The 56,326-nt window shown below is 33.3% G+C and carries 53 protein-coding genes and 1 tRNA gene; 12 read left to right on the top strand and 42 right to left on the bottom strand.

Annotation, left to right across the window (positions count from 1 at the left end):
- Nucleotides 1-8 precede the first annotated feature (8 nt).
- Nucleotides 9-82, top strand: a tRNA-Asn gene (locus tag H603_RS0111940).
- 392 nt (nucleotides 83-474) lie between these two features.
- Here H603_RS0111940 and H603_RS0111935 read toward each other — a convergent pair.
- The 6 genes from H603_RS0111935 to H603_RS0111910 form a co-directional block, all read right to left on the bottom strand.
- Nucleotides 475-885 (bottom strand): DUF2452 domain-containing protein, encoded by a 411-nt coding sequence (locus H603_RS0111935; RefSeq protein WP_026708830.1) that lies wholly within the window; start codon nucleotides 883-885, stop codon nucleotides 475-477.
- Between the two features lie 160 nt (nucleotides 886-1,045).
- Nucleotides 1,046-3,103, bottom strand: coding sequence for a tetratricopeptide repeat-containing sensor histidine kinase (locus tag H603_RS0111930; protein WP_026708829.1), 2,058 nt, complete (start codon nucleotides 3,101-3,103; stop codon nucleotides 1,046-1,048).
- A 308-nt stretch (nucleotides 3,104-3,411) separates the two neighbouring features.
- The gene (locus H603_RS0111925; RefSeq protein WP_026708828.1) at nucleotides 3,412-4,539 is read right to left on the bottom strand and encodes a glycerate kinase; all 1,128 of its coding nucleotides are present in this window, start codon (nucleotides 4,537-4,539) and stop codon (nucleotides 3,412-3,414) included.
- 105 nt (nucleotides 4,540-4,644) lie between these two features.
- The gene (locus H603_RS0111920; RefSeq protein ID WP_026708827.1) at nucleotides 4,645-6,264 is read right to left on the bottom strand and encodes a sodium:solute symporter family transporter; all 1,620 of its coding nucleotides are present in this window, start codon (nucleotides 6,262-6,264) and stop codon (nucleotides 4,645-4,647) included.
- An 18-nt stretch (nucleotides 6,265-6,282) separates the two neighbouring features.
- A complete protein-coding gene (locus tag H603_RS0111915; RefSeq protein WP_026708826.1) occupies nucleotides 6,283-7,593 on the bottom strand; it encodes an MGH1-like glycoside hydrolase domain-containing protein in 1,311 nt (436 codons plus the stop codon).
- A gap of 64 nt (nucleotides 7,594-7,657) precedes the next feature.
- Nucleotides 7,658-10,249, bottom strand: coding sequence for a TonB-dependent receptor (locus H603_RS0111910; protein WP_026708825.1), 2,592 nt, complete (start codon nucleotides 10,247-10,249; stop codon nucleotides 7,658-7,660).
- 193 nt (nucleotides 10,250-10,442) lie between these two features.
- On the opposite strand from H603_RS0111910, the gene H603_RS0111905 reads away from it, so the two are divergent.
- A complete protein-coding gene (locus tag H603_RS0111905) occupies nucleotides 10,443-11,441 on the top strand; it encodes a LacI family DNA-binding transcriptional regulator (protein WP_245576115.1) in 999 nt (332 codons plus the stop codon).
- A 69-nt stretch (nucleotides 11,442-11,510) separates the two neighbouring features.
- Here H603_RS0111905 and H603_RS0111900 read toward each other — a convergent pair whose 3' ends face one another.
- The 23 genes from H603_RS0111900 to H603_RS0111790 form a co-directional block, all read right to left on the bottom strand.
- Nucleotides 11,511-12,761, bottom strand: coding sequence for a murein hydrolase activator EnvC family protein (locus H603_RS0111900; RefSeq protein WP_245576114.1), 1,251 nt, complete (start codon nucleotides 12,759-12,761; stop codon nucleotides 11,511-11,513).
- A 60-nt stretch (nucleotides 12,762-12,821) separates the two neighbouring features.
- Entirely contained in the window at nucleotides 12,822-13,592 is a 771-nt protein-coding gene (locus H603_RS0111895; RefSeq protein ID WP_026708822.1) for a DUF4292 domain-containing protein, read from the bottom strand.
- A gap of 7 nt (nucleotides 13,593-13,599) precedes the next feature.
- Nucleotides 13,600-14,943 (bottom strand): tetratricopeptide repeat protein, encoded by a 1,344-nt coding sequence (locus H603_RS0111890; protein WP_026708821.1) that lies wholly within the window; start codon nucleotides 14,941-14,943, stop codon nucleotides 13,600-13,602.
- Between the two features lie 63 nt (nucleotides 14,944-15,006).
- Entirely contained in the window at nucleotides 15,007-16,023 is a 1,017-nt protein-coding gene (locus H603_RS0111885; RefSeq protein ID WP_026708820.1) for a sugar phosphate nucleotidyltransferase, read from the bottom strand.
- 88 nt (nucleotides 16,024-16,111) lie between these two features.
- Complete coding sequence (gene dut, locus H603_RS0111880) at nucleotides 16,112-16,546, bottom strand: dUTP diphosphatase (protein ID WP_026708819.1); 435 nt, start codon at nucleotides 16,544-16,546, stop codon at nucleotides 16,112-16,114.
- Nucleotides 16,547-16,674: 128 nt separating this feature from the next.
- Complete coding sequence (locus tag H603_RS0111875) at nucleotides 16,675-18,141, bottom strand: lipopolysaccharide biosynthesis protein (RefSeq protein WP_026708818.1); 1,467 nt, start codon at nucleotides 18,139-18,141, stop codon at nucleotides 16,675-16,677.
- A 161-nt stretch (nucleotides 18,142-18,302) separates the two neighbouring features.
- On the bottom strand, nucleotides 18,303-18,803 hold the full coding sequence (locus tag H603_RS0111870; RefSeq protein WP_245576113.1) for a GNAT family N-acetyltransferase: 501 nt from the start codon (nucleotides 18,801-18,803) through the stop codon (nucleotides 18,303-18,305).
- Nucleotides 18,804-18,885: 82 nt separating this feature from the next.
- On the bottom strand, nucleotides 18,886-19,746 hold the full coding sequence (gene atpG, locus H603_RS0111865) for an ATP synthase F1 subunit gamma (RefSeq protein ID WP_026708816.1): 861 nt from the start codon (nucleotides 19,744-19,746) through the stop codon (nucleotides 18,886-18,888).
- A gap of 85 nt (nucleotides 19,747-19,831) precedes the next feature.
- Nucleotides 19,832-21,409 carry a F0F1 ATP synthase subunit alpha gene (atpA, locus tag H603_RS0111860; protein WP_026708815.1) on the bottom strand — a complete coding sequence of 526 codons (1,578 nt, stop codon included), beginning with the start codon at nucleotides 21,407-21,409 and terminating at the stop codon, nucleotides 19,832-19,834.
- Nucleotides 21,410-21,448: 39 nt separating this feature from the next.
- The gene (gene atpH, locus H603_RS0111855) at nucleotides 21,449-21,982 is read right to left on the bottom strand and encodes an ATP synthase F1 subunit delta (RefSeq protein WP_026708814.1); all 534 of its coding nucleotides are present in this window, start codon (nucleotides 21,980-21,982) and stop codon (nucleotides 21,449-21,451) included.
- 4 nt (nucleotides 21,983-21,986) lie between these two features.
- Complete coding sequence (locus H603_RS0111850; protein ID WP_026708813.1) at nucleotides 21,987-22,478, bottom strand: F0F1 ATP synthase subunit B; 492 nt, start codon at nucleotides 22,476-22,478, stop codon at nucleotides 21,987-21,989.
- Between the two features lie 82 nt (nucleotides 22,479-22,560).
- Nucleotides 22,561-22,761 (bottom strand): ATP synthase F0 subunit C, encoded by a 201-nt coding sequence (gene atpE, locus H603_RS0111845; protein ID WP_026708812.1) that lies wholly within the window; start codon nucleotides 22,759-22,761, stop codon nucleotides 22,561-22,563.
- A 40-nt stretch (nucleotides 22,762-22,801) separates the two neighbouring features.
- A complete protein-coding gene (gene atpB, locus H603_RS0111840; RefSeq protein ID WP_026708811.1) occupies nucleotides 22,802-23,944 on the bottom strand; it encodes a F0F1 ATP synthase subunit A in 1,143 nt (380 codons plus the stop codon).
- Between the two features lie 134 nt (nucleotides 23,945-24,078).
- The gene (locus H603_RS0111835; protein ID WP_035675951.1) at nucleotides 24,079-24,462 is read right to left on the bottom strand and encodes a hypothetical protein; all 384 of its coding nucleotides are present in this window, start codon (nucleotides 24,460-24,462) and stop codon (nucleotides 24,079-24,081) included.
- On the bottom strand, nucleotides 24,462-24,686 hold the full coding sequence (locus H603_RS0111830; protein WP_026708809.1) for an AtpZ/AtpI family protein: 225 nt from the start codon (nucleotides 24,684-24,686) through the stop codon (nucleotides 24,462-24,464). Before H603_RS0111830 ends, H603_RS0111835 begins: the two co-directional genes overlap by 1 nt.
- Nucleotides 24,655-25,062, bottom strand: a complete 408-nt coding sequence (locus H603_RS0111825) for a bactofilin family protein (protein WP_026708808.1) — start codon at nucleotides 25,060-25,062, stop codon at nucleotides 24,655-24,657. The genes H603_RS0111830 and H603_RS0111825 overlap by 32 nt, the downstream gene beginning before the upstream one ends.
- A 2-nt stretch (nucleotides 25,063-25,064) precedes the next feature.
- Entirely contained in the window at nucleotides 25,065-27,692 is a 2,628-nt protein-coding gene (gene porW, locus H603_RS0111820; protein WP_026708807.1) for a type IX secretion system periplasmic lipoprotein PorW/SprE, read from the bottom strand.
- Between the two features lie 238 nt (nucleotides 27,693-27,930).
- On the bottom strand, nucleotides 27,931-28,626 hold the full coding sequence (locus tag H603_RS0111815; RefSeq protein ID WP_026708806.1) for an ABC transporter ATP-binding protein: 696 nt from the start codon (nucleotides 28,624-28,626) through the stop codon (nucleotides 27,931-27,933).
- A gap of 45 nt (nucleotides 28,627-28,671) precedes the next feature.
- On the bottom strand, nucleotides 28,672-30,135 hold the full coding sequence (locus H603_RS0111810; protein ID WP_026708805.1) for a DUF5687 family protein: 1,464 nt from the start codon (nucleotides 30,133-30,135) through the stop codon (nucleotides 28,672-28,674).
- A 50-nt stretch (nucleotides 30,136-30,185) separates the two neighbouring features.
- Complete coding sequence (locus H603_RS0111805) at nucleotides 30,186-30,893, bottom strand: hypothetical protein (protein ID WP_026708804.1); 708 nt, start codon at nucleotides 30,891-30,893, stop codon at nucleotides 30,186-30,188.
- 2 nt (nucleotides 30,894-30,895) lie between these two features.
- Nucleotides 30,896-31,567 (bottom strand): hypothetical protein, encoded by a 672-nt coding sequence (locus H603_RS0111800; protein WP_026708803.1) that lies wholly within the window; start codon nucleotides 31,565-31,567, stop codon nucleotides 30,896-30,898.
- A gap of 9 nt (nucleotides 31,568-31,576) precedes the next feature.
- On the bottom strand, nucleotides 31,577-32,248 hold the full coding sequence (locus H603_RS0111795) for a hypothetical protein (RefSeq protein ID WP_245576112.1): 672 nt from the start codon (nucleotides 32,246-32,248) through the stop codon (nucleotides 31,577-31,579).
- Between the two features lie 6 nt (nucleotides 32,249-32,254).
- Nucleotides 32,255-32,596, bottom strand: coding sequence for a PadR family transcriptional regulator (locus tag H603_RS0111790; RefSeq protein WP_026708801.1), 342 nt, complete (start codon nucleotides 32,594-32,596; stop codon nucleotides 32,255-32,257).
- A 128-nt stretch (nucleotides 32,597-32,724) separates the two neighbouring features.
- Here H603_RS0111790 and H603_RS0111785 point away from each other — a divergent pair, with 128 nt between their 5' ends.
- Nucleotides 32,725-33,777, top strand: a complete 1,053-nt coding sequence (locus tag H603_RS0111785) for a 2Fe-2S iron-sulfur cluster-binding protein (protein WP_026708800.1) — start codon at nucleotides 32,725-32,727, stop codon at nucleotides 33,775-33,777.
- A 78-nt stretch (nucleotides 33,778-33,855) separates the two neighbouring features.
- Here H603_RS0111785 and H603_RS0111780 read toward each other — a convergent pair whose 3' ends face one another.
- Nucleotides 33,856-34,863 carry a glycosyltransferase family 9 protein gene (locus H603_RS0111780; protein WP_026708799.1) on the bottom strand — a complete coding sequence of 336 codons (1,008 nt, stop codon included), beginning with the start codon at nucleotides 34,861-34,863 and terminating at the stop codon, nucleotides 33,856-33,858.
- A gap of 74 nt (nucleotides 34,864-34,937) precedes the next feature.
- The gene (locus tag H603_RS0111775) at nucleotides 34,938-35,543 is read right to left on the bottom strand and encodes a DUF4254 domain-containing protein (RefSeq protein WP_026708798.1); all 606 of its coding nucleotides are present in this window, start codon (nucleotides 35,541-35,543) and stop codon (nucleotides 34,938-34,940) included.
- 135 nt (nucleotides 35,544-35,678) lie between these two features.
- On the opposite strand from H603_RS0111775, the gene upp reads away from it, so the two are divergent.
- Nucleotides 35,679-36,332 carry a uracil phosphoribosyltransferase gene (gene upp / locus H603_RS0111770; RefSeq protein WP_026708797.1) on the top strand — a complete coding sequence of 218 codons (654 nt, stop codon included), beginning with the start codon at nucleotides 35,679-35,681 and terminating at the stop codon, nucleotides 36,330-36,332.
- Here upp and H603_RS0111765 read toward each other — a convergent pair.
- Entirely contained in the window at nucleotides 36,327-37,256 is a 930-nt protein-coding gene (locus tag H603_RS0111765; protein ID WP_026708796.1) for a DUF6427 family protein, read from the bottom strand. The two genes, upp and H603_RS0111765, sit on opposite strands and share 6 nt — an antisense overlap.
- A 133-nt stretch (nucleotides 37,257-37,389) precedes the next feature.
- Here H603_RS0111765 and H603_RS0111760 point away from each other — a divergent pair, with 133 nt between their 5' ends.
- The gene (locus H603_RS0111760; RefSeq protein WP_026708795.1) at nucleotides 37,390-37,623 is read left to right on the top strand and encodes a DUF6341 family protein; all 234 of its coding nucleotides are present in this window, start codon (nucleotides 37,390-37,392) and stop codon (nucleotides 37,621-37,623) included.
- Nucleotides 37,624-37,669: 46 nt separating this feature from the next.
- Here the strand turns inward: H603_RS0111760 and purD are convergent, their stop codons facing one another.
- The 5 genes from purD to H603_RS0111735 form a co-directional block, all read right to left on the bottom strand.
- Nucleotides 37,670-38,944 (bottom strand): phosphoribosylamine--glycine ligase, encoded by a 1,275-nt coding sequence (gene purD / locus H603_RS0111755; protein ID WP_026708794.1) that lies wholly within the window; start codon nucleotides 38,942-38,944, stop codon nucleotides 37,670-37,672.
- Nucleotides 38,945-39,105: 161 nt separating this feature from the next.
- Nucleotides 39,106-40,089, bottom strand: coding sequence for a UDP-glucuronic acid decarboxylase family protein (locus tag H603_RS0111750; RefSeq protein ID WP_026708793.1), 984 nt, complete (start codon nucleotides 40,087-40,089; stop codon nucleotides 39,106-39,108).
- A 339-nt stretch (nucleotides 40,090-40,428) separates the two neighbouring features.
- Nucleotides 40,429-42,108, bottom strand: coding sequence for a DUF6909 family protein (locus tag H603_RS0111745; RefSeq protein WP_026708792.1), 1,680 nt, complete (start codon nucleotides 42,106-42,108; stop codon nucleotides 40,429-40,431).
- A 35-nt stretch (nucleotides 42,109-42,143) separates the two neighbouring features.
- Nucleotides 42,144-43,631, bottom strand: coding sequence for a GH3 family domain-containing protein (locus tag H603_RS0111740; protein WP_026708791.1), 1,488 nt, complete (start codon nucleotides 43,629-43,631; stop codon nucleotides 42,144-42,146).
- Nucleotides 43,632-43,669: 38 nt separating this feature from the next.
- Nucleotides 43,670-44,161, bottom strand: a complete 492-nt coding sequence (locus H603_RS0111735) for a hypothetical protein (protein WP_026708790.1) — start codon at nucleotides 44,159-44,161, stop codon at nucleotides 43,670-43,672.
- Nucleotides 44,162-44,376: 215 nt separating this feature from the next.
- On the opposite strand from H603_RS0111735, the gene tatA reads away from it, so the two are divergent.
- The 3 genes from tatA (at nucleotide 44,377) to H603_RS0111720 (ending at nucleotide 46,840) form a co-directional block, all read left to right on the top strand.
- Nucleotides 44,377-44,550 carry a twin-arginine translocase TatA/TatE family subunit gene (gene tatA / locus H603_RS0111730; RefSeq protein ID WP_026708789.1) on the top strand — a complete coding sequence of 58 codons (174 nt, stop codon included), beginning with the start codon at nucleotides 44,377-44,379 and terminating at the stop codon, nucleotides 44,548-44,550.
- Nucleotides 44,551-44,674: 124 nt separating this feature from the next.
- Nucleotides 44,675-46,051, top strand: coding sequence for an alpha/beta hydrolase family protein (locus H603_RS0111725; protein WP_026708788.1), 1,377 nt, complete (start codon nucleotides 44,675-44,677; stop codon nucleotides 46,049-46,051).
- Nucleotides 46,052-46,324: 273 nt separating this feature from the next.
- Nucleotides 46,325-46,840 (top strand): PepSY domain-containing protein, encoded by a 516-nt coding sequence (locus H603_RS0111720; protein WP_026708787.1) that lies wholly within the window; start codon nucleotides 46,325-46,327, stop codon nucleotides 46,838-46,840.
- A 700-nt stretch (nucleotides 46,841-47,540) separates the two neighbouring features.
- Here H603_RS0111720 and H603_RS0111715 read toward each other — a convergent pair.
- Both H603_RS0111715 and H603_RS0111710 read right to left on the bottom strand, forming a co-directional pair.
- The gene (locus H603_RS0111715) at nucleotides 47,541-47,849 is read right to left on the bottom strand and encodes a GIY-YIG nuclease family protein (protein ID WP_026708786.1); all 309 of its coding nucleotides are present in this window, start codon (nucleotides 47,847-47,849) and stop codon (nucleotides 47,541-47,543) included.
- A 467-nt stretch (nucleotides 47,850-48,316) separates the two neighbouring features.
- Nucleotides 48,317-50,440 carry a Tex family protein gene (locus H603_RS0111710; RefSeq protein ID WP_026708785.1) on the bottom strand — a complete coding sequence of 708 codons (2,124 nt, stop codon included), beginning with the start codon at nucleotides 50,438-50,440 and terminating at the stop codon, nucleotides 48,317-48,319.
- Nucleotides 50,441-50,494: 54 nt separating this feature from the next.
- Between H603_RS0111710 and H603_RS0111705 the strand changes: the two genes are divergently transcribed.
- Nucleotides 50,495-50,773: a DUF1294 domain-containing protein gene (locus H603_RS0111705; RefSeq protein WP_026708784.1), complete on the top strand. Its 279-nt coding sequence runs from the start codon at nucleotides 50,495-50,497 to the stop codon at nucleotides 50,771-50,773.
- 71 nt (nucleotides 50,774-50,844) lie between these two features.
- On the opposite strand, the gene rpiB is transcribed toward H603_RS0111705, so the two are convergent.
- Both rpiB and H603_RS0111695 read right to left on the bottom strand, forming a co-directional pair.
- Nucleotides 50,845-51,276 carry a ribose 5-phosphate isomerase B gene (rpiB, locus tag H603_RS0111700; protein ID WP_026708783.1) on the bottom strand — a complete coding sequence of 144 codons (432 nt, stop codon included), beginning with the start codon at nucleotides 51,274-51,276 and terminating at the stop codon, nucleotides 50,845-50,847.
- 693 nt (nucleotides 51,277-51,969) lie between these two features.
- Nucleotides 51,970-52,209, bottom strand: a complete 240-nt coding sequence (locus H603_RS0111695; protein WP_026708782.1) for a hypothetical protein — start codon at nucleotides 52,207-52,209, stop codon at nucleotides 51,970-51,972.
- Between the two features lie 122 nt (nucleotides 52,210-52,331).
- Between H603_RS0111695 and rnr the strand changes: the two genes are divergently transcribed.
- The 3 genes from rnr to H603_RS0111680 are packed head-to-tail and all read left to right on the top strand — an operon-like array spanning nucleotide 52,332 to nucleotide 55,929.
- Nucleotides 52,332-54,524, top strand: a complete 2,193-nt coding sequence (gene rnr / locus H603_RS0111690; RefSeq protein ID WP_026708781.1) for a ribonuclease R — start codon at nucleotides 52,332-52,334, stop codon at nucleotides 54,522-54,524.
- A gap of 14 nt (nucleotides 54,525-54,538) precedes the next feature.
- Nucleotides 54,539-55,207, top strand: a complete 669-nt coding sequence (locus tag H603_RS0111685) for a head GIN domain-containing protein (protein WP_026708780.1) — start codon at nucleotides 54,539-54,541, stop codon at nucleotides 55,205-55,207.
- A gap of 38 nt (nucleotides 55,208-55,245) precedes the next feature.
- Complete coding sequence (locus tag H603_RS0111680; RefSeq protein WP_026708779.1) at nucleotides 55,246-55,929, top strand: LysE family translocator; 684 nt, start codon at nucleotides 55,246-55,248, stop codon at nucleotides 55,927-55,929.
- Nucleotides 55,930-56,110: 181 nt separating this feature from the next.
- Here H603_RS0111680 and H603_RS17610 read toward each other — a convergent pair.
- A partial coding sequence (locus tag H603_RS17610) for a hypothetical protein (protein ID WP_035675946.1) occupies nucleotides 56,111-56,326 on the bottom strand: 216 nt, incomplete at its 5' end.

Genomic DNA, 56,326 nt, shown 5'->3' with positions numbered 1-56,326 from the left:
ATACAGTTTCCTTCTTAGCTCAGTTGGTTAGAGCATCTGACTGTTAATCAGAGGGTCCTTGGTTCGAGCCCAAGAGAGGGAGCTTTTTAAAAGCCTGACAGCAATGTCAGGCTTTTTTTGTGAATTGGAATGAACTTATGTCAATCTATAGTAAAAGTTAAAAAACTTTAAATCCTATGTTTTATAAAAATGAATTGAACAAGGAAGACAACATAGCTTTATAAAATCTCAAAACAAAGTATAATTTACATAGATAAAATTTTCATAGTTTTAAAACCAAACTCATTCGACTCTTCCTATAAATATATTATCATCAATGAGGAAAACGGTGCTTCAATGAGGGTTGTTGGAGAATTTGTTTTAATTTTTACATCTAACCAATACTTTTAATCCTCAAAGACAAAAAAAGACAATCAAAACATATAGTATTGATTGTCTTTTAATTTTTTATGACGTTTTATTTAAAAAATAATTTTAAATCATATCTTTATTAAGCACCACCCACTTTTTATCGCTGTTCAATTTAAAGGTTCCAATATGCTCTCTATTCCATTCTAGCGGACTAATTAACGATAGAAAGTTAACGCCTGAAACATCACGGTATAAATGATAGATTTCGCCTATTACAGGCTCAAATGAGAACTTAGCGTTATATACTAATTCGTTCCACTCGTACTCCTCCATTAATTTTTGGTACTGTAATTTTAGTTCGTTGAATTTATTACCCAATTCCCTATTTACATTTTCGATTCCCCTACTCTTCCAGGATACGACATCATCTATGCGTATTGCAGGCGCACCTACATTTGTAGCATACGGCAACACATTTGCATTGAATCCTTCATCTGTATTGTAAACAACGTTGTCTGGCTTTTTATCTTGCATGGGAATCTGTCTTAAATAATTGAAATCTTTTTTGTTTAACTAATTTAAAACAAAGTTAAACAAAATAATTAATATCTTCCTAAGACTTCCAAAAGACATTTGGCAATAATCGAAAATAAACTAAGGCTATTGCGAGACTGAAAAGAGATTGTAATTTGAATTATTCTAGAGTAGTATCAGTAAATGGTAGGGTGAAACTAAATGAACTCCCTACATTCAAGGTACTTTGCACGGCTAGTGTACCGCCTAATTTTTCGACAAAATCTTTACAAAGTAAAAGACCTAATCCCGTTCCTTTTTCGTTTTGAGTCCCGAATTTAGATTTTTTGTTATCTGCCGTGAATAAAGCTTGGAGTTCGCTTACTGCAATACCTACTCCGTTGTCGTGCACACTGATTTTTATAAAAGTATCTACTAGTTCGGCTTGCACTGTGATTTTACCTTTTAGATGCGAAAATTTAATGGCATTCGCGACTAAATTTCGAACAATAGTTGTGACTTTATTGTTATCAGTAATTACACTTAAGCGTTCGTGTATTAAATTTTCGATTGTAATTTGCTTTTGTAGGGCTAGCACTTCTAGTAATTTTAGTTCTTCGTCTACTATTTTATGAAGGTAAACCCGTTGTTTAACTAACGAACTTTCTTGATTGATTGCCCAAGCTAATACATCATTTAAAATTAGTGAAGCCTTCATAGCCGACTCTTTAATGGCGTGTAAGAAAGCCGTTTGGTCCTCTTCGTCATACACATCATCTTTTTGCAACATCAGGTCAGTAAACGCTTCGATAGAGCTCAAAGGATTTCTTAAGTCGTGCCCTATGATCTTGAATAATTTGGTTTTTGTCGTATTTAATTCGTTGAGATAATCGTTTTTAACTTGTATTCGATCCTTTAAAGTATTCACTTGCTCTGATTTACTATTGAGTAGATCGTAGTACCTTTTCTTAGCTTTTTGTTGCATAACTAAGATGACCAAAAACACCATTAAAATGATACTGATGAAAATTAAAAAATAAGTCAAATTCATTTTTGACTGTAATTTTAAATGGGCATTTTCGTTCTTATTTTTAAGATTATTAATTTCAAGCTGCGAACGCTCTAGTTCATTAATACTTTGAAAAAGTTGCATCTTCTTTTGCTCTTCATAAACTAGCGCACGATCTTTTATAGATATATATTCGTTTTTAAAACTTAAGGCTTTTTTATAGTCCTTTTTAGCTTCATAAATTTTAGAGAAATTTAAAATAGTATTAGCTTGAATAACCATATCGTTATTCTTTCTTGCTTGTTCAATACTCAAATTAGAATATTTTATAGCTTCATCTAAGTTGTTTTGTTTTAATTTAACATCAGCAATATTTAGATAGATGAGACCGTGTAAAATATTAACATCCATTCGATTAGAAGCTTCTAATGCTTTCTCGAAATAGGCTAATGCCTGAACGTAATCTTTTTCATTAATATAGCAATCACCGATGTTATTGTACACAATTGCAAGGTTATAATCACTTTTTTCAATTGCTAATGCTGCTATGGCCTTTTGATAATAAGGCAACCCTTCTTCAAAACTAACGTTATCAGAGGTGATATTTCCTATGTTAGTATAAGCCGAAATCGCACCTTTTTTATCGTTTTCTTTTAAATCAATCGCTAAAGCCTTATTTAGGTATTTCAGACCCATTTTATAATTCTTGGATCCGTAGATAGTACCAATTCCGTTATAACATAATGCTTCTCCTACTGTGTTTTTATCTTTTCGATATTGATTTAATGCTCTAGAAAAATATTTAAACGAGGAATCTTCTGAGTACACGTAGTAATAGGATTGCCCCAGATAATAATTCAGCTTTGCCAGCTGTTTCTCATACTTGATATTTTCGATAAAAGGCATCGCTTTATTGAAACATTTAATAGCATCAAAATACTTGAATTTTTTGTAATAGTAAATTCCCATTTCAAAGAATACCTTTGCTATTTGTTCCTGTGATTGTATGCGATAGGCAATGGAAAGTGATCGTTTAAAAAGCGGTTGTGCTAATGAATCTTCTTGTATCGAATAGCTTAAAGCTTTTTTTATATTGGAGTCAATAGCAAGCGTGTCTGCAATAAATGCCGAATTAATATCAAGATTCTTGTAGGTTTTTGCTATTGTATTTTGCCCTACTACCCACTGAGAGATTGTAAGTAAGAGGACAAACAAAAAAATGTTTTTCATTCAAGGCTTTTAACATATAGGAACTGCCATTCCTAAATAATTATAAATCATCTTGCGAATATAGCCTTAAATATTAAATAGTTATCCCTTTTTAAATGAGAAAAATATATTCTACTGCGTTTTTGCAGGATTGTAGGTACTAAAGCTCACGTAGGAAAAATATTCTGCCCTTATTAGAGAATTTTTGAATATAATAAAATTATATTCTTTTAATAAACATTATCTCTATTCTATAATGTGCTGTAATCACTTTTATTTTTGGAAATTACTTCCACTAGATTTTTGCTCGAATTAAAAGGGAACTAACATCACTTTTTAAAGTAGTCCTTGATCAACTGCTGCGCAATAAATTCAATGTGTTTTGCTGCATTACTCATAGCATCAGTAGTAGATACAGCCACATCCATGATAGCATGCATTGAATGCGGCTGCAACTTTTCTTTAATGAGTTCTTGATCTTTTATAATTCCTGCTATAATTACAAACGGAATTTTATTTTTGTGTGCTCGGTCACTAATACCCTTAATTACTTTTCCTTCTACTGTTTGTTTGTCTAAGGATCCTTCACCTGTTATGATCAAATTATCTTTTCCTGTTATTGCAACTTCAAAATTAGTTTGCTCCATGATAAAGTCAATCCCCGATTTTATCTTAGCATTTAAGAAGCAAACTGCACCGGCACCTAGTCCTCCTGCTGCTCCACCTCCCAAAATCGTAGCTACATCTATTTTTAAGTGAATTTGTACCTGCTTACTAAAATTCTGTAAGCCCATATCTAATAGTGCAATAGACTCAGCCGAAGCTCCTTTTTGGGCACCATAAATATATGCAGCTCCATTAGGTCCGTATAATGGGTTTTTTACATCGCAAACAACCGTAAATTCGATATCATTTAACTCTAATTTTCGATTCGAACTATCAATACGATCAATTGCTATCAACGATTCACCCACTGGGGATAAGACAACTCCCTTTGAATCAAAAAAATCATAGCCTAATGCAGCAGCCATTCCTATTCCACCATCGTTTGTTGCGCTTCCACCAATAAATAACACTATTTTTTTATATCCTTTTTTTATAGCATCTGCAATGAGTTGACCTGTGCCAATAGTTGTCGTATGCATGCAGTCACGTTCCTCAATTTGTAATAACTGCAAACCCGAAGCATGAGACATTTCGATAAAAGCGGTGTCTTTAGAAACCAGGTATGAGGCAGTAATGTCCTTAAATAAGGGGTTTTTTACAACCACTTCAATTTTAGCCAGTTCAAAATAGTTTTGCAAAATAGCTAAGGTGCCTTCACCTCCATCTGCAAGAGGATGTAAAATTGTTTCTATAGCTGGGTCCCAATTTTTTAGTCCGCGATTGATTGCTTTGCACACTTCCATTGCAGATAAAGAACCTTTAAACTTATCTGGAGCAATTATTACTTTCATATCTTTTATTCTTTAAAATAGTTTTACCTAATACGACTTTAATGAAAAGCAGCACAATATTTTAAAACATTGTGCTGCATGCCATAACAATAAATAACCAATCTATTATATCATAGCTAGTAGTGATGGTAGACTAAAACTAATTCCCAAAATCACTAAGAAAAACAATACTAATATTATAACATCCTTTGAAAAAACATCTTCCCTTTTTACTTTGAATTCGATATTCAAGTTTTCTTTAGTTTTTGTTTTATACAAAGCACTAAAAATTAACGCTAGGGCAAAGGTGATAACAAATCCAGTTAGATTGAACCAGATCCAAAATATATCATTAAAAAAGTATTTAATGGTAATATTGATCACAACTCCACCTATTATCCCCACGTTCATCCCTACATGATTGACTCTTTTAACTAAAATCGCAATAATGAAAGTTGCGAGTATGGGACCGTAGAACTGAGATGAAATCACATTGATTAATTCAATTACAGTACCACCAGTTCCGCCGAATAAATAGGCCGAAGCAATACATACCACACCCCAAAATACAATTGAAATTTTAGAATATTTCATGTAATTAATCTGGCTTAACTTTACTTTACCTCTATTAAATAAATCTTCTACTGTTACCGCTCCAAGCGAATGAATGGTTGCACTAACCGAAGACATTGCTGCAGATAAAATACCTACAATTAATATCCCCATTAAACCATGAGGTAAATACTTAATGATAAAAACCGGCAACATTAAATCTGGCTTAAAGCCGCTTTTTAAAAATTCATCCGGATAATTTTTTTGTGTAAGTAAAACAATATCGCTCATAAAATCAGGTGTTAAATGCACTAATGCACCAATAATTAACCCCATGATACAATATGTTAAAACTACTGGAAATCGCAACAATCCATTTGTAACTAATATTTTCTTTGCAGATCTTTCATCCTTTGCAGATATTAATCGTTGCGCCTGAGTTTGATCTGTTCCATAATAGGATAAGTATAAAAATAAACCGCCTAAAACCATGGGCAATAACCCGTATGTACCACCATCAAAACCAAGGTTAGGAATGTCAATAACTTGTAAACGTTCACTGTCAAATCCTGTAAAATCTGGATTTGCTTGTAGTAAATCCCAACCGTAATAAATACAAATTAGCAAACCTCCAAATAAGATGACCATCTGTATAGCATCTCCCCATACGACAGCTTTCATACCGCCCATGTAAGAGTAAACGATTGTAATTATTGTAATTAAAAGAATGGTCCAATGAAAACTAATATTCAATACTGACTGCAAAATAATTGCTATGGTGTATACTCCAACACCTGTTGACAACGAGCGACTAATTTGGAATACAAAACTTAAAATAATTCGTGTGGATGAAGAGAAGCGTCTTTCGACAAATTCATAAATACTCACAATATTAGCACGATACAGTGGAGGTACAATTATTAAGATAATTCCAATCATTGCCAGTGGTACAGCAAGCTCAAATGTTAGCCATTTCATTCCGCCACCTTGTGCTAAACCCACAAAGGCGGGGGCAGAAATAAAACTTATTGCAGAGAGCTGCGTTGCCATAGCCGATAAACTAAGTGGAAACCATCCCATATCTTTACCTCCTAAAAAGTAATCTTTTCCGTCTTTATTTTCTTTAAAGAACATTCCTAATCCTAGGAAAGCAATTAAATAAACAATGACTACGACGTAATCAATCCAGTTCATAAAGCTTTAATTTTAAGGTTAATTTTCTAGCATGTCTAGAAATAAAGCAGCACTCCATGAAAAGTTTCCTCCACCATATCCTTTTGCATCTGCAGTGTATTCTGACTTTCTAGCATCAAAGTATTCATAGAAACCTGCTTTACTAAGTATCTCGATACTATCAGATTTTACCCTTGCAGCAATCGTATTATACCCGTAATCTTTTAAACCATAGTATAATAACCAGTTTAGATTAATCCAAACGGGACCTCTCCAATACTTCTCTGGATTAAAGCGATCACTTGTAGGGTCAAATGATGCACATAAATACATGTCCTCTCCTCCAAATTTTGTCATCATCGTATTGATAATAATTGCAGCTTGTTCTGTAGAAGGAATCCCTGCAAACAAAGGCGAGAAAGAAGAAGAGCTTACAAATCTGATGGGCTTTTCGTTTCTTAAATCGTAATGAATGTAAGCACCTAATTCTTTGTCAAATAACTTAGCATTAAACGATGCTTTACTCTTTGTTTGCCATTGCTCTAATTGTGCCACTTTTTCTTGATTACCACCTATCAACTTATACAGGTTAATCATGGCATCATTAGACTTTATCAACATCGCATTAAACAATGGATCTTGTACTAAGAATGGGGATAGAGCTGCAATTTTAGCATCGTCATAGTTATGCTCTTTTGCTAATTCGATAATATGTAAATAATGATCATACTCTCTATTTGTAGGTCTTTGAGCAGAGTTGACATGTGTAGTATCTCTTCGTTCAAAAGTATATTGTGGCGGATTCATCGTTTTCCAAATATCGTCCCAAATAGGAGAATTATCTGTTCCTGATTCCCAGTTGTGATAAATATAAACTAAACCTTCATTTTGTGGGTCTCTTTTACTGTAAAAGTATTGATGATTAAAATATACCTGATCAATATTATCTTTAACAAAAGTGAGAACATCGTCTTTATCTGTTGCAATTTCATACATTTTTTCTAATGTAAAACCCAAGACAGGTGGCTGCGTCATTCCCGTTGATGGATAGTCTAAATTTGACTCCGGATGCAATTTTGACAAATGGAAATCACGTCCTGGAAAATAACTGTCTGTCTCAATATGAAAAACGATATGCGGTATAAAACCATTTTTCCACTGTGAATTCAACAATGTTTTCATTTCCTTCTTAGCCTTTTCCATGTCATAGTGTGCAAAACCTATGGCAATAAATCCTGAATCCCATTTCCATTGAAAAGGATATAGACCTTTACTGGGTATCGAGTAGCCTATTTCTTGAAAGTTGTCATTTAATATATTTTGAGCCTCCGCGATCATGTCTTTTTTCATGCTATGCTATTTAATTTTAAAATTTTGTTTATTTTAGAACCAACCTCTCCTCAATTTTTTATTATTAAAAATTGAAAGTAAGATTCACTAATGCTGTTCTAGGAATAATTGGTCTTCCTACAAAAAATTCTTCCTCTGTTTGGTTGTTACCCACCCTTGGAGATCCTTCTGTAATTCCATCTGAATTAAGTAGGTTAAAACTTTGTAATCCTAGACGTAATGTTTCATCAGCTTTACCAATGTTAAATGTGTACCCTAAGTTTAAATCTACGATGCCAAAACCTTCTAATTTAATTGTATTTGCTTCGTTAGCATATTTATCTCCAGAGTAGCTATAATCTACATTAGCATCAAAGTTTGATTTATCATAGGACAAACCTAATTTTGTCATCATGTTTGGCTGTCTTACTAATTTGTTCCCTACAATTGCAGGTGTTTTTTCAGATTTAGTTACTTCATGTTTTTGATAAGTAAATGTACCATTGAAAGCAAAACCTTCAGTAAATCTCCAGTTCCATGTACTTTCAAGTCCGTATGACTTTGTACTTTGTTTGTCTACTTTTTCGATTAAGCCTACACTATTAGGGTCATTGATGAACTCTATAGATCTTCTATCAGATAAGTTTAAGAAGAAACCAGCTAATGTTCCTGAGAACGTACCTTTACCATATTTTAACCCTGCTTCTCCTTGAACAATTTTTTCTGAACTATACGACGATGGATTGTCTAATGCGTCAAATTTTACACTTCTTAATTCTGGAAAAAAATACCCTCTAGAAAAGTTTCCGTATACACTTGCGTTATCATTTACTTTGTAAAGTGCTGCTAGCGCTACTGCAAAATCGTCTGCTGTTACATGTCCTGTTTGAAAAGAACCTGTTCCCCATATTACATTGTCAAGTTTTGCAATTCCTGTATTATCAACTAAGAATGAAGCCGTTTTTTCATTTTCTATATCTCCAGAAGCTCTTTCATAACGAACACCTATATCAAAATTCCAACGATCTAATTTTATTTCATCAGCTAAGAAAAACGCCAGTTTATTACTTGCAATATTTCTATTAGTATATCCAGCACCTCTATTAGTAATACCATTTACAGTGTATCCTGAAACATTTACTAATCCTGGACGGTTGCTGTACTCGCTTAAATAACTTGTAGTGATATTAAAATCTCCTGCCTCTGATCGAGACATAAACGTTCCTCCCGTTAGGGTATGGTTTCCTGTATCGTAGCTCAATTTAATATCTGCAACTAATTCACTTATAGGCCTATTTCTATCTAAAATTCTATTTTCGAATAATCTAGCGTTAGCTGGCAATGCCGTTCCATTTAATTTTGTAAATGAACCCGTAGTTAATCCTCTTGCTGCTAAATATTCTTGTTGAGTCTCTACAGCCTTAGCTCCGCTTACACCTGATCCGTCAAGGAATAAATTAAATTGGTGCTCGTATTGTGATTTTCTAAATTTAGCATCAATTTTAAGATCGTCGTTAAAATTATGTACAAAATTAGTCATGAAGTAACCTCCCTTAGTGCTTACACCATCTCTTATGGGTGATGTGTAAATTCCGTTTGGTGTTTTATATGAAAAGTTTGCAGCACTTGCTGTTTGTAATGTTAGAATTTCCTCACCATTGTTTCCAGTAGGACGGTTTCTTGTTCCACCATCTAATGGGTAAGGCAAGAAAAACTGTACTTGGTCATCAATGTATTGTCCAGAAAATGTAATTGACCCTTTCTCTGTAACTTTCTTTAAGTTACCTCTTAATTGGTAACCTTCTGTAGGCAATCCCGTTTTTATAGGACCTTCATCATATCTATAAAATCCTGTAAGTGCATAAAACATTTTAGAATCTTTCCCTCCTAATTGACCACTAGTCAAGAAATCAGCTTTGTATCTTGAATTTGTACCTAGCTCTAATTTTAGTATGTTTTTTGGTGTTTCCGAACCTGTTACACTAGTATAATTAATAATACCTGCAACCGAACCTACTCCATATAATACAGAAGATCCTCCACGTACAAATTCTAAGCTTTTGATGCCGATGTCTGTTCTAAAATAAACATCATGCGCAGATGAATTAAGGCCAAATGTTGCCAGCACAGGCATACCGTCAATTTGTAAAGGATTAAATTGAAACTGTCCTCCAGAGGGCAAACCTCTTACAAACACGTTAGAAGCAACTTCTCCTCCTCCATTCTCTGTGGTAATACCGGGAATACTTCTTAAAATATTCGCTTGACTACTTGTATTTAATTTAGTCAAATCCTTTGCACTTAAAGAGGTAATAGACAGCGGTGTTTCTTTTTGAGAACGTTTAGTCGAAGTTGCCGTTAATACGACCTCGTCTAAGGTCTCTATACTCTCTTTTAAAATAAAGTCTAAAGTAACATTAGCGCCAAAATTTACTGTTTTAGTCTGCGGAAAGAAACCAATGTAAACCACTTTTATTTTTTGCTCTCCAGTTAAATCTGATTTCATAACGTAATTACCATCCATGTCTGTAGAGGTAGTCACATTAGATCCTAAAATGGCAATATTTACTAGAGGCAACGGATTGTTGTTAGAATCATAAATAGTTCCTTTAATAACTGATTGTGAATAAGAACAAGTTCCTATCAGTAGTAAAAAAAATTTAATATAATTTTTCATAGCTTGGTTATTTTAATTAAATAATTTGGTTGTTAGTTCAGCTAATTTATAGCAGCCGCAAACATTAAAATGACTAAATTAGAGCAAAATCACCGCAAACGTTTTCGCAAACGTTTGCAAAACGAACTTTTTAATACCATAATACAGAAATCAATAAAAAATGCGTAAAAAAAATATAGTTACCTTAAAAAAAATGGCAGTTGATTTAGGATTATCTATTTCTACAGTCTCTCGAGCTTTAAATGGACATGTTGATATAAGCGCTGAGACAACCACAAGGGTAAAAGATTATGCAAGCAAGGTAAAGTATGTTCCCAATCTTTTTGCCAAAGGATTTAGGTCTCATAAAACAAATATTATAGGGGTAATTATTCCTAATATCGAACATCAATTTACCGCTACTTTATTAAAAGGAATTATTTACAGTGCAGATCTTAGCGGATACAAAGTGATTATTTGTGAATCATTTAATAATGAATTAAAACAAGCCGAATTATTAGAAACAATGGTACAGTTTGGAGTAGATGGTGTATTAATGTCATTAGTAAAAAAAACTACTAAGATTGAGCCCATATTGGAGAGTATGAAAAACTTTCCGCTAATATTGTTTGATAGGATTTCGAGCAAAGTTCCTTGTACCCAAATTATCGTCGATGATGAAGATGCTGCTTTTAAAGCCGTTGAACACTTGATACAAACCGGTAAAAGCCGTATCGCAATTATTAAAGAAACAGAAAGCTCTATAATTTCAGAAAAGCGATACATGGGCTATTTAAGGGCTTTGAAACAATATGGTATTCCAACTGATGACAGTATTATATTAAGTTCAGAAGATTTATCGATCGAAGAGGGAAAAAAGTTAACGACAATTTTGCTAGGTTTAAAAGACCGACCTGACGCCATATTCGCTATTACTGACGAGGCCGGAGTAGGCGCAATTCAAAGTATCAAAAAAAACAAAATTAAAATTCCTGCAGAGATTGCCGTAGCTGGGTTTAGCAACTCTGCTTTCTCAACGATTATCAAGCCTAATTTAACTACGATCGATCAGCCAGGAAACCGAGTGGGTGAATTAGCCATAAAAACATTAATTGACGAGATCAACAGTCCCGATGAAATTAATCATAAAACCATCCAAATTAAAACCAACTTGATTATTAGAAAATCCTCCTTTAATCCTCTTAAAAAATAAACAGCCTCGCTTTTACTAAAAAAGCGAGGCTGTATTTATCTATTGTATTAAATGATTTTTTAGCTCAATTTATCTTCGTGCTAACCAACTTTTAGGGTCATTAGTTGTTGTGTTTTGTAACAATAAAAATTTCAGTACTGTTTTACCGGTATCTCCATTTGTACGAATGCGACCTATACTTTGCTTAGTACTTACTTTGTCTCCTTTGCTCACATTAACTGAACTTAAGTTTTGATAAACAGTGAAGTAATCTCCATGTTGGATCATCACAACTTTATTTACTGGTGATACCACCATTACACTAAATACTTCTCCACCAAAAACGGCCAAGGCACTTGCTCCATCATTTGTAGTGATTTCGACACCACTATTGTGAATTACTAACGAATTATAAATAGGGTGCGGTTGATCACCATATCCTAATGATATAAACCCCTTATCCACCGGCCAAGGTAAGTTACCACGATTAGATCTAAAGTTATCAGCAACTAATTTTGACTCAGGAGTCAACTCAATTCTTGATGATGAAACGGGTTCCTTAGCAGCTGTAGCAGCCACTTCTTTTGGTGTCGCTTTAGATTTCTCAGCTAGCGCTTTGGCTTTTGCTTTTTCTAGAGCTGCTTTTCTATTTGCTTCAGCAATCGCTTCTCTAATTATGCGGTCAATTTGCCTGTCGATTGTTTTAGATTCTTTTTGCTTTTTTCGAATATCAGAAACGATTCTGTTTTTATCTTTCTTGATCTCGTTAACTAGTTTCTCCTGCTCTCCTTTTTCTTTTTCTAGAACGGTACGCTCTTTTACATTTTCGGCAAGTAACTTTTGCTTAACAATTTTTTGACTGTTGATTTTTTTATTAATCACAATCAAATCAGTCGACTTAGATTTAATTTCTTCTCCTTGTGATTTTCTAAAATTGGTGTATTGCTTTAAGTATTGTGCTCTTTTATATGCTTGTAAAAAAGTTTCAGATGATAAAATGAACATGGCGCGACTTTGTTCTGACCTGCTTTTATATGACTTTACAATCATCTTAGCATAATCTTGCTTCAGTACAATAAGCTCTTTATTAAGTTTATTAATTTTAAGCTGATTGATGTACATGTCGTTAGCCAACAGTTTTGTTTGCTTTTCAGTAGTATTAATTAAGTTTTCCTTCAGTCTAATTTTGTTTTTTTGAATCATAAAAACATTCATAGCCGACTTTTCCTTCGACTTAACCGACTGCAACATCTTTTCGTTATCACGAATTTCTTTTTGAATTTGGGCCTTTCTTTGTTCCAACTTATCTTGTTGGGACTGACTCCACATGACAGAAGTCATGCAAATGCAAATTAGGGCTAGGAAAAATTTTGGCATCTTAAAAAATATATTTTTGCAAATTTACTTAATTATAACTTTATTGTAACCATTTGGCACACTATATGGAAAAGAAAGTTCCTCATTAAAAGAAATTGTATTGTAATCTAATTTTATTTCTGATTTTTTGTCTTTTTGATAGCTGTTAATAACCACATTTGAAGGGATTGTTATTTCGTTGTTCGTTTTCGGATCTGAATACGAAATCAATATCATTCTCTCCTCAGTAGGCTGACTTACTTCTTGTTTTTTTATTTCGAAATCACTAGCATCGATATAAAAAGATTTCTTTGTACCACCATTTTCATTATCGTCTAATCGATACATTTGTTCTAATAATGATTCTGTATATTTTCCTTTATTTAGGTCGTCGATTGCCTCACCTATAAGCATGTTTTGCATTTTAGTATAATCTAAATCTGTACCCAGCCATTTGCTCAAAGTACTGAAATCTCCTTCGAAATACGTTCCTTTGATTTTTTCATAATAACGCACCGATTTTGGTGTTATTGAAGCTTTGGCCATTGTAATTCCTAAAAAACGGATGCTTACTAGGATTTCTTCGTCTTTTTTAATTTTGATTTCCGCGGTCACATTCTGCGTTTGTTTGTCATCTGCATAGCGCACATTAGCTTTTACATATAGTGTCGAAAAATCCTTTTTATTATCATAATGTTTATTAATGATTGTTTTAGATTTTAAATAGATAGCAGGAGTAATAGGTTCTGTTACCACTGATTGTGTTTTACAAGAAGCCATCATAATGATGGCTAATAATAAGCTTATCTTTTTCATAATTAAATTATTTTTTTAGTAATTCATTAGCTTTGTTAAAATAGAATTCCTTCTTCTTAAGATCACCTAAACCATTGTATGCCTCTCCCAATTGAATATTAAAATTGACTTCTAAAGGCTTGTTGTCGATTAAAAAATCTATTCCTGATTCTAAAACGTCTTTGGCTTTTTTAAATTGTGTTAATTGATTATAACCTAAGCCTGCATAATAATAAAATTGAGGCTGTGATGGAAATAAGCTAAGTAACTCCTCGGCCGTTTCCATTACTTTTTTGAACTCTTTGTTTTCGGTGTATGCTTGAAGTAAAAGAATATTTACGTCTACTTGTGCGACCTCACTTTTACTTTTGGCCTTTTCATACATCGCGATTGCTTTAGCCCATTCTTTTTTATTGTGATAAAATTTTCCTATTTCAAAAGCTACATTAATCTCTTTATCATGGTCGAAATAGTCAATAGCCTTATCCAACTCTGCACTATATTGAGTGTTTTTATCGACATACAATAAGAATTCGTTCATGATGCGGTGCTTGATTTTATTATCAATTTGCATGCTTGCAAGAACAGTGTGTACTGCCTTAACCACTTTTGGACCATTATTTTGATCTAAATACATTTTGAACAAACTCACTTGGGCCCACTCTGATTCTGGAATTTCCTTCTCTAACTTTTTCACAGTAGCCTCTACTTTCGCTATATCATCCACTTTAGAATACAAGTAAATTAAGGCCGTATAATTGGCTTCCTCCTTTGGATATTTCGCGATAAGCGCCTCTAAGTTTTCGATTTCACTACTCTGATATTTGGGCTGCGATAAAATTTGCATTTTATAATTGTCTCTCCTATCTGTAGATCCAACAGTTTCATTTAGTTCGTTTATTAAAGCTAGCGCCTTATCAAACTGTTCTGTATTCATGTAAAGTGAAGTTAGATCTTCTTTGAATTTTGGATCGAAAGTGATTAATTTATTAACGGTAATGATACCATTTCTAAAATCTTTTGTCGCATAATCAACATCGTACATTCCCACGAAAAACCATTTGTTTGTTGGGTCAATTTTGGCTGCTTGTTCGAATGAAAAATAGGCATCCCTATACTGTTTTAGAGCCAGATAATTTTTCCCTAATTCGAAATGAACAGTCGCATTTTCAGGCGCTATTTTTAAGCATTGCTTTAGTGATACAATTGCTTTATCGTAGTTTTCAATCCCTTTTTGCTTGAGCGATTCATAAAAGTAATCTTGAAATTTAGTGCTTTCACTTTCAGTATTTGCAGGTTGTGCCTGAGCCAGCAAAACCGAAGCATTGCTAATCACGAGTAAAACCAAATTGAGAAGTGATTTCTTTTTCATAATTACTTTTAAAAAATAGCTGCAAACTTTCTAAGCTTGCAGCTACTTATATTGTGATGTTAACTATTCTAAAACCGAATAATCTCCTATGCTTACACTTGTAAATTCACCATCATAACTTACGTGATTTCCTATCATCGCGTTATCTAGCTTGGCATTGCTAATGTGAGCATGTGTTTGCACTAAGCTGTTTTTGATTGTACTATTAATCACGTGACATCCTTTACCCAAAGAAACGTTAGGTCCTACAGTAGCGTTTGTCAAGATAACATCGTCACCAATGTAACATGGTGGAATAATTGTAGCGTTGTCTAAACGCACATTAGATGCTACTAAGTTTGCTTTATCACTGTCTAAAAATCCTAACATGCGAGAGTTTGTTTCTACAGTTACATTCTTATTTCCGCAGTCCATCCACTCGTCTACACTTCCTGTTTTAAAAACTTTACCTTTATTCATCATGGCTTTAATCCCATCATTGATTTGGTATTCACCACCGTTTTGAATGTTGTTATCCAATACATTTTGTAGTTCGTTTTTCAAGTCAGCTACCTCTTTGAAATAGTAAATCCCAATCACAGCCAAATCACTTACAAATTCAGATGGTTTCTCAACTAGCTCTGTGATTTCGTTATTATCGTTCATTTTTACTACACCATAAGCCTCTGGTTCATCAACTTGCTTTACCCAAATCACCGCATCTGCAGTAGGATCAAGATCAAAATCAGCCCTAATTAAAGTATCTGCATACGCAATTACTGCAGGTCCTGACAAAGACTCTTTAGCGCACATAATGGCGTGTCCTGTTCCTAATGGCATATCTTGACGGTAGATTGATGCTTTTGCACCCAACCCTTCAGCCAACGCTTCTAAACTTTTTACCACGTCGTCACCAAAAAAAGCTTCATCACCAAGGATAAAAGCAATTTCTTCTACTGGTTCTTTTAATATTTTTGCAATATCTTGAACCAAACGGTGCACTATAGGTTGTCCTGCGACAGGAATTAATGGTTTAGGAACTGTTAAAGTATGTGGACGAAGACGTGAACCACGTCCAGCCATAGGAACTATTATTTTCATTTTTATATTATTGAAAGATTAAATGATTGAAAGATTAAATGATTCTATTTGAACATCAAATACTTCAACTTTTAAATTACTAAATTTTTTATTTTACACCTGTGCTACCAAAACCGCCTTCACCTCTAGAAGTTTCTGATAATTCTTGAACTTCAATCCACTCCGCACGGTCGTGTTTTGCAATAATCAATTGTGCTATTCTTTCGCCGTTATTGATAACAAAATCTTGATTGGATAAATTTACTAAAATCACTCCTATTTCTCCACGGTAATCAGCATCAATCGTGCCAGGACTATTGAGTACTGTAATTCCGTTTTTAAAGGCTAATCCGCTTCGTGGTCTTACTTGTGCTTCATATCCTAAAGGTAATTCGATAAAAAGCCCTGTTTTCACAGCAGTTCGCTCTAGCGGCTTTAAAGTAATAGATTCTGATAAATTAGCTCTTAAATCCATTCCTGCAGAAGCTATCGTTTCATAGCTTGGCAAGGCATGTTGTGATTTATTGATTATGTTTATTTTCATTTTTATAATTTGTGTCTGTATTCTTTTCGAATTACAAACGTAGATTAATGTGTTTTATTTTTAATATTGACAGCAAAAGCATACTCTTAAAGCTTGCAAGAGGAGCAAATAGTTCCTGAAAAAATGTGCTATTTTGGACTCCTACCGATAATTTTAAGCAGCGTTACTTTTTCATTGTAATAAATAAAATACAGGAATGCGACCAACAAACCAACACCAACAAAATAGTTTTCGCGAAAGCCATAAAACGAAATTGCAGAAAAGACTATTGATATAGAAAGGTATCCAGCAATCTTTTTTATATCATAAGGAATGGGATAATATTTGTTCCCCAAGTAATACGAAATCAACATCATGCTGGCATAAGCTGCTAACGTTGCAATTGCAGACCCGTAATAACTCATACTTGGAATTAATAAATAGTTTAACACCAATGTGATTATCGCACCTACAACAGAGATATAGGCACCAATGTGGGTTTTGTCTATTAACTTGTACCAAACTGATAGATTAGTATAAATACCTAAAAAGAAGTTAGCCAATATAATTAAAGGCACTACTTTCATAGCTACCCAATATGAACTGTCTCTAATTAATAGAAGCTTGAACAAATCAGCAAATACAATTACAGATAGTAGTATAAAAGAGCCAAAGATTACAAAATACTTGGTAACCATAGCATAGGTTTGTGGTGCATTTTTATCTGAAGAATGACTAAAGAAAAAAGGTTCGATTCCTAATGTGTACGCCGTTCTATACAGTACCATAAACAGTCCTATTTTGTAACAGGCTGAATATACTCCCACCTCTGAGTCAGCAACATTTGCTGGCAATAAATTACCCAACAGAATTTTATCAAACTGCTCGTTAATAGCAAATGCAATTCCAGCTACTAGAATAGGAAGGCCGTATCGCATCATTTTTTTCCACAGTGAGAAATCAAATCTCCATTTTAAAGCTAGGTAATTAGGGCTTAAAACTAAGAATGTTAATAGACTCGAAATAATATTTGCTAAGAAAATATAACCTATTTCGAAGTTTTCGATGTATAGCGAACTCAAAAATCCATTAGGACTGGTAGCAGCCCATTGAGGTAGATAAATTAAGAAAGCGATGGTGAGTAATAGATTAACTAACACATTTGCTATTTTGATGATAGCATAGAACATAGGTCTTTGAGTGGCTCTTAATTTCGAGAAAGGAATTATAACTAAAGCATCTAATGCTAAAATCCAGATGGTGTACCCAATATACTGTGAGTCAATATTAGACCATTCTGATAACGTAGTGCGATACAGCAGTGCTATAAATAAGAATACTATCGTAGACCAGAAGATGGTTACCATAGAGGTTTCAATCACCTTTTCTTTATCCTCTTCTTTATTGTAGAATCGAAAAAATGAGGTTTCCATACCATAGGCAAGAATCACGTTAATGAAAATCATGTAAGCGAAGATCATTGAAACTTTCCCGTACTCAGCTTTAGGAAGTAAATCAGTATAAAGAGGTACTAATATAAAAGAAAACATTTTCGGTAAAACTGTTGCCAGTCCGTAAATTGCTGTTTGCTTGAATAAATTTTTATATAATCCCAAAGTGGTATGTATTATTAATTTTGAAAGGCAAAAATAACTATTTATGTGATTAAAACAGTGCTGTCACTAGATTCATTCACTGACTGTAAATTGTCTAGAATTAGAACGCAATTATATAACTGTTATTTCACTACCTTTTCCTGATTTCTACTTCCTAGCAATTAGCTCAAACCGTTTTCATCAATCATTTTTAAGAAATGGAAACCTTTAGGAATATAGCCTTGATTAAAGTAAAAACGTTGTGCTGTAAAGTTATTGGTATAAGCATCAAGAACAATCATGGTACAGCCATTTTCGCGCGCTCTAGCGTCTATAAAATCAGTCATCATTTTACCCAAACCTTTAGCACGATGTGCAGGGTCTACAATAAAATTATCAATCTCGATATATTTACCAGACCATAATTTAAATCCCGTCCAGAAACCCGTAAGTGCTACACAAATATCTTTTTCATAAATAACCAACTGCTTGTAATTGTGTGGAATCATTTCTTTAAGATAGGATTCGTATTTTTCTAAGGTAAATTCTGGATATAAATGCTTTACGATTTCGAGTTCAGCGCGCATTTCTTCAAGCGTTGACAGTACTTTGATAGTTAACAATGTTTGATAGGGTATTAAATTAATTGTAGGATAAAAATAGGTAAAAAAAAAGAGTCTCAAATAATGAGACTCTTTAATTCTTATAAATTTATTCTAGTACAATTACAATGCATTATAAATTTTAGGATTTAAAATTAGATTTTTATCCTTTTAAAGCTTCAGCTCCACCTACGATCTCTAAGATCTCGTTAGTAATCGCAGCTTGACGTGCTTTATTGTATGTTAATTTTAATTGATTTCTCAATTCAGTTGCATTATCGGTTGCTTTATGCATAGCAGTCATACGTGCTCCATGCTCAGATGCAAATGAATCACGAATACCTTTATACAATTGCATTTTTAATGACTTAGGGATTAAGGTTAAAACGATTTCCTCTTTTGAAGGTTCGAAAAGATAATCACCAGTTGAAGCAACTACATCAGATTGAATTGGCGCTAGCGGTAAAAATTGCTCCGTTTGAACGATTTGTGTTGCAGCGTTTTTAAACTGATTGTAAATTAACTCGATTTTGTCGTATTCACCAGAAACAAATTTCTCAGTCAACGTATCCGCAAGTACAGCTACATTGTCAAAAGTTAAGTCATCATAAATGGCACTTTCGTTTGCAATTACGTTACTCACTTTACCAAGCACATCGTTTCCTTTTTTACCAATAGCAAAAACATCCACTTGCTTTCCTGCATAAAATTCAACACGACTTTTAGCACCTTTAATTGCATTCGTATTAAAAGCTCCAGCTAATCCTCTATTAGAAGTAACCACAACTAATAACACTTTATTAATTTCGCGTTGCGTAGTAAAATCACCACCTACTTCACCTTCCAGTGTCGCAGAAAGATTCTGTAGCAATTCTGTCAACTTTTCGGCATAAGGGCGCATTGCAGTAATCGCATCTTGTGCTTTCTTTAGCTTTGCAGCAGAAACCATTTTCATCGCTGATGTAATTTGCATCGTTGATGAAACGGAAGTAATTCTATTACGGATTTCCTTTAAATTTGCCATTGTCTTTTTAAGTATTAAATAGTAAGTATTAAGTAGTAAGTAAAGGCAAAACCTTCATAATTACTACCTAATACTTAATACTTTTTTAGTTATATTTTGCTGAAACTTCTTTTGCTACGTTTTGAATTACATCAGTAATTTCGTCAGTAAGCTTTCCTGCTTTTAAAGCATCTAGAGTTGCTCTGTGTTTGTTGTTTAAGAATTCTAAGAAATCTTTCTCAAATTCTTTCACTTTGTTCACAGGAACATTTTTCAATAAGTTTTTAGAACCAGCGTAGATAATTGCAACTTGGTCTTCAACAGTATAAGGATCATTTAAACCTTGTTTCAAGATCTCAACGTTTCTTCTACCTTTTTCAATTACATTTAAAGTAACTGCATCTAAGTCAGAACCAAATTTAGCAAACGCTTCCAATTCACGGAATTGTGCTTGATCTAGTTTCAAAGTACCTGCTACTTTTTTCATTGATTTAATTTGAGCATTACCTCCAACACGTGATACCGAGATACCTACGTTAATTGCTGGACGAACCCCTGAGTTAAACAAATCTCCATCAAGGAAAATTTGACCATCTGTAATCGAAATTACGTTTGTTGGGATATATGCAGAAACGTCACCAGCTTGAGTTTCGATAATAGGTAAAGCAGTTAATGAACCACCACCTTTAACGATACCTTTTAATGAATCTGGTAAATCGTTCATGTTTTTTGCAATTCCATCATCAGCAATTACTTTACAAGCTCTTTCTAATAAACGAGAGTGCAAGTAAAAAACATCTCCAGGGTATGCCTCACGTCCCGGTGGTCTTCTTAATAAAAGAGAAACCTCACGGTAAGCAACAGCTTGTTTAGATAAATCATCATAAACAATTAAAGCTGGACGACCTGAATCTCTAAAATACTCACCAATTGCAGCACCTGCGAAAGGAGCATACACTTGCATTGGAGCTGGATCAGAAGCATTTGCAGCAACGATAATGGTATAAGCCATTGCTCCTTTTTCTTCTAACATTTTAGCGATTCCTGCTACAGTTGATGCTTTTTGCCCAATTGCAACATATATACAAAATACAGGTTTTCCTGCATCGTAAAATTCTTTTTGATTTAAGATAGTATCGATACAAACAGTTGATTTACCTGTTTGACGGTCACCAATAACTAGCTCACGTTGTCCTCTACCAACTGGGATCATAGCATCAACTGCTTTTACACCTGTTTGTAATGGCTCAGTAACTGGCTGACGGAAGATAACTCCAGGAGCTTTTCTTTCTAACGGCATTTCGTATAATTCTCCACCAATTGGTCCTTTTCCGTCGATAGGAAAACCAAGAGTGTTTACTACACGTCCTACCATTTGTTCTCCTACTTTAAGAGAAGCAATACGTTGTGTTCTTTTTGCAGTAGATCCTTCTTTGATTCCTGTTGATGGTCCTAAAAGTACCACACCAACATTGTCTTCTTCAAGATTTAGTACAATAGCCTCAAGACCATTGTCAAATTCTACTAATTCTCCATATTGCACATTCGAAAGCCCGTAAATACGAGCAATACCATCTCCAACTTGAAGTACCGTTCCTACTTCCTCTAGTGTAGCACCAGATTCAAAACCTTCTACTTGCTTTCTTAATATTGCTGAAATTTCAGCAGGTTTGATTTCCGCCATCTTAATTTATAATTTAGACACTTAAATGTGTAATAAAAATTAGTTACTTAATTCTCTTTTTAATACTTGTAATCTGTTAGCAACAGAAGCATTGTATTGCTTGTCACCTATCGTTATAATAAAACCACCTATAATTGCTGGATCTACGATATTTTCAATTGTAATTTTCTTATCTGATAAGGTTGCAATCTTAGCTAAAACTTTTGCCTCTAAAGCTGCATCCATAGGAATAGCAGTAGTAACCTTAGCTACTTCAACACCATTCATAACATCAAATAAAACATTATACTCAGATGCTATAGCTTCTAAAATTTCAAATCTTTTGTTTTCATATAACAATCGAAATAAACTTTTAGTCACATCATTAGCACTTGCAAAAACTTCTAATAAAGCGTTTTGTTTTTGTTCTACTTTTAAAGTAGGATTTTCAATAAAACTACTTAATTCTGCATTTCCTTTGATAGTAGAAGCGATCATTTTCATATCCTCACTAACTGCTTCAGCCACACCTTTTGATTGTGCTATCTCTAAAATTGCTTTTGCATAACGAATTGCTGCTCTAGTTCCTGACATAATTTTAGTTTAATTTTACGTCACCTAACATATTCTCAACTAATTTAGTTTGAGCTTCTTTGTTAGATAATTCGTTTTTCAATAATTTTTCAGCGATATCTAATGATAAAGTAGAAACATGAGATTTTAATTCAGCCATAGCTGCATTTTTCTCTGATGCGATAGCTGCTTTAGCTTGTTCGATCATGCGTTCTCCTTGAAGTTGTGCTTCAGCTTTAGAATCAGCAATCATTTTATCTCTCATTTCACGTGCTTCTTTTAATAAAGCGTCACGCTCAACTCTAGCTTCTTGCAAAATACGTTCGTTACTAGCTGTTAAATTTTGCATTTCAAGACGAGCTGATTCAGCAGATGCTAATGCACTGTTGATAGACTCCTCACGGCTTTTTACAGCTCCTAAGATTGGTTTCCAAGCAAATTTTCTTAAAAGAATAAAGAAAACAACAAAGATAATTGTTGTCCAAAATATTAAACTCTCTGGTGAAGTTAATTGCATAAACTTATGTTTTAAAAATTGTTTTTGTTTTTTGTAAAAAAACTTCCTGCAGCCAACCGCTACAGGAAATTTTAAATTTTAATTACTGTGCGATTAACGCAACAACAACTGCGAAAAGTGCAACACCTTCAATAAGTGCAGCAGCGATAATCATAGCAGTTTGGATTTTTCCAGCAGCTTCTGGTTGACGAGCGATAGCATCCATTGCAGATCCACCAATTTTTCCAATTCCAAGTCCTGCTCCGATTACTGCTAATCCAGCTCCAATTCCAGCTAATACCATAATAGTAAATTTATATAGTTAATAATTATTAAAACACATTTTAATGATGATCATGCTCTGCTACAGCTTGACCAATGAATAATGCTGATAACAACGTAAACACGTATGCTTGTAAAGCTGCTACTAACAATTCTAGTACACTCATGAATAATACAAAGGCTCCAGAAACAGGAGAAATCCATACTGTATCAAAAATGAAGATTAATGAAACCAAACTCAAAATGATAATGTGACCTGCTGTAATGTTAGCAAATAAACGAATCATTAATGCAAATGGTTTTGTAAGCATTCCTATCAATTCCACAGGAATCATAATTGGCGCTAACCAAACCGGTACTCCTGGCGTATTGAATATGTGACCCCAATAGTCTTTGTTTCCGCTTAAAGTTGTAATGATGAAAGTGATCAACGCCATTACAAAAGTAAAGTAAATATTTCCAGTTAAGTTTGAACTAAAAGGGAAAAAAGGAATCAAACCAATAAGGTTGTTAATCCAGATGAAGAAAAATATTGTCAAAAGGTACGGCATGTACTTTGCATATTGTTTCTCGCCAATATTTGGTCTAGCAATATCATCTCTAACAAATGTTACAAGTGGCTCTAAGAAACCAGCAAGCCCTGTAGGTGCTAATTGGTTTTTCTTGTATGAACGCGCTACTACTAAAAATAGGAAGAACATAACAAGTGCCGCCATGAACATTGAGAAAACGTTCTTAGTGATTGAAAAATCTAGCGGTCTTGCATCAAATGCAAAAGCACCATTTTTTCTATCGTCTTCAGATAAGTTTTCATATTTATCTGCGTAAAAAATAACTTCTTTAAAACGAACTAATTTTTGTCCATTAACATCAATTACGTGCTCCCCTTCGTTATCATGGTGAAAAGCTTCAGAAGAGAAAACTTCTAAACCGTTATTCGTCCATAAAATCACAGGTAAGTAAAACGAAATAGGATGACCACCCCAATCAGCAATGTGAAATTCATGAGAATCCCCAATGTGATCATTGATTAATTCTGTAGCATTGAATTTTTCTTTCTCGGGTGCAGCGTGCGCCCCGTGTTCTGCAACAGCTTCATTAACAACAGAAATACTGTCAACCGCTGGATTTGCAAATCCAAAGTAAGGAATACTGGCTACTAAAGCAACTAATAAGAACTGAACAGGTTTATTTGAAAATACCATTATTAAATTGTTGTCTAATTTACGTTTCAAAATTTTTTGCAAATGTACATAATTTATTCAGAATTGAAAATATATCAATTAGTTTTTAAAAAAGATGTACAAAATTGCCTTGTAATTATATTTTAATCTGCGCCTTACTTCTTGTTAATTAGTCGAATAGCAAAAAATGTTTCGAAAAATAAATATAAAAAGTAGGGAATAAAAAATATTGCGACATCTCCTATTTTACTTACCATTTCTGAACGTAATAAAGGGATTAAAAATACTACAGCCGCCAACATTTTTATTAAGCTAATTCCCATAAAAGCAAATCCTGTATTTTCAGGAAAGTTGTGATTTACAAATAGTAAAAAGGAGTAGGAAAATAACGTGACAATAATGTGAAATGCATAAATGCTCCAAGTCGAATAAAAGAAGCTAGTATTGCTAAAAACATTAGAAACAATTAAGTATTGAGCCAAAATCAATGCTATTGAAAAGGGAATTAAGTATTTAACAAAATTTATAAGTGCTTTCATTAGTCTTCTTTGTTTAGATTTTTTACCTGCTTAATGACGTTGAATAGCGCCAGAAAAACAGATAACAATGATAATATAATGGTGAATATTGATGAGTTAGTATATTGCTTATCTAACCACATTCCTAGATAAGTAAATGCAAAAATGATCACTCCCATTTGAAAAGGAATATTCATTAATACCACCCACTTGTTATTTACCTTTTTGTTTGGTTTCTTTTCCATCGCTTAGCATTAATTTACTTGAGCTATCGCTCATTATACAACTAGCACTAAAATCGGCTCCTGGTTCTACAGCTAATTTCCCCACAGTGACCTCGCCTTCAATACTTGCTTTTGCCTTGACATTAAGAAGTTCGTTAACTTTCACCTTCCCTTTTAACTTGCCTTCAATATCAGCGTTGTTGCACACAACATCACCAATGATAATTCCTGATGGTCCCAACACTAATCTTCCTGTTGAAACAAAATTACCTGTTAACTCACCATCGATTCTAAAATCTGTTTCGGTTGCAATATCGCCGGTGATTTTTGTTCCTTCAACGATTCTATTGGTTTTACCAAATACCTCAGGGTATCCTGTGTTTTTTTTATTAAACATTTTTATTGTTTTTTAAATTCTAAATAGTCCTCCAAGTTCTTATTAATTTGAACTATTTTATAATTATCTGTACTGATTGTAATATATGCTGCCGGTACAGAAAACTCCTTAGTGTTCTTTAAATAGTTAGCAATATCAATTGCATCAGCCTCAGATCGTAATCCATGTATTGTAATAAAATTATCTTTTAAGGTATAATTATCGAATGAATAACTCATATTAGGAGATGCAGTAGTTGCTATCCATTTTTTAATCTTTGCCTCTACAATCGTTGTTTGCTCATCGCTAAGCGTACCTACTCTATATAATATGTTCCATTTGTTTGAAGGCACTTTTGTAAAAGCTAGCGCTTCTAAGGTAGGTATATCTTTGTTCAAACTAAGTGTTGCACTTTTACCTTCGGCAGTATTAGGATAATTTGTAGCTACAAATTGCAAATTCTTTTTGTAAGCCTGCAATCCTTCCACTTTACCAATGGTAGTTGCTTTAAGTAGCTCAAATTTAGACACGATCTCATCAGCTGAATATTGTGTAATTAAATTTTCTAAACTAGTTAAAACCGTTGCATAATCTCCCTTTTCATATTCAGCATATAATTTATTATAAACATCATCAGGAGTTCCTTGATTGAAATCTTTGTCCTGATTGACATTTGAAATTATCTGAGCATAACGTGATTCAGTATATTTAGATACGATGAATTGTTTTGAAGCAGCCGCCTTTTCTGGAGCTATGATTTGGTAAATCTTGTATAAATTATAATGAGTTGGCAATATTAATTTCTCCTCAGAATCGTTTTTAAGCAACTGTTCTAATTTGGCTGCAGCCAAATTATATTCTTTTAATTTCTCCTTGTAAATTACTCCTAGTTGGTAGTAGGCTGTATTGCGTTCCTTAGCTAAACTTGCAATTTCCATCGCTGTCTTAGGTAAGGTTTTAATGTAAAAATCTGTACTGTATTCTGGTTTCATAGCAAGAGCATCTTTCGTTGCTATTTCTCCGTCTATAGAATCGTTTGTTGGAATATTGTTTAAATCGATATCGTTTTTCTGGGTTGATACTCTCCAGTTCCCATTTGCAGTTCTATTACCCCAGTTTTTCTTAAAGATTATTTTTCCATACGCCACGGTGGTAGGATTATAGAAATAAAATAGTGCCTTTCCTGCTGCTGCAGTGCTAGACTCTGTACCTAGTGTGGGTAGTGTTTGTAATTTATTTCCAAAACCACTTGCCGGCGCTAAAGGATCCAAACCTGGCAAATTGTTATTTCTATCAATATTTTTCTGCTTTTCTTTAGCCTCTTCTATTGCTTGCAACTTTACTTCATCTGCTTTCTTGATTTTGTCGATATAAGTCTGGTAGTAGGCAATTCTATCTTCAGATGATAGGGCTACCACTTTTAATATACTATCGTTTCTTACCGCAATATCTTCGTAATAAATCACTTCGTCTAGGTCAGTACGCACTTTTTTTATGCGTAAAAACTCTCTAGTCTTGGGGTTTAACCGCACTAAAGTGCTATCATAATATTTAGACGCAGTGAGATATTTAGCGTCTTTAAAATAAAGATTTCCTAAATTTCTATAATCTGAGGCGATCAAGTAATCATCGTCTTTTGCTTGATTTAAAGATTGATTGTAGTATTTAGTAGCATGGACTTGTTTGCCTTGTTGGTCATAAAATACTCCCATTTGGTAATTAAGAAGATCCAAGAAAGGTCGATTTTCACGATCAGCTATCAGCTTGTTGAAATGTTTTACAAAAGCTGTAGTATCTCCTTTTGTTGAATCAAATAATTCTGCTTTGCGCAAATGTGCTTGTATAAGATATTTTCTTTCAATTTTTCGATTAAGATCTATGACATTATTATAGCGTTCTCGAGCGCTATCTTTTTGAGATAACTCTTCATAGAGTTGGCCTAGAATAAAATTATATCTCCCTTTATCATCATTTTTGGTAGTATATTCTATTGCCAACTTTAATTTGGCTACAGCACTGTCTTTTTCTTGTACGTTTAAAAAAGCTTCCGCTAATAAGGCGTTGGCATCTGCAAAGACTTGTTTTTTTAATTGCTTATTTGCTAGCAAAAGCCTCATATTATTAATTACCAATGCATCGTTACCCAAGCGCATGTTTGTTTTTTCACGCCAAATTCTTGCTTCGTAAATATTGCTACTGTTAGTGTATTTGTATAGAATAAAGTTAAAAGCGTCTAGAGCAGGTATAAAACGCTGGTCGTAATAGCGTGCTTTTCCTAACAATAAATAAGCTTCATCGATTTGAGTGTTGCGTTCTCTGCCCTTGATAGACATAGAGTGTTTTTGAATTGCCATGGTCGCTTTTTCTTCGGCAATAGTAAAGTTGGGATTACTAGTTTTTACGCCGGCATCATCAGTAGTATTGAATTGCATTTTTTCGACAGGCAATCGCGTCCAAAAATTGTCAGTTAGATTCTGCTTGATATCTTTTACCCCTTGATCTAATGCAATTTGTCCGTTGTACAAAATATTGTATTCGGTGGCTAGAGAGTGCGAACTTCTAGATAAAAATGTGTCCTTTTTAGTAGAACAAGCTACCAATAAAACTAGGCATCCAAACGGAAACAGCAATCGACAATTAGAGTTTTTCAATGGTAAGCGTTTTTATCATTAAACTTTTTTAAAAGCTTTTTAGTATAGTAACTGGTAAAAATACGTTTCTTTTTGAGAAAGCGAAAATTATACGTAGTTATTTGACTACTGCAGTACAAGGGATACTTTGCCGTTGAATAAAAAACCCACTTCTATTTTATTTTTCGAAAATGAAAGATATAAAAAAAAGCCTGACCAACTTTATATAAAGTATAGTCAGGCCTATGTAGATTTTATTTTAGACTGCAAAAAACGATTCTAATTCTTGCAATGTTTCTGGAGATGTTTGTATGTCTTTGACCACCTCGCCCTTGTTTAATGCTACAATTCGGGAGCAAACCTCAACCGTATGTTGTAGATCGTGACTAGAAACTAAGATGGTAACCTCAGGATTTTCGGCAAGTTCTTTTATAATATTTTTTAATCTATTTACAGTTGTAGGGTCTAGATTTGCAAATGGTTCGTCTAGGATTACTACTTCAGGATTTCCAATAAGTGTAGCAATGATTCCCACTTTCTTTTGGTTTCCCTTAGACAAATCGCGCAAATACTTTTTGTTATTAAGGATTTCACCGTTAAAAAACTCTTCGTATTTCGCTAATAAAGAATCGATATCTGCTTTGTTTTGTCCGCGTAAATCGCCAATGAAATAAAAATATTCCTCAGGAGTTAAATATCCTATCAAGAAACTCTCGTCAATAAATGCAGCCGTAAAAGACTTCCAAGCTTCACTGTTATTGACTTGAATATCTTTATTAGTGATGTGGCCCGTTGTAGGCTGGATTAAATCAAGCAGTAAACTAAAAAAGGTGGTTTTTCCTGCTCCATTATTTCCCACTAGTCCTAAGCTTTGTCCTTTTGGAATTTCAAGATTTTCTATATTTAAAACGGTCGTATTATTGTATTTTTTCGAAAGGTTTTGTGCGTGTATCATGGTTAGAAATTAATCGGTTGTTGATTAGTTTGTTTTAAGTCAATTTTAGCTAGTTTGTTTGTAGGCCGCAATAGTTGCGTATTTCTCTTTCTTGTAAATTTTTTCAATCAAGACAAATACTTTACTTTTAAATAGTAAACCTAATACGCCTAATACTGCAATGATGATAAGACCTGTGTTTGCAGAAGCATATTTCAGTGCTAACCAATAAATAAAAACAGGCAGTCCTAATTGCGGAATGGATATAATCATGGTTTTAACGTTAAACGCTTTTTTATCTCCAAAAGCCCCTTTTGAAGAGCTTAAATCTATTGGAGCTTTGTTAAAAGCACCACCTAATAATACTAATTGCGAATTGACCCCAATATTATAAATAGCTCCTACAACAATAATTAGGTAGGTTTCCCAACCAAAGTACAAATAAAAAGATGCCAAGATGGTACTGACAATTGTTGCAATAACCATAAGCGACCACTTTGATTTTAAATAGTCCTTATAGGATACATTTTGTGTCATTAACAATTGGTAGTATGAGCTATCCCACCCAGGTACATATTGCCCGAATGCAATTAAAAACCCTCCTGAAACAAATACACCTCCAAAGATTTTCATGGCAGAATTATACATATCTGTATTCGTGAAAAATAATAATCCGTAGAATAAAAATAAAACACTTAATCCTACAGTTGTTTTTGAACGCTTGTTTCTTATTATTAATTTAATATCGTTTTTAAGAAATGTTCCTGTACTCCCGAATTGATTTAACCATGTAAGTTGCTCTGTTCTTGCTACAGCGGTTTTTGACGAAAGTCCCGCATCTAAATAAAGGTTGCTCATCAAGAATTTAAAAGACGTATAATAAATTGCTAATAACGCAACTACAGGAATTGCAAATGCCCACTTTGTATCAAAAAAAGCATTGAAAACTGGTGCTAAATAATCAGTGATATTGAAATAATTATAATACTGTAATCCAGCAAATATTGCTACAACTGCTATAAATACACCAAGCAAATTGTCTTTATTACTGAGCAATATATTGACGAAGTTATTGATATATATTAATGAAAAAATAGCCATAAACCACATCAATACAGAGATCACGTCATAACCTTCAATCAATAAAACAATTGTGAAGGGTATGAATAGAAAAAAGTGAATAATGTTGAAAAACGAAATCATGGTTTTACCCAATGAAAAATGAACTATGGTAGGTTTACTAATCCTTAAAAGCAGCAGAGGTTTGATATTAAGCACCGGAATTTTTTGTGCCAAAAGACGAATAGTTAAATCTACGGCAAAATAAAGAATCAGGAATTTATTGATGGCAAGAAGAGGATCTAAATTTGACTTTTTCATAATGTAGAAAGAGCCTACTCCTAGCGCTAAAAAAATAAGGATGAAGTAAAGTGCCACGAAGCCCATCAATATCTTGAATCCAAGACTTTTTGCGAAGGATGCTGATCTTGAAAAAGCTTTCCACTCAAGGTAAATAAACTTATTAATCATTGGTTTGGTTTTTTTGGTTTATAAAATTAGTACGTAAAAAGTGTAAAACGTTACACAGAAAGTAATTTATATTCTGGATAAGTGTCCATTAAATACGCCTCTGTCTTTGATGGGATGATCTTAAAAACAATAAATAAAAAAAATGAGCTCAGTACTAATATGATGCTCAAGCACCAGCTGTAAAAGTCATTTTTAAATAATTGTGGAATGCTACTGTATAGCTGTACAACCACATTGAAAGGCACGAACATAATTACAGAAAAATTACCATAACGATTTATTACTTCTTCAAATAGCCATTTCTTTTCACTTTGCTTACTGTTTTTTTGTTGCTGGCTTCTCGACTGAATTAATCCGTAGATTGTAAAACTGAATACTGCACCAAAAAAGCCTAACAGAATGATTTCTTTGTAATCAGTGATTTTAAATATGGTAAATACTAAAAGAGTCAAGAGAATAGTCAAGAGCAACTTTGGAAAACCAAAAAAATCTTTAAAATGTTGCCATACTAAGCCGTTGTATTTTTTATACAAAGCTGCTTTTCTATTTTCTACGACTTCCATGAAACCAAAAACGCCAAATTTCTTGAACTCAACATTCAAGGCTTCATCAAAAGTAAGTTTAGGATTCTCCCGCCACTGTGTTTCAATAGCATTAGCAAGATGATCTACTAACTCCGTTTGTAAATCGTAATACTCGACGTAATGTTGGCGCGTGAAAGTATATAGTTGGTCAATTTGTGGTTGGGTTAATTGCATAATTATACTTTAGATAATTTTTTTTCGAATCTTATATGTTGGAAGCCCACGTTTAAATAAAATCCTGAGATAAATAACAAAGTAATTGGGAATAAACTGTGCATAAAAGAAGAATCCATAAAATTGCTATAACCTCTAAAATTAAATAAACCCGATGAGACTAACATTAAATTGATAATTTGTATAAAACCATTTTGATTAAATAAGAAGCTAAATGTTGATTTATGTTTGGATTGCCATAATTTGTATCGAAAGTAAATGAACAATACTATGCCGCTTCCAGCAGTGACTTGAAGTATGCTATTTAATACAAAAAGAACCTCTTGTTGTGGACTAAACTTGAAAATAAAAGTAACTGCAAGTGCAGTAATAATCCCCATGGCTAAAGACATCAAAAAAATATGTTTTACCATTTTTAATGATTTTTTAATAATAATTCTTGGAACAAATGCATATCCTCTTATCCAATATGATCTACTACCATGTAACTGTTCTTCCCAATTGGAGAACGCTGTTTTTAGGGCATCGCTAAATGCTACTCCTTTGTCATCGATTGCAAGTTCAATCTCTGAAGCAATATGATCTACTAATTCTGATTTTATATCATCGTACACAAGACCGTTTAAAACTAGGGTTTGTTCTATCGTTGCGATTTGCTGGTTGGTTAGTTGCATTCTAAAAAATTAAGTAAGTTGATATTGTTTTTTGATACTGGACAATGACTTCTCATATATTTTTTTCCCTGTTATTAGAGACAAAACTCCTAAGATCAAAACTGCACAATATAATAGCTTTAAAATGTTATATTGCTCAATCCATTCCATAGAAAGACTTACTCCATTTAAACCTAAATTTACAAACCCAAATCCAAGCACCATGGGATTACTAATTTCAATTTGTAGAAAGCGTTTGCCTTTGATTTTCCTGTTTCTGAAGTAGGAGTAAAAAGAAGGAATATATGCGACCAAGAGCAAAATATAAAGCATCGCAATAAATTTTACCGGCTTGTCAAAATAAAACGAAGATTTATAAATAACGATAAGCGCTAGTGCACTTGCAAATATTTTTGGAAACTTTAAATAATCAGCAATCATTTTCCACTGCATCCTTCTAAATTCTTTTCTTAATATTTGCGTACGTTCTTCTTCAATTGCTTTGAACCCGTTTCTACCAAATCTTTCTTCAGCATAGTGTTTTACTTGATGAAAAGTTAGTTCAGGATCCGCCTTCCAAAATTCTTCCATACTGTTAATCATATGATCTGTAAGTTCTACTTGTAGTTCATACCATTTAATATCTTTAGAAATGATATAATTTTCGACGTAATTGATTTGTTGGTTGGTTAGTTTCATCATAAATAATTAAAATTCTAAACTAGGTTTTGGGTTCACTAAACTTTGCATGTTTCTAATAAAGTCTTCTAACTCTGATAAGCGATTAACAGTTTCCTTCTCACCTGCTTCGGTTAGTTTGTAATACTTGCGCATTCGATTATCAACCTTTGCAATTTCGACATCCAGAATTCCTTCTGCCTCCAGTTTATGCAATGCAGGATACAAAGCCCCTTCGGTAATATTAAGTTCGCCGGCAGTTATTGCTTTTACTTTTTGGGTGATTTCATAACCATACATCTTGCCGTTTTCCTCTAACAGCTTCATGATAATGGTATTCAAACTTCCTTTATATAATTGTGAATTTTTCATTTCGAACAAATTTTGATTAACAAATATACATAAGATTCTTATACATAATACTTCTATGTATGTAAAATTTCAATATTTTGATTTAAAGAAACCTAATCTCTTTAGTATATTTGTAAAAAAATTATCTCATGTCATCATTTTTAAAACTAACTATAAAAGAAGTAAAACGTGAAACGGCAACGGCTGTTTCTATACTTTTTAATGTCCCACAGGAATTAAAATCTAATTACAGCTTTGTAGCTGGACAATATGTAAATATTAAATTGACGTTAGATGGTCAAGAAATTAGACGCGCTTATTCTATTTGCTCGTCTCCAGAAAGTGGTGAACTACGTATTGCTGTGAAAGCGGTTAAAAATGGTGCTTTCTCACAATTTGCTAACACTAAATTAAAAGCAGGTGATACGCTAGAAGTGGGAACACCTGAAGGAAAGTTCACATTTGAACCACAAGCTGATCGCCAAAAAAATTACGCAGCATTTGTATCTGGAAGCGGAATTACTCCAGTATTGTCAATTATAAAGTCGGTTTTAATTAGCGAACCAAAAAGCACTTTTGTACTAGTATACGGTAATAAATCTACTCAAGAAACTATCTTTCATCAAGATTTGCACGACCTGCAATTACAATTTATGGGGCGTTTGTATATTCATTATGTCTACAGCCAAATTAAGGTTGACGAATCGTTGTTTGGACGTATTGAAAAATCAACTGTAAACTTTGTCTTGAATAATAAACACAAAGAATTATCATTTGACAAATTCTATTTATGCGGACCAGAAGCGATGATAAACACTGTTTCAGGAGTGCTGAAAGAAAATAATATCAAAGAGTCGGCGATTAAATTTGAACTTTTTACTTCGTCAACTGAAGAAAATGTAATTTCTGAATCGTTAGAAGGCCAATCAAAAATCACTGTAATGGTTGATGATGAAGAAACATCATTTGATATGTCTCAAAAACAAACCATTCTGGACGCGGCTTTAAAGCAGGGAATCGATGCTCCTTATTCTTGCCAAGGCGGAATATGCAGTAGTTGTATTGCCCGTGTTACTGAAGGAACTGCCGAGATGACTAAAAACTCAATCTTAACTGATAAAGAAATTGCAAGCGGTTTGATTTTGACTTGTCAAGCGCATCCTACTTCAGCCTCTTTAAAAGTAGATTATGATGATGTTTAAAAACTAATAACTCATAAAAAAATCCAACCTTTATTTTTATACAGGTTGGATTTTTTTTTATACTTAATTAAAACTCGACTACAAATTTGATTTGATTAGCTCGACAACCATCGTTGGAGTAATCGTTCGCATCACATCTTGATAGCCTTCTACCTCTTTATTCCCATAGACTGATGTTGGCAATAGAGGATAAATTGTTCTATCAGGAACTAAGCTGTTTTCTACTGGTTGATTAAAAGGCACAAAACCTGCATATGGATGGGTTGCTCCCCAAAGCGAAACTACCTTCACGCCCAGCATCGCGGCAATATGCGCATTACCAGAGTCCATAGAAAGCATGACATCAAGGTTACTGATCAACTCTAATTCTTCAGTGAATTTTATTTTTCCGGCCATATTCACCACATTTGTATGCTGTTGCAACAGTGAATCTAATAATTCCGACTCTTTCTTTCCACCACCAAAGAGTAGTATTTTATAACCGCTATTCTCTGCTAACTGATTAATTACTTTTTGGATTAAATCCAAAGGGTACACTTTTGAATTGTATTGTGCAAATGGAGCAATACCAATTAGCAAAGGGCTCTTACCTCCTATCGCGTTTAAGATAGTCTCAGATAATTTAGCTTTTTCAGGAAAACTAGGATGCGATAAATCAATCGGAAAACCCAATCTTTCAAAAACCAGCTGATGCCTTTGGAACATGGTTGGCAACGGTTTTAAAATCTTATTTTCGGCTCTAGTAAGCGCTTTTTTTTCGGCTCTACCTTTATCTACAGCAGCTGTTTTTTTTCCGCTTAAAGCGAAAAGATTGCGCACTACTTTAGATCGTAAAACATTATGTAAGTCGGCAAAAGCATCTACTTCTAATGCTCGCAATTCTTGATACATTCGAAATAAACCAAAAACACCTTTATGCTTCTCTTTTTCGTCGAAAGCAAAAAAAGAAACTGAAGGAATGGTATCAAAAAACGGTTTGAAAAATGGTCTGGAAACCACCGTAATTTTAATGTGTGGATACTGTTTTACAAAGGCTCGTAAAACAGGAACCGTCATGGCGACATCTCCCATTGCGGATAGTCTCATGACGGCAATATGCTTAATTATAGCTGACAATAGTGCTGTATTTAAATTAAAAAAGAGTAATCAAAATACGTTGCTTACTTCTTAGCTTGATATAAAATAGGGTTTAATTCATCATCGTTGTACATTTTCATTTGCTTGTACACTTTCATGAACTTGTCCCCATTCTCGATATCAGTTAACAAGTCATCAATTGCAGTAGATAAATCTGTTCTTTGTTCTAATAGGATATTCAATTTAGCTTGGCATTTATCTCTATGATCTTGACTTGCTTCTGCACGAGTAGCTTCCTCATTCATATGATAAATTTTAAGTGCCAAAATCGATAATCTATCAAAAGCCCATGCTGGACTCTCTGAGTTTATTTTTGCGTTTTCTTTTACTACTGTACTACTGTATTTTTGTAAAAAATATCCATCGATATATTCAACCATATCGGTACGCTCTTGATTTGAAGCATCAATTCTTCTCTTTAAAGTCAAAGCCGCTACAGGATCAATATTTGGATCACGTATGATGTCTTCAAAGTGCCATTGCACGGTATCAATCCAATTTTTCAAGTACAATAAATGTTCGAATTTATCTTTTGGGAAAGGATTGTTTATAGGTTGATCAACATTATCAAATTGATGATAGTCTTTGATACTTTCTTCAAATACGGAATACGCTAGTTTTGAAAACATAATTTTTATATTTTAATAGTTACAAAGATACTTTTTATACTTTTATAAAAAAATTACATAACACAAATCTATTCTGGTTGCGCATTTAACAATTTTGTAGCTTACTTGCGATCCTTTATCATTAATACTCACATCATGCAAATTCACAATTTATCAGAAAAAAACAGCGTATTAAATCATTTTCTAACACAAATTAGAGATGTAAATGTTCACAAAGACAGCATGCGTTTTAGAAGAAATATTGAAAGGATAGGTGAAATAATGGCGTATGAGTTGAGTAAAGAGTTAGATTACCAAGATCTATCTGTACAAACACCGCTAGGAACAAAAGAAACCACTGAAATTAAAGATCAAATTATTCTTTGCTCTATTCTAAGAGCAGGTTTACAATTGCACTTAGGGTTTCTTAACTACTTTGATAATGCTGAGAATGGCTTCGTTTCTGCCTACAGGCATCATCCCAACAATGATGCAGATTTTGAAATATTAGTCGAATATCAAGCCATTGCCGACACTACAAATAAGTATCTATTGATTATTGATCCCATGCTTGCAACAGGGCAATCGATACTTGCAGTGTATAAAAAACTAGTTGAAAAAGGCACACCAAAAGACATTCACATTGCCGTAGTTATTGCTGCGCCTGAGGGAATTGCATTTCTAGAAGAAAACCTTCCAGACAACTGTCACTTGTGGATTGCTGCTACTGATGAAAAGCTAAACGATCAATCTTATATCGTTCCAGGACTTGGCGACGCTGGAGACTTAGCTTATGGAGCTAAATTATAATTGAGAGAAAAAAGTAAACAAACTACATAAAATAATGACAATAAGTACCATCTCTTGCTTCAATTTAATTTGAGGCATTTCGATGTGACTTGCTGCTAGCATTGATAATGGTGCAACCGTAAACAACAATACGTCATTGCTTTTATTTGCCGAAACTAGGTATACAACGATTCCTATAAATAGCGATGCTACTATTTTTTTATAGGTAGTATGTAAAACTAAGGGTCTGTTTGACAAACTTCCAAAAATAGAAACCACAAAAAATAATATCACTGTAGCATATATTGATAGCGCGGCATTTTCATAATTTGATTTGAAATAATTGATAGCAAAACTGGTTTGTATTTGTTCATACAAATAATCTGTACTATCAAATTGGAACACAATACTCGCAAAAATAAATAGTATGCTCACTCCAAAAAGTGCTATAAAAGGCAACAACCAGTTTTTATAATCTCTTGCTACGTGGAACATAATCGAAATAAATACCAAAACAAGATATAGAATACTCCAGAAATGGAAGATTGCAGCTATAAAAATCCATAGCGATGCATCAAATATCTTTTCTTTTGAAGCACTTAACGACTGCAAAGATATCAGCCTCCTAATGGCTAAAATGATAAAGAAATTAGATACAACTAGATCCAATTTATCAAATATAGACGGAAAAAAAATAACAAATAAAAAGAAGAATAAAATCACATAAGCCGTGTCTTTGCTCACTCCATTCTTGTTAGCTATAAAATTTGTAAAGAAAATTGAACCCAACAAAATCAATAAAATAGTCAACTTATTACCTATAGTTACAAGATTACTTGCCCAAGCTAAATCTTGAAATTGATAGATAAAAAAGAAACTCAGTATTAAAAATACTACCAAAGATAAATTTAACGGTGTAGATTTTTTAAAAATGCTTGTAATCATAAGGATATTTTATACTTTTGTGATTGTAAATATAATACTTGTTTAAATAAAGAAACGAGCAAGTTGATAAAGATTCTTTCTTAAGAGTTTTTAATATTTAAGACAAAATAAAAAACAAAATAATATTAACGATATGAAAGCATTTTTCGAAGGAATTCAATACTTATTTGTAAACATCCTATTTGCTCCTCTTGACTTTATTCGTGCCTTAGAACTTAAATCTTGGTTTGGTGCTAATTTAATTAACTGGATTTTCATGGCTATTTGTGCAGCTGCGATGGTATACTGGATCAAACAATTAAGAATTTTTGACCAAGCAGGTACAGAAGAACAAGATACAACAGCACACTCTTTCTTTAAAAAATAATCTCCCTAACCCTAAATTGCTTTAGGATTAAGGAAGACTTACTTTATTATAAAAGATCGTTACCAATATCTTTTCTAAAATTCATCTTATCAAAACTTAGTTTAGCTATGTTTTGGTAAGATTTTTTTATGGCTTCTTGAAAATCATTTCCATAAGATGTAATTGCCATTACTCTACCTCCGTTGCTTAAAACAGCTCCGTCTTCTAATTTTGTTCCTGCGTGAAAAACGATAGAATCAGTTATATTTTCTAATCCTGAAATTACTTTGCCTTTTTCGAAATTTTCTGGATATCCTCCAGAAACTAACATTACAGTCGTAGCGCTTCTTGAATCTATTTCTAAAGTTATTTCGTCTAATTTTTCATTGGCTGTAGCCAAAAACAATTCTACTAAATCAGTTTTTAATCTTGGTATAACAACTTCTGTTTCTGGATCTCCCATACGCACGTTGTATTCAATAACAATAGGCTCGTTGTTCACATTGATTAAACCAATAAATACAAATCCTTTGTATTCAATTCCATCTTTTTGAAAACCTTCAATTGTAGGTTTAACGATGCGTGTTTCGATTTTTTCCATTAAAACAGCGTCGACATAAGGAACTGGAGAAACAGCTCCCATTCCGCCTGTATTCAATCCAGTATCTCCTTCACCTATGCGTTTATAATCTTTTGCTGTTGGTAAAATTTTGTAGTTCTTACCATCTGTTAATACAAAGCAGCTTAATTCGATTCCGTCAAGGAATTCTTCGATCACTACCTTCGAACTTGCCTCACCAAATTTTTGTCCCACAAGCATGTTGCGTAATTCCTCTTTGGCTTCGGCCAAATCATGAATAATCAAAACTCCTTTGCCCGCAGCTAAACCATCTGCTTTTAATACATAAGGTGCTTTTAACGTTTCTAAGAAATCACATCCTTTTTCTACTGTTTCAGCTGTAAAACTGTCGTAAGCAGCAGTAGGAATGTTGTGCCTCATTAAAAATTCTTTGGCAAATTCTTTACTTCCTTCTAATTGCGCACCTACTTTTGATGGTCCAATTACAGGAATATCTTTTAACTGATCGTCATTCTTGAAATAATCAAAAATTCCTTTTACTAATGGATCTTCTGGTCCTACAACTACCATCCCTATTTTCTCTTTAAGTACTAATGCTTTTATAGCCTCAAAATCGGTTGGACTGATGTTGATATTTGTTGCAATGGCAGCAGTTCCAGCATTTCCCGGAACTACAAATAGTTGATCGCAAAGCGGACTTTGAGTCATTTTCCATGCAAAAGCATGCTCTCTTCCGCCTGAACCCAGTAGTAAAATTGTCATTTGTTGTGTTTTTAGTTGTTTGGCAAAAATAATTGCTTTTACACGTAAATAATAATTAATTATTAAAAAGTTAAAAAATAGTAAGCACTCGTTATTAAGCGTTTACTATTTTATTTAAAGCTTTATTTTCAGTAGTTATCAAAACTGATATGTAGTTGTTTTTATTTTATATAATCTGTAAAATCTTTGTGCTCCTCTTTTGAGAGTTCTTCTTTTGAGAGTGATTTGAAATAATCATAAGTCAATTTCATTCCCTCCTCACGATTCACTTTGGCTTCCCATCCTAGTAATTCCTTAGCTTTACCTATGTCTGGTTGGCGTTGTAAAGGATCGTTTTCTGGTAAGGCGTGATAGACAATCTTCTGGTTTGTCCCCGTTAATTTGATGATTTCTTCAGCAAAATCTTTAATTGTTATTTCGTCAGGATTTCCAATATTTACCGGATAAACATAATCAGAATGCAACAATCTAAAAATTCCTTCGACTTGATCGTCTACATAACAAAAAGATCTTGTTTGCATTCCATCGCCAAAAATAGTTAAGTCTTCACCACGTAATGCCTGACCTATAAACGCCGGAATCACGCGACCGTCGTTCAATCGCATTCTAGGTCCGTAAGTATTAAAAATTCTAACAATTCTGGTTTCTACACCGTGAAAAGTGTGGTACGCCATAGTAATTGATTCCTGAAAACGCTTCGCTTCGTCATAGACTCCTCTTGGCCCTATTGTATTGACATTTCCGTAATATTCTTCTGTTTGAGGATGTACTAATGGATCTCCATAAACTTCAGAAGTAGATGCAATCAAAATACGTGCTTTTTTTACACGAGCTAGTCCCAGAAGGTTGTGCGTACCTAATGATCCCACTTTCAATGTTTGAATAGGAATTTTTAAATAATCGATAGGACTGGCCGGAGAAGCAAAGTGTAAAATATAATCTAGCTGTCCAGGAATATGAACAAACTTGGTAATATCATGATGATAAAATTCAAAATTCTCTAATTTAAAGAGGTGTTCGATATTTTTTAAATCGCCTGTTATAAGATTATCCATTCCTATAACGTAATATCCTTCCTTGATAAAACGATCACATAAATGTGACCCTAAAAAACCTGCAGCACCAGTGATAAGTATCCTTTTCATAACTATATTTTACTGCTGCAAGGTATAAAAAACATTCAAGATTAACGCATTTTAAACCGCTTTAAGAGCAATACACATCATATTTATAACTTCCTAAATTACGGCAATTTTCTAGTCTTAAAATTCGTTTTTTTCGAAAGTAAATAAAAATACATTTACTACTTTTTAGGCTCTCTAAGCTTTTTTATTTTCGAATACCACTACCTCAGCAGCTATGAATTTACAATAGTATCACTAGCAAGATTATAAAAAAAAAGCCACTGAAACATCTTATTTAAATAAGTTAGTTTCAATGGCTTTTAGTATTCGATCAATAGCATATTTAGCTATATCCCAATTTTATTTAGAGTTAAAAATTTGCTCTAATATTTTAATTGTAATCAAGTACGTTGGTTTTACACCTGTTGTACCTAATCCTCCAGAAGCTAATGTACTTCCTGTTTCTAATGGATTATCTGAGGCATAATAAGCATATCTCACTTTGATATCGTGTGGTACACTTTTTCTAATTTTTGAGGCAGATTGAATTGCTTTTTGATAGTAAGATCCTTCCATTTCAAGACCTATTACTCCCCAAGTTGATTCGTGGAAAAATTTTAATAAATCTCTATTTTGCAATGACGTTCCAAGAACAGTTACCATTGCTCCTGCAAATACATCAATATCGTTTCCTTCAAACATTTCAGCTGATAATTCATTTTCGAAGAAATAATTATCTGCTGTTCCTTCATTGATGTGGGCATTAGGAATCATAATATCACCCTTACCTCCTTCTAGAATTCCTGCTTTCCCCATGATAGAAACTGATTCTACATTAAGTAAAATATCTTTCTTAAATGGTTTCAACAATTCATCAATAGTTTCATAAGCTTGCTCTCCAAAGGCATAATCCATTACAATCAATACCGGCTGTTTATCACCTAGTTTTGCAGCAGGGAAGGACGAGTTTGCCCAATTGATTTTTGCTGTGTCAAAAATTTGAACATCTATATTTGTCCCTGAACTATCCGGCACCGAAATCATTCCTTGTTTTAAAGCGACTTCTTGTACTTTATTACGCACCTCATGAGCTCCAGATTTACTCAATTCTTCATAAATAAAGAAATCAGACTTGTCTTTGAACTGTGTTTTTAAAACATTAGTGGCAAAAATCGAGTTCATCACAGAGTGCATATTAGCACTAATAACATGAATTGGTCTTTCTAATAATCCGTTTTCTTTTAAAACCTCTTTGATATTTGTAGCCCATATTTCCCCATGAATGTGATGTCCTAAACGCTCTCTTAAAATAGGGCTAAAAGTAATTGTACGTTTGTTATTGCCTATAATTTCTTCAATAGCCAACTTTCCTAACCAATAAATTACATGTAAAAAACGGTCTGGTGCAGCCTCTGAACCAAAGGCGTCGTAAATATTTAATACCTCTTCAAAAGTTCTACCCAATATATTTGCAGCATGAGAAATTGCTTTCTCTTTTTCTACTAATGATAATTTCTTCGTTTGAGATACTGCTTGTTCTAGCTTCATCCAGTCGCGAGAAACTTCTCCTGCATCGTCAAGTAAAACTCTATTTCTAATTTTATGTGATTCGATAAAAATAAACGTTAAGTGCGTCAAAATATCATAGATATCTGATCGACCACGTGTAATTTCAACGTTCATTTGTTCTTCGTCAATACGGTAGCAATTACGTCTTCTTTTAGGAGGAACAATTGCTTTAAAGTGTGATCTAGAATACCCTTCATCAGAGGTTAAGTTGATAAATCGGCATTCTTCAATTCCCATTGGTAAACGTTCGATCACATATAAAAGTCCATTTAATTCTACTTTTTCTTCTGCGATATTTCCATAAATTTCAGGACGTAAAGCTAACAATGCTTCACGTAAAGTGTCTCCTGAAATCCCCATAGGTTTGTAAAATCCTCTATTGAATAAATGACGCATCGTAATGTACATTTTTTCAATAGCAGCCGATGATTCTTGTGCTCTAGATCTTGATATGTTTTTAGTCTCTCTCATTTTTTTCTATTTTCTAACCTGCAAAGGTAATTTTTTTATTGAGTCTTTAATTGGTCTACAATATTTCTATCATTAGATAATCTCGGAATCTTATTTTGTCCTCCCAACTTGCCTATCGATTTCATATAATCTTGAAACCCGTTTTTGACAACCGGAGTAACGACTAGCTTTTTTAAAATATTTCCTACGATTAAATCATCATAGTATATGTTTTGTTTTCTCATGGCATCGTCTATCGCTTCTGCAAAAGCGCTTGCGTTTTCAGGTACATTTTCAAATTCAATAAACCATTCATGAAATGGCAAACCCGATACTGGATTGATTTGTGGAGCAACTGTAAATTCATTTACTCGCACGGTAGTTCCTTGCATTGCTTCTTGTAAAGCACGTTCTACTTCGGTACCAATTACGTGTTCTCCAAAAGCAGATATGTAATGTTTTATCCTTCCTGAAACAATTACTCGATGCGGTTTCAATGTTGTAAATTGAACCGTGTCTCCTATATTATAACCCCAGAGCCCCGCATTTGTAGAAATAATCATTACATAATTTATCCCTACCGCAACTTCAGCAATGGTATAACGTCGTGGGTTTTCATTGAAGAATTCGTCGCTTTTAACAAATTCATAGAATATACCAGCATTTAGAAGCAGTAACATTCCTTTCTCCTTTTGAGAATCTTGATAGGCAAAAAATCCCTCTGAAGCAGGGAATAATTCGATACTATCTACCTTTCGACCTATTAAATTTTCAAATTTTGCTCTATAAGGTTCGAAGTTTACTCCGCCGTAAATGAATAGATTGAAGTTTTTAAAAATATCCCCTACAGCTTTACCGCCTTTTTGTTGCAAGCGCTCAAAATACATTTGCACCCAAGAAGGTATCCCCGAAATTACGGTCATATTTTCATTGAAAGTTTCCTCTACAATGGCATCGACTTTTTTCTCCCAGTCCTCAATACAATTTGTTTCTAACGAGGGCATGCGGTTTTTTTGCAAATACTTAGGAACAAAATGCGCTACAATTCCAGATAAACGACCAAACTGTATTCCGTTTTTTTCCTCTAATATTGGGCTTCCTTGCAAGAAAATCATTTTACCATCTACAAAATCAGATTTGCCCGTTTCATGAATGTAATGTAAAATAGCATTTCGTGCTGCTTGAATATGGAAAGGCATCGATTCCTTTGTCAACGGAATATATTTTGCTCCAGAAGTCGTGCCTGATGTCTTGGCAAAATATAATGGCTTTCCTTTCCAGAGCACATTCTCTTGACCTTTTACTACTTTTTCAACATAGGGTTTTAAATCTTCGTAATCCCTAATAGGTACTTGTTTAGCAAAATCTTGAAAAGTTTTTATTTGACTAAAATTATGGTCTACGCCAAAGTCGGTATTTTTTGCATCAGCGATTAAAGATAAAAATACTTTTTGCTGACTTTCTGCAGGATGCATTGCCCAAGCTTGGGTTTGTTTCACTATTTTTTTAGCAAATACTTTTGCAGCAATTGATTTTATTGACATTTTATATCGTGTTCATTTAAAATTAAAGCAGGAAACTTTTATTTTGATTTTTTAGAAACGTTCTTTTTTTCGATCAATTCTACCTCTTTTCTCAGTTCAATCTCAGCTTCCGAAGCTTTTAAATCGACTTGCGGTTGTGGGTCTTCGGCTATAGCCAAAATAGAATCTTTATTGAATTTTGCATATTCGAGTTGGCCATTTAAAACCTTTTGAATTGCATTGATATAGGCATCGTTCTTTTTTAAGGCCACGGTTAAAGAGTCTGATTTTAACGCTAGTTCAGTGGCATCTTTTTTCAATTTTGAAGAAGAATATCCAGGAATAAATTCCCTAAGTGGTGTAAATGCAATAATAAATGTAGTGATCGAAATTAATAAAATGGCGCCTAAGGAAGCCACCACAAAAACATTCATCAAATTTAATTTCAAAGAAAATATTTCTTCAAAGGTGTCTTCATTCAAAATAACCAGTCGGTTTTTTGTGAATAATTTTTTATGAATCTTTTTCCTTTTTAATCTCTTTCCAGCCATATCACTTCTTTATCATACAAATATAATAATTAAAGCATACGTTTATACTTTGCCTGCCATCTAGAGCTAGAATGCATGAATAGTAGTTCCTTTAATATATCTTTAACTTAGCCGCTATTAAATAAATGTCTTAAAATGAGCGCACATAAAGTTATTCTATTTACCTTTGTCGCTACATTTATTAAAAATTTGCCAAGGCAATAAATTATTCAATCATGGGAAGATTTGGTGTTACAGAAATCCTAGTTATTTTAGCAGTTGTTTTATTACTTTTTGGAGGTAAAAAAATTCCAGAATTAATGAAAGGCTTAGGAAGCGGAATTAAAGAATTTAAAAATGCTTCTAAAGACGAACACGCAACTGAGAAAAAAGAAGAAACTAAAGAGTAATTTTTACTTAGTTATTTAACCTTCAATGGTTTAAGTAGAGTAATCCCAAATCCCAATACCTGGCATTTGGGATTTTTTTATTTGGATACCTACAGCATTGTCAAACAATCAAATTTTTGTTTTTATGAAGAATCTCCTATTTTTACTCGTAGCCGTTTTATGCAGCTCTTATGGTTTTAGTCAAGAAATTACGGGATCTTGGAACGGAAAAATTAATGTTCAAGGAACTACATTGCCCTTAATTTTTAAAATTGAAAAAGCAGAAACAGGTTATAAATCGACCTTAACTAGTCCTTTACAAAGCCCAATGGCATTAGCTAGTACGATGACTGCATTTGAAAATAACAAATTGATAATACAGCTAACCAATTTAAATATTGAGTATATAGGAACGTTTAATGGTACTGAGATCTCTGGTGTGTTTACACAAAGAGGTATCAATTTCCCAATGAATTTAACAAAGGAAACGGCAGCTCCGCTTTACGGTGAGCGTCCTCAAGAACCTAAACCGCCTTACAATTATTTAATCGAAGAGGTTTCGTTTATTAATTCCATAGATAAAAATTCCTTATCGGGAACGTTGACGACTCCTAAAGGTAGAACTGACTTTCCAGTGGTAGTAATGATGACGGGTTCAGGAAGTCAAAATCGCGATGAAGAAGTTTTTGGTCACAAACCGTTTTGGGTAATTGCCGATGATTTTGCCAATAAAGGAATTGGAGTACTACGTTTAGATGATCGCGGTATAGGGAAGTCTTCTAAAGGTTCGAATGAGGATACCACTGAAAATTTTGCCTCAGATATCAATACAGCTGTCCAGTATTTAAGTAGCAGAGGTTATAAAAATATTGGATTATTAGGTCACAGTGAAGGCGGTTTAATTGCTCCAATCGTCGCTTCAAAAAATAAAAATGTAAAATTTATTATTGCAATGGCAGGACCAGGAATTGCAATTGATGAATTAATGTTGCTACAAACAAAAGCCGTTTCGAAATCAAACGGAATACAAAATGAAGAAACAGATACTAGTGCTAATTTCAATAAAACGGTTTACTCGTTCATTAAAAATTATTCAGGTTCCAATTTAAAAGCTGATCTAAGAGAAGTTTTGATTGTTCAAATGAAAAATCTACCTAATGAACAATTAGGAACTGATAATCAAATTAATACATTCATAGATGATCAATTGATACAATTAACGATGCCTTGGTTTGTAAATTTTATAAAATATGATCCCAATTTTTATTGGTCTAAAATCACTATACCTGTTCTAGCAATCAACGGTACTAAAGATGTCCAAGTTATAGCCACTGAAAACCTCAACGGTATCGCAAATTCTCTAAGAAAAGCTAAGAATAAAAATTTTACTGTTCACAAATTTGACGGATTAAACCATCTTTTTCAAGAAGCACAGACTGGAGCAATATCAGAATATGCTAAAATAGAACAGACTATTTCAGTTGAAGTTTTAGATAAAATGAGTAATTGGATTCTGAATTAGAAGTAATTTTAATCAACGGTATTTACCACTTTAGCATATTACACCAGTTTCTTCATGTTATATTTATCACCTTCAAAGAACTACATTCAAGTTACACATAGTTGCTGAAATGCTAACAATGACTTCAACGATCTGTACATTTATTTGTTACTGATCATTGCCAATTAACAAAAAATAAGAAAAATATCTTAAACATTATTTAGAATTAATCTTAATTGTGTATTTTCGCCCTTTGAAAAAAGTAAACAGACCATAACTTAAGACTCAAAGGAGATGAAAAAAAAGAAAAAATCAAGTAATTTGATGCGTATAATACACCGTTATTTAGGGTTTTTCCTTGCAGGAATAATAGCAGTGTACGCATTGAGCGGTATCATTTTAATTTTTAGAGATACTGATTTTTTAAAGCAAGAAAAAAATATTGTCAAAACAATTGCTCCCAATTTAACTGGTGAAGAATTGGGTAAGGAACTGCATTTAAGAAAATTTAAAGCAGAACGTGAAGAGGGAGATGTCGTTTTTTTCAAAGAAGGAACGTACAATAAGAAAACTGGAGCAGCTGCGTATAAAACGACGAGTCAACCTTTCATAATTGAAAAAATGAATAATATGCACAAAGCAAAAACTGGCGATCCATTATTCTTTTTGAATATATTTTTTGGATTATCGTTGTTCTTCTTTGTGATTTCGACATTCTGGATGTTTACACCAAAAACTACTATTTTTAAAAAAGGAATGTATTTTACTGCAGCAGGAATCGTATTAACTGTCATTATGTTGTTTTTGTAAATTGTAGCTTATCGCAGGAGTGTTATGACATAATATTGTCACTCTGAAAGAGTACCTACCTGCGCGAATCACAGTTACTGAGACGCTTTCAGCGAGACAAACTAGATGGAAGAATATTGGTAATTATTATCATTAAGTACTTTTTAGGCAAAGTTTACTACAATCATTATCACCCAATATTGTCACTCTGAAAGAGTCTCTACCTAAGTGACTCACAGTTGCTGAGACGCTTTAAGCGTGACAAACTAAAAGGAAGTAAATTAGGTAATACTTTTGTCGAGTGCTTTTTACACAATATTTGTCACTCTGAAAGAGTCCCTACATAAGTAACTCAAAGTTGCTGAGACGCTTTAAGCGTGACAAAATAGGTGGAAGTTGATTGTGGAGCATTATTGTTAAGTACTTTTTAAGCAACGTTTACTACAAACTTTATCACACAATATATGTCACTCTGAAAGAGTCTCTACATTACTAACTCGCAATCGCTGAGACGCTTTCAGCGTGACAAACTAAATGGACGTTTATTGTGGATTATTATTGTTAAGTACTTTTAACCAAAAATTTTAGTACAATATTTATCACCCAATATTTGTCACTCAGAAAGAGTCTATACATAAGTAACTCACAGTTGCTGAGACGCTTTCAGCGTGAAAAACTTTAATGAGTATTATTACAGTTAAATTTGTGATTACAAAGAGTCTCAAAACAATTCATTCAAAAAATTCCATTCAGGATTTATCGTATTTATTAACTCTTCTTTTAAATCCCGATTCATCAACTTAATTTCTTTCTCTCTAGCGATTGCTAGTTGTATCCAACCAAAATGTTCATAATAAAGTAAAAACTCTACATTATATCTAGCAGTAAAACTATTTGGGTTTAGTTTGTTTTTATGCTCTCCTAAACGTCTTCGTAAATTATTAGTCACACCAGTATAAAGTACCTTCTTGTTTTTATTAGTTATTATGTAGACATAAAAATTATAAATACCCTCTGTGTATTCAATCATAAAAGCTGTATTTTGACGTTGTTAGTGAAGTTATAGTAGCCCAAAGTAGTTAATTATTAAGGTATTAGCAAATTACAATTATCACTTCGAAAAAGTTTCTAGATCAATAATTCAAAATTGCTGAGACGCTTTCAGCGTGATAAACGGTGGGGAAGTAAATTTTGACGTAACTTTGTCTCTTTCTTTTTCTCAAAAATCATAACACAATACTCTTCACACACTATTGTCACTCTGAAAGAGTCTCTACACAAGTTACTCACATTAGCTGAGACGCTTTCAGCGTGACAAACTAGGTGGAAGTTGATTGTGGAGTATTATTGTTGAAGATTTGTTACACAATTTTTACTACACAAATCTTATCACAAAATATTTGTCACTCTGAAAGAGTCTCTACACAAGTGAATCATAGTTGCTGAGACGCTTTAAGCGAGACAAACTACGGGGAAGTTGATTGTACTCTTCAAAACTTAAATCACCATCGTCAATTGAATTCTCTTTCTATCTTCGTCCACCTCAGTTACTTTTACGGTAACGTGTTGGTGTAACTTCACTACTTCGTTTACATCGCTTACAAAGCCTGCTTTAAGTTGTGAGATATGTACCAAACCACTTTCTTTGACTCCTATGTCTACAAAACAACCAAAGTTTGTGATGTTATTCACTATTCCTGGCAGAATCATTCCAGATTTTACGTCTTTTATGGTTTTTACATTTGGATCAAATTCAAACACTTTTGCGGCTTTTCTTGGGTCTAATCCTGGCTTTTCGAGCTCTTTAATAATGTCCTTCAAAGTTAATAATCCAATTTCTGGAGTGATGTAATTCTCTGGTTTGATTAAGGCTGTTTTTTCTTTATTGGCTATCAAATCATTGACGGTCAATTTTAAATCCTTGGCCATTTTTTCCACAATCTTGTACGCTTCTGGGTGCACCGCCGAATTATCTAACGGATTTTTAGCATTAGAAATTCGGATAAAGGCTACTCCTTGCTGGTATGCCTTTTCACCCAGGCGGGGCACTTTTTTCAATTGTTTTCTGTCTTCGAATGGACCGTTTTCAGAGCGGTAGTTTACAATGTTTTCAGCCAACTTCTCTCCTATTCCACTCACGTAGCTCAACAAATGTTTACTCGCTGTGTTAATATTGATCCCTACTGAGTTCACGCAACGAATCACCGTATTATCTAGTTCTTCTTTTAATTTATTTTGATCCACATCATGCTGGTACTGTCCTACTCCAATGGCTTTTGGGTCAATTTTTACCAACTCGGCCAACGGGTCAGACAATCGTCTCCCAATTGAAACCGAACCACGAACGGTCACATCATAATCTGGAAATTCTTCTCGAGCAATTTTCGATGCCGAGTAAACTGAAGCTCCAGCCTCTGAAACGATAAATACTTGCACCGATTTATCAAAAGCAATTTTCTTGATGAAAAATTCGGTTTCGCGTGAAGCAGTTCCGTTTCCTATAGAGATGGCATCAATTTTATAGGCGTTTACCATGGATTTTATCTTTTTCATCGCCATGGCCGTTTCGTTCTGCGGCGCGTGCGGATAGATATTTTCATTGTATAATAAATCTCCTTTTTCGTCCAAACAAACTACTTTACATCCCGATCTAAAACCAGGATCAATCGCTAGAATTCGTTTTTCACCCAAAGGCGGTGCCAACAATAATTGTCCTAAATTATTAGCAAAAACCTGAATAGAATTGGCATCTGCCTTTGCCTTCGCTTCTTGCAACGCTTCATTAGAAATTGCTGGATTTAGTAAACGTTTGTAACTGTCTTCAATTGCCAATTGCACATGTGAGGTACTTGCACTTTGACCTTTTAGTACTATTTCATCAATAATTGCATACGCATCATCAATGTTAACTTCGACTTTAAACTTAATAAAACCTTCATTTTCGGCACGTAACATAGCCATCAAGCGGTGCGAAGGTGCTTTGGTCAACGGCTCTGACCACTCAAAATATTGGTTGAATTTTTGTGCTGCTTCCTCGTCTTTTTTGCTTTTAACGACCTTAGTGGTGATCGTAGCTTTGCGCTCGTATAAACGTCGCAGTTGCTTTCGAACATATATATTTTCATTAATCCATTCGGCTACGATATCACGCGCACCTTGTAAAGCAGCCTCTTCGTTTGTTACATTTTCGTTCAAATACTTAGTCGACAAGAAATCAACATCATTTTTGCCTTGCGCCATAATGATTTTAGCCAGTGGTTCTAATCCGTTTTCACGAGCAACATCGGCCTTGGTCTTTTTCTTTTTTTTATAGGGCAAATAGAAATCTTCTAACTCTTGCAAATCAAAGCTTTTGTCAATTTTAGCAAACAAGGTTTCGTTCATGGCTCCTTGCTCCATGATTGATTTCAAAATCGCTTCTTTGCGCTTTACAATCACTTCATATTCCTTTTGAAGCTTGGCTATATTTTCGATCTGTACTTCGTCTAGATTTCCAGTAGTATCTTTTCGATATCTGGAAATAAACGGAATTGTACAATCTTCTTGTAATAATTGAACAGTTTTTTGAATGTTTACGGCTGCTGTATTAACAGACTTGGAGATGAATTGTATGTTGTTCATTTTATTTTTTTTCGGACAGCTAAAATAATATCTTTGAAACTTAAATAGACTCAAATGAATTTTTTATTCTACTATTTTTTAGTTGTAAATAGTATCGCTTTTATATTGATAGGTTATGATAAACATCTGGCTAAAAAACGCCGATATCGCATTCCGGAACGCACGCTGCTTCTCTTTGTACTAGCTGGAGGTACTATTGCTTCAGGTATAAGTATGTTACTTTTTAGACATAAAACATCAAAAAGAAGTTATTTAGTTCGATTTTTTACAATAGTATTTTTTCAAATTGTATTGCTCTTCTTGGCAACCTACTATAAAGTAGTACGCATTTAAATAGACAGTTTTATAAAATAAAAAAGGGTTAAGCGTGATGCTTAACCCTTTCTTATTTTAAGACAAATGAGTTATGAACAAGCAATTTTATTTACTCTATTTTGATGTCTTCCACCTTCAAAATCAGTAGTTAAAAAAGTTTCTACAATTTCAATCGCTTGTTGTATCGAGGTATATCTAGCTGGAATACAAACAATATTAGCATCATTATGCTGTCTTGCCAATGCAGCAATTTCTTTAATCCAGCATAAACCAGCACGTACATTTTGATGTTTATTTGCCGACATAGCGATTCCGTTACCACTACCGCAAATTAAAATTCCGAAGTCTGCCTTACCTTCTTCCACGTTTGTAGCTACAGGATGTGCAAAATCAGGATAATCGACACTATCGACACTATCGGTTCCGTAATTTGTAACTTCGTACCCTTTTGATTCAAGCATCGCTACAATAGCTTTTTTATAGTCTGGTCCTGCGTGATCGTTTCCTATTGAAATTTTCATGATTTATGTATTAAGTTGTGTACTGCAAATTTATCAAAAGTATGTTGGATAATTGTTCTTACCATTTAATATTTGAGAATTATATTGTTTGATTTTTAGAGATGCCCTTATAAAATGCTTTAAACCTTTGTAATCAATATATTACATAGTTATTAACAATATTAATAACTAGTTAATTATTTGATTATCAATATATTAAATTACTATTTTTTATTAAAATTTCTCATTGTTAATAGCGTATGCTAAATACTTGATATTCAGTTAACGTTATGTTAATAGAAATTGTTAATAAGTTGAGAAAGAATATTAGAACTATTTTTTGGTAGTTTAAAAAAATTATCTAATCCAAAACCGAGATTTAAAAACCTAGAAAAGTTGTCTCAATTTTTAGAAAAGTTATCAATAGTCTAAACAGGTTTATCAACATAATTTTAAAAATTAGTTATTTACAATTTCAGTATCTTTTCGTTTATCAACCGTTGTTAATTAAAATTGAATACTCTTTGAAAATAAGCATCTTATAAACCTTCTTCATTGTTAATAACTCCATATAAAAGACGAAAACTAAAATTCAAACCTTTTTTCAATAATTTTATAGTAGCTATTAACACGCTATAATACCCATTAATAAATAATTTAAATTTAATTTTTCTTTTTGTTTAATTATATATGTGTTGACAACTTTCAAAAAAATTAAACGATTCTAAGATTGTTGTCGTATCTCATTTCATGAAGAATCGATTTTACTGTTTCAATATCGTTAGGATGAATTTTAAGTTTGATTCCACCCAATGCAGTCGAATACATTGGAGCAAACGAAGACATGATTTCGTTTTCAAAAAAATATTGCAATCCTTCGTGATCTAATCTGTGCTTTAATATTTCGATTTCATGTATGTAATCGAAGACTGCAATAGTGATAAATCTTTCCATATTTTTGATTCTTTCAATAAAGATACAATTAACTGTTGAAAGTTATATTTTCTTTAAAACTCCTTGCTATTTTCTTATAACTGTTAACTATTTTGTAATTTTCGACCTTTAAGAAAAGATTTATGAGTAAAAGATTAAGAAAGCCGGTAAAAAAAGAGAAAGACCTCTCAGATAAAATTATAAAAATACTATCGCAAAGTGCTAATAAAGCATTCAATTATAAACAAATAGGAGCTAAGTTAGAGCTTGACGATACCCAGAGTAGAAATCAAATCATTAAGGATTTAAAAATTTTAGCCTCTCAAGATAAAATTATAGAATCTGAACCTGGAAAATACCTAATTAAAGCTGCTAGTCAGGACTATTATGAAGGTAAGATAGACATGACAGGTCGTAAAACAGCCTACTTTGTTTGTGAAGAGTTAGAAGAAGATGTGTTTATTCCTACGAATAATTTAAACCATGCTTTAGACAAAGACATCGTAAAGGTGTATGTTTATAACAAGCGAAAAGGTAAAAAGCCAGAAGGTGAAGTAATTGAAGTAATTGAAAGAAATAAAACTGACTTTGTTGGAGTTATTGACATTCAAAAAAACTTTTCATTTGTTTCTACAGCAAATCCAAAAATGTACACTGATATTTTTATTCCAAAGGATAAAATAGGAGAGGCAGAGCAAGGAGATGTGGTACTGGTACATATTGAAGATTGGCCTAAAAAAGCAGATAGTCCTTTTGGAACTGTTGTAAAAGTGTTAGGAAAACCTGGAGAACATGATACTGAAATTCATGCGATTTTAGCCGAGTATGGTTTGCCATCAGAATTTCCTATTGAAGTAGAAACGTTTGCACAAAAAATTGATACCTCAATAACTGCAGATGAAATTGCTAATCGTAGAGACATGCGTGATACGCTGACTTTTACTATTGACCCAAAAGACGCCAAAGATTTTGATGATGCATTGTCATTTAAAAAATTAGAAAACGGAAATTACGAAATAGGAATTCACATCGCTGATGTTTCTTATTATCTTGAAGAGGGAACTATTCTTGATGATGAAGCGTATCAACGTGCAACCTCTGTTTATTTAGTAGATAGGGTAGTACCTATGTTGCCAGAAGTTTTATCAAATTTTGCTTGTTCATTGCGTCCACAGGAGGAGAAATATACTTTTTCTGCTGTTTTCGAAATTTCAGAAAAAGCACAAGTGGTAAATCAATGGTTTGGTCGAACAGTTATTTTCTCTGATCAACGTTTTGCTTACGAAGAAGCGCAACATATTATCGAAACTAAAGAAGATACTATTCCAGAAGATATTTCGATTACTGGTGCATCTTACGTAGTAGCTCCAGAAATTGTAGATGCCACTTTAAAATTAGACGAGTTAGCTAAAATTTTAAGAAGAAAAAGAATGGCAGATGGTGCTATTTCTTTTGATAAAGTAGAAGTTAAATTCAACTTAGATGATGCTGGAGAACCTCAAGGAGTATATTTTAAAGTTTCTAGAGACGCCAATCATTTAATTGAAGAATTCATGCTTTTGGCTAATAAAAAAGTTGCTGAATACATTGGAAAACAAAAGAAAACATTTATTTACCGTATTCACGATGAGCCTAATGAAGACAAATTGATCGCAATGCAAACAGTGATTGCTAAGTTTGGTTACAAAATTGACTTTAGAAATAAAGGTGATGTGTCTAAATCATTAAATCAGTTAATGGCTGATGTTAATGGTAAAAAAGAGCAGAATCTTATCGATACACTTGCGATTCGCTCCATGAGTAAGGCGAAGTATTCAACAGATAATATAGGCCATTACGGACTTGCATTTAACTATTATTCACATTTTACTTCACCTATTCGTCGTTACCCTGACGTTATGGTACACCGTTTGCTACAGTTTTATCTAGATGGAGCCAAATCTGCGGATGAGGAAGTCTATGAAAAGAAATGTTTGCATTGTTCTACTATGGAAGGTTTAGCAACAAATGCTGAGAGAGATTCTATAAAATACATGCAGGTGAAATACATGCAGGATCATCAAGATGAAGAATTTTTAGGAGTTATTTCTGGTGTGACTGAGTGGGGAATTTATGTCGAAATTATCGAAAATAAATGTGAAGGGATGGTTCGAATTAGAGACATCAAGGATGATTATTACACGTTTGATGAGAAGCAGTACGCTTTAGTAGGTGCTACATCAAATGATATTTTGCAGCTAGGTGACGAAATATATGTAAAAGTTAAAAATGCTGATTTAGTAAAAAAACAATTGGATTTCAACTTTTTAAGAAGAAATACCGAGACCAAAAAATAAAATAGTTACGTTATATGAAGAAGTTATTTGTCGTTGTTTTTATTATGGCTTTACAGCCTGTATTTTCTCAAGTAAGTAAATCTATTGGTGAATTTAATGCTGTACTGGTATTTGATAAGTTGAATGTTAAATTAATTGCAGCCAATGAAAATAAGGTTGTAATTGAAGGCGACCGTCAATATGAAGTAGAGGTTGTGAATAAAAATGGCAATTTAAAATTAAGAATGCCGTTTCCTAGAGTATTAGCAGGAGAAAATATTTCAGTAACTGTGTACTATAAAAAAATTGATGAAGTAGAGGCAAGTGAAGGATCTATGGTGAGCAGTGATGATATTTTTACTGCTACTATTTTTAACGTAAGTGCTAGGGAAGGGGCTAAAATTAAATTAAAAGTTGCTGCAGAAAAATTGAATACAAGAGTGGTTACAGGCGCTGATGTTACCATTACTGGAACAGCAATTAATCACGATGCTAGTTTGCTTACAGGCGGAATTCTTGATTCAAGAGATTTAATAACCTCTCAAACGTCTATTAGCGTCTCTGCTGGTGGAACTGCTCAAATCTATGCAACAGCATTGGTCGATGCAAAAGTTAGGGCAGGAGGCTCTATATTCATTTTTGGTAAGCCAAAACAAATTAATAAAGCAAGGGTCTTTGGTGGTAAGATTGAAGAAAAAATTTAAATTGCGCTCTTTTAGTTTTTAATAAATTTCATTTTATAATGATCAACGATATTTTATCAGGTATTCCTTGGGGAATTTTTCTAAGTTTCATGATAGGTCCAGTCTTTTTTATCTTGTTAGAAACGAGCATTATCAAAGGATTTAGAGCAGCTCTTGTGTTTGATTTAGGAGTGGTTTTAGGAGATGTTTTCTTTATTGCCATTGCTTATTTAGGAAGTTATAGATTGATTCAAAGTTTACAAGACAAGCCTGCTTTATTTATTTTTGGAGGAATTATCATGTTTGCTTATGGTGTGATTTCGCTTATTAGTCTTCGCAAAGAGAAGAAAATGAATACCTCAGTGATAGATCAAGAAATCATCAAAAAGAACTATTTTAGTTTGTTTGTAAAAGGCTTTTTATTGAATGTGATCAATATAGGCGTTTTGGGTTTTTGGATGGCAGTTATTATCTCAGTAGGACCTAAGTTACAAATGGAAAACAGTCGAATGTTAACTTTTTTCTCTGCTGTAATTATAACTTATTTGGTTATTGATTGCATCAAAATTTTACTTGCAAAGCAGTTAAAATCGAAAATGACTCCTAAGAATATTTTGAAAATAAAAAAAGGAATAAGTATTGTTTTAATGATATTTGGTTTGGTTTTAATAACGCAAGGTTGGTTTCCACAAGAAAAAGAAATGGTTAAAAATGCCTTTCAAAACATAGAAAAACAAAATTAATTATCGTTTTCAAAATATAAAGACCGCTCTATTTGAGTGGTTTTTTTCGTTATAAATCTATTTCAAAAGATAATTTTTTATTGTTTAAATGGTACTTATCGACAAATAATGAAATTTAATACATATGCATTGCGACCTGATTTATCACCATTAAGGACATAAGAAAACTTAACATTTCCATTTACTTTCGAATACTATTTAAAAAAGCTTTGTGACTGTCTGTAGATTTATCATAAACTATTGAATTTGAATTTTTACCGTATCCACAACTTCTAAGTTTTCTAAACGGTTTTTGAGTCATAGTGCGGATTCGAATAACATCTTTATCTAATTTTTTATAAAAATTAAACATAAAAGAGACCTTAAATGTCTGTGAAATTACTTGAGCTATTATGAA

The sequence above is a fragment of the Flavobacterium frigidarium DSM 17623 genome (assembly GCF_000425505.1).
GTDB lineage: Bacteria > Bacteroidota > Bacteroidia > Flavobacteriales > Flavobacteriaceae > Flavobacterium > Flavobacterium frigidarium.
Note: the sequence above shows the minus strand (reverse complement) of the source record. Positions and strands in the feature narration are given on the sequence as shown.

Coding starts and splice junctions, on each gene's coding strand:
- H603_RS0111935 (WP_026708830.1), bottom strand. CDS start 885: ATGCAAGATAAAAAGCCAGACAACGTTGTTTACAATACAGATGAAGGA.
- H603_RS0111930 (WP_026708829.1), bottom strand. CDS start 3,103: ATGAAAAACATTTTTTTGTTTGTCCTCTTACTTACAATCTCTCAGTGG.
- H603_RS0111925 (WP_026708828.1), bottom strand. CDS start 4,539: ATGAAAGTAATAATTGCTCCAGATAAGTTTAAAGGTTCTTTATCTGCA.
- H603_RS0111920 (WP_026708827.1), bottom strand. CDS start 6,264: ATGAACTGGATTGATTACGTCGTAGTCATTGTTTATTTAATTGCTTTC.
- H603_RS0111915 (WP_026708826.1), bottom strand. CDS start 7,593: ATGAAAAAAGACATGATCGCGGAGGCTCAAAATATATTAAATGACAAC.
- H603_RS0111910 (WP_026708825.1), bottom strand. CDS start 10,249: ATGAAAAATTATATTAAATTTTTTTTACTACTGATAGGAACTTGTTCT.
- H603_RS0111905 (WP_245576115.1), top strand. CDS start 10,443: ATGGCAGTTGATTTAGGATTATCTATTTCTACAGTCTCTCGAGCTTTA.
- H603_RS0111900 (WP_245576114.1), bottom strand. CDS start 12,761: ATGACTTCTGTCATGTGGAGTCAGTCCCAACAAGATAAGTTGGAACAA.
- H603_RS0111895 (WP_026708822.1), bottom strand. CDS start 13,592: ATGAAAAAGATAAGCTTATTATTAGCCATCATTATGATGGCTTCTTGT.
- H603_RS0111890 (WP_026708821.1), bottom strand. CDS start 14,943: ATGAAAAAGAAATCACTTCTCAATTTGGTTTTACTCGTGATTAGCAAT.
- H603_RS0111885 (WP_026708820.1), bottom strand. CDS start 16,023: ATGAAAATAATAGTTCCTATGGCTGGACGTGGTTCACGTCTTCGTCCA.
- dut (WP_026708819.1), bottom strand. CDS start 16,546: ATGAAAATAAACATAATCAATAAATCACAACATGCCTTGCCAAGCTAT.
- atpG (WP_026708816.1), bottom strand. CDS start 19,746: ATGGCAAATTTAAAGGAAATCCGTAATAGAATTACTTCCGTTTCATCA.
- atpA (WP_026708815.1), bottom strand. CDS start 21,409: ATGGCGGAAATCAAACCTGCTGAAATTTCAGCAATATTAAGAAAGCAA.
- atpH (WP_026708814.1), bottom strand. CDS start 21,982: ATGTCAGGAACTAGAGCAGCAATTCGTTATGCAAAAGCAATTTTAGAG.
- H603_RS0111850 (WP_026708813.1), bottom strand. CDS start 22,478: ATGCAATTAACTTCACCAGAGAGTTTAATATTTTGGACAACAATTATC.
- atpE (WP_026708812.1), bottom strand. CDS start 22,761: ATGGTATTAGCTGGAATTGGAGCTGGATTAGCAGTAATCGGAGCAGGA.
- atpB (WP_026708811.1), bottom strand. CDS start 23,944: ATGGTATTTTCAAATAAACCTGTTCAGTTCTTATTAGTTGCTTTAGTA.
- H603_RS0111835 (WP_035675951.1), bottom strand. CDS start 24,462: ATGAAAGCACTTATAAATTTTGTTAAATACTTAATTCCCTTTTCAATA.
- H603_RS0111830 (WP_026708809.1), bottom strand. CDS start 24,686: ATGGAAAAGAAACCAAACAAAAAGGTAAATAACAAGTGGGTGGTATTA.
- H603_RS0111825 (WP_026708808.1), bottom strand. CDS start 25,062: ATGTTTAATAAAAAAAACACAGGATACCCTGAGGTATTTGGTAAAACC.
- H603_RS0111815 (WP_026708806.1), bottom strand. CDS start 28,626: ATGATACACGCACAAAACCTTTCGAAAAAATACAATAATACGACCGTT.
- H603_RS0111810 (WP_026708805.1), bottom strand. CDS start 30,135: ATGATTAATAAGTTTATTTACCTTGAGTGGAAAGCTTTTTCAAGATCA.
- H603_RS0111805 (WP_026708804.1), bottom strand. CDS start 30,893: ATGCAATTAACCCAACCACAAATTGACCAACTATATACTTTCACGCGC.
- H603_RS0111800 (WP_026708803.1), bottom strand. CDS start 31,567: ATGCAACTAACCAACCAGCAAATCGCAACGATAGAACAAACCCTAGTT.
- H603_RS0111795 (WP_245576112.1), bottom strand. CDS start 32,248: ATGATGAAACTAACCAACCAACAAATCAATTACGTCGAAAATTATATC.
- H603_RS0111790 (WP_026708801.1), bottom strand. CDS start 32,596: ATGAAAAATTCACAATTATATAAAGGAAGTTTGAATACCATTATCATG.
- H603_RS0111785 (WP_026708800.1), top strand. CDS start 32,725: ATGTCATCATTTTTAAAACTAACTATAAAAGAAGTAAAACGTGAAACG.
- H603_RS0111780 (WP_026708799.1), bottom strand. CDS start 34,863: ATGAGACTATCCGCAATGGGAGATGTCGCCATGACGGTTCCTGTTTTA.
- H603_RS0111775 (WP_026708798.1), bottom strand. CDS start 35,543: ATGTTTTCAAAACTAGCGTATTCCGTATTTGAAGAAAGTATCAAAGAC.
- upp (WP_026708797.1), top strand. CDS start 35,679: ATGCAAATTCACAATTTATCAGAAAAAAACAGCGTATTAAATCATTTT.
- H603_RS0111765 (WP_026708796.1), bottom strand. CDS start 37,256: ATGATTACAAGCATTTTTAAAAAATCTACACCGTTAAATTTATCTTTG.
- H603_RS0111760 (WP_026708795.1), top strand. CDS start 37,390: ATGAAAGCATTTTTCGAAGGAATTCAATACTTATTTGTAAACATCCTA.
- purD (WP_026708794.1), bottom strand. CDS start 38,944: ATGACAATTTTACTACTGGGTTCAGGCGGAAGAGAGCATGCTTTTGCA.
- H603_RS0111750 (WP_026708793.1), bottom strand. CDS start 40,089: ATGAAAAGGATACTTATCACTGGTGCTGCAGGTTTTTTAGGGTCACAT.
- H603_RS0111745 (WP_026708792.1), bottom strand. CDS start 42,108: ATGAGAGAGACTAAAAACATATCAAGATCTAGAGCACAAGAATCATCG.
- H603_RS0111740 (WP_026708791.1), bottom strand. CDS start 43,631: ATGTCAATAAAATCAATTGCTGCAAAAGTATTTGCTAAAAAAATAGTG.
- H603_RS0111735 (WP_026708790.1), bottom strand. CDS start 44,161: ATGGCTGGAAAGAGATTAAAAAGGAAAAAGATTCATAAAAAATTATTC.
- tatA (WP_026708789.1), top strand. CDS start 44,377: ATGGGAAGATTTGGTGTTACAGAAATCCTAGTTATTTTAGCAGTTGTT.
- H603_RS0111725 (WP_026708788.1), top strand. CDS start 44,675: ATGAAGAATCTCCTATTTTTACTCGTAGCCGTTTTATGCAGCTCTTAT.
- H603_RS0111720 (WP_026708787.1), top strand. CDS start 46,325: ATGAAAAAAAAGAAAAAATCAAGTAATTTGATGCGTATAATACACCGT.
- H603_RS0111715 (WP_026708786.1), bottom strand. CDS start 47,849: ATGATTGAATACACAGAGGGTATTTATAATTTTTATGTCTACATAATA.
- H603_RS0111710 (WP_026708785.1), bottom strand. CDS start 50,440: ATGAACAACATACAATTCATCTCCAAGTCTGTTAATACAGCAGCCGTA.
- H603_RS0111705 (WP_026708784.1), top strand. CDS start 50,495: ATGAATTTTTTATTCTACTATTTTTTAGTTGTAAATAGTATCGCTTTT.
- rpiB (WP_026708783.1), bottom strand. CDS start 51,276: ATGAAAATTTCAATAGGAAACGATCACGCAGGACCAGACTATAAAAAA.
- H603_RS0111695 (WP_026708782.1), bottom strand. CDS start 52,209: ATGGAAAGATTTATCACTATTGCAGTCTTCGATTACATACATGAAATC.
- rnr (WP_026708781.1), top strand. CDS start 52,332: ATGAGTAAAAGATTAAGAAAGCCGGTAAAAAAAGAGAAAGACCTCTCA.
- H603_RS0111685 (WP_026708780.1), top strand. CDS start 54,539: ATGAAGAAGTTATTTGTCGTTGTTTTTATTATGGCTTTACAGCCTGTA.
- H603_RS0111680 (WP_026708779.1), top strand. CDS start 55,246: ATGATCAACGATATTTTATCAGGTATTCCTTGGGGAATTTTTCTAAGT.